This is a genomic window from Mesorhizobium prunaredense (genome assembly GCF_900156895.1).
GTDB classification, from domain to species: Bacteria; Pseudomonadota; Alphaproteobacteria; order Rhizobiales; family Rhizobiaceae; genus Mesorhizobium; species Mesorhizobium prunaredense.
In genome coordinates this window covers 115,344-166,628 of record NZ_FTPD01000045.1, presented here as the reverse complement: position 1 = coordinate 166,628, position 51,285 = coordinate 115,344, and the positions used below count along the sequence as shown (strand labels likewise).

The 51,285-nt window shown below is 61.8% G+C and carries 45 protein-coding genes and 1 pseudogene (1 of these 46 cut by a window edge); 33 read left to right on the top strand and 13 right to left on the bottom strand.

All coding sequences use genetic code 11. The features are described from left to right. Positions 1–389, top strand: a pseudogene (locus BQ8794_RS36105) (hypothetical protein); the annotation flags it as partial. A gap of 70 nt (positions 390–459) precedes the next feature. Here BQ8794_RS36105 and BQ8794_RS24630 read toward each other — a convergent pair. Next, complete coding sequence (locus BQ8794_RS24630) at positions 460–891, bottom strand: thymidylate synthase family protein (protein ID WP_077381208.1); 432 nt, start codon at positions 889–891, stop codon at positions 460–462. Positions 892–1,251: 360 nt separating this feature from the next. Between BQ8794_RS24630 and BQ8794_RS24625 the strand changes: the two genes are divergently transcribed. Beyond that, positions 1,252–1,932, top strand: a complete 681-nt coding sequence (locus BQ8794_RS24625; RefSeq protein WP_143744672.1) for an HAD family acid phosphatase — start codon at positions 1,252–1,254, stop codon at positions 1,930–1,932. 631 nt (positions 1,933–2,563) lie between these two features. Next, complete coding sequence (locus tag BQ8794_RS37450) at positions 2,564–2,854, top strand: DUF1127 domain-containing protein (RefSeq protein WP_077381206.1); 291 nt, start codon at positions 2,564–2,566, stop codon at positions 2,852–2,854. A 112-nt stretch (positions 2,855–2,966) separates the two neighbouring features. Here BQ8794_RS37450 and BQ8794_RS24615 read toward each other — a convergent pair whose 3' ends face one another. Next, positions 2,967–3,677 carry a response regulator gene (locus tag BQ8794_RS24615; protein WP_077381205.1) on the bottom strand — a complete coding sequence of 237 codons (711 nt, stop codon included), beginning with the start codon at positions 3,675–3,677 and terminating at the stop codon, positions 2,967–2,969. 69 nt (positions 3,678–3,746) lie between these two features. Next, the gene (locus BQ8794_RS24610) at positions 3,747–7,418 is read right to left on the bottom strand and encodes a PAS-domain containing protein (protein ID WP_167378826.1); all 3,672 of its coding nucleotides are present in this window, start codon (positions 7,416–7,418) and stop codon (positions 3,747–3,749) included. Between the two features lie 473 nt (positions 7,419–7,891). On the opposite strand from BQ8794_RS24610, the gene BQ8794_RS24605 reads away from it, so the two are divergent. Further along, positions 7,892–9,274 carry an FAD-binding oxidoreductase gene (locus tag BQ8794_RS24605; RefSeq protein WP_077381203.1) on the top strand — a complete coding sequence of 461 codons (1,383 nt, stop codon included), beginning with the start codon at positions 7,892–7,894 and terminating at the stop codon, positions 9,272–9,274. A gap of 701 nt (positions 9,275–9,975) precedes the next feature. Next, positions 9,976–10,242 carry a hypothetical protein gene (locus tag BQ8794_RS24600; protein ID WP_077381202.1) on the top strand — a complete coding sequence of 89 codons (267 nt, stop codon included), beginning with the start codon at positions 9,976–9,978 and terminating at the stop codon, positions 10,240–10,242. 192 nt (positions 10,243–10,434) lie between these two features. On the opposite strand, the gene BQ8794_RS24595 is transcribed toward BQ8794_RS24600, so the two are convergent. From BQ8794_RS24595 to BQ8794_RS24585, 3 genes are all read right to left on the bottom strand, one after another. Then, the gene (locus BQ8794_RS24595; protein ID WP_342188745.1) at positions 10,435–11,022 is read right to left on the bottom strand and encodes an ABC transporter ATP-binding protein; all 588 of its coding nucleotides are present in this window, start codon (positions 11,020–11,022) and stop codon (positions 10,435–10,437) included. Positions 11,023–11,188: 166 nt separating this feature from the next. After that, positions 11,189–12,316: an NAD(P)/FAD-dependent oxidoreductase gene (locus BQ8794_RS24590; protein ID WP_077381201.1), complete on the bottom strand. Its 1,128-nt coding sequence runs from the start codon at positions 12,314–12,316 to the stop codon at positions 11,189–11,191. Positions 12,317–12,378: 62 nt separating this feature from the next. After that, entirely contained in the window at positions 12,379–13,380 is a 1,002-nt protein-coding gene (locus tag BQ8794_RS24585; protein WP_077381668.1) for an SIS domain-containing protein, read from the bottom strand. 101 nt (positions 13,381–13,481) lie between these two features. On the opposite strand from BQ8794_RS24585, the gene BQ8794_RS24580 reads away from it, so the two are divergent. The 13 genes from BQ8794_RS24580 (at position 13,482) to BQ8794_RS24520 (ending at position 30,055) form a co-directional block, all read left to right on the top strand. Next, complete coding sequence (locus tag BQ8794_RS24580; protein WP_077381200.1) at positions 13,482–14,348, top strand: PfkB family carbohydrate kinase; 867 nt, start codon at positions 13,482–13,484, stop codon at positions 14,346–14,348. Between the two features lie 181 nt (positions 14,349–14,529). Beyond that, positions 14,530–15,366, top strand: coding sequence for an ABC transporter substrate-binding protein (locus BQ8794_RS24575; RefSeq protein WP_077381199.1), 837 nt, complete (start codon positions 14,530–14,532; stop codon positions 15,364–15,366). A gap of 76 nt (positions 15,367–15,442) precedes the next feature. Continuing rightward, entirely contained in the window at positions 15,443–16,972 is a 1,530-nt protein-coding gene (locus BQ8794_RS37090) for an amino acid ABC transporter permease/ATP-binding protein (protein WP_077381667.1), read from the top strand. A 111-nt stretch (positions 16,973–17,083) separates the two neighbouring features. Then, positions 17,084–18,178 (top strand): LacI family DNA-binding transcriptional regulator, encoded by a 1,095-nt coding sequence (locus tag BQ8794_RS24565; protein ID WP_077381198.1) that lies wholly within the window; start codon positions 17,084–17,086, stop codon positions 18,176–18,178. Between the two features lie 456 nt (positions 18,179–18,634). Then, entirely contained in the window at positions 18,635–19,666 is a 1,032-nt protein-coding gene (locus BQ8794_RS24560; RefSeq protein ID WP_077381197.1) for a substrate-binding domain-containing protein, read from the top strand. Positions 19,667–19,773: 107 nt separating this feature from the next. Further along, positions 19,774–21,315, top strand: a complete 1,542-nt coding sequence (locus BQ8794_RS24555; protein ID WP_077381196.1) for a sugar ABC transporter ATP-binding protein — start codon at positions 19,774–19,776, stop codon at positions 21,313–21,315. A 19-nt stretch (positions 21,316–21,334) separates the two neighbouring features. Beyond that, positions 21,335–22,324: an ABC transporter permease gene (locus BQ8794_RS24550; RefSeq protein WP_077381195.1), complete on the top strand. Its 990-nt coding sequence runs from the start codon at positions 21,335–21,337 to the stop codon at positions 22,322–22,324. A 28-nt stretch (positions 22,325–22,352) separates the two neighbouring features. Beyond that, entirely contained in the window at positions 22,353–23,333 is a 981-nt protein-coding gene (locus BQ8794_RS24545) for a sugar-binding transcriptional regulator (protein WP_077381194.1), read from the top strand. Further along, on the top strand, positions 23,330–24,325 hold the full coding sequence (locus BQ8794_RS24540; RefSeq protein ID WP_077381193.1) for an aldo/keto reductase: 996 nt from the start codon (positions 23,330–23,332) through the stop codon (positions 24,323–24,325). The genes BQ8794_RS24545 and BQ8794_RS24540 overlap by 4 nt, the downstream gene beginning before the upstream one ends. 18 nt (positions 24,326–24,343) lie before the next feature. Then, positions 24,344–26,080 (top strand): glycerol-3-phosphate dehydrogenase/oxidase, encoded by a 1,737-nt coding sequence (locus BQ8794_RS24535; RefSeq protein ID WP_077381192.1) that lies wholly within the window; start codon positions 24,344–24,346, stop codon positions 26,078–26,080. After that, positions 26,053–26,895: a class I fructose-bisphosphate aldolase gene (locus BQ8794_RS24530; RefSeq protein WP_077381191.1), complete on the top strand. Its 843-nt coding sequence runs from the start codon at positions 26,053–26,055 to the stop codon at positions 26,893–26,895. Before BQ8794_RS24535 ends, BQ8794_RS24530 begins: the two co-directional genes overlap by 28 nt. Before the next feature lie 26 nt (positions 26,896–26,921). Next, entirely contained in the window at positions 26,922–28,436 is a 1,515-nt protein-coding gene (locus BQ8794_RS24525; RefSeq protein ID WP_077381190.1) for an FGGY-family carbohydrate kinase, read from the top strand. Then, the gene (locus BQ8794_RS24520) at positions 28,433–30,055 is read left to right on the top strand and encodes a GMC family oxidoreductase (protein ID WP_077381189.1); all 1,623 of its coding nucleotides are present in this window, start codon (positions 28,433–28,435) and stop codon (positions 30,053–30,055) included. The genes BQ8794_RS24525 and BQ8794_RS24520 overlap by 4 nt, the downstream gene beginning before the upstream one ends. Before the next feature lie 84 nt (positions 30,056–30,139). Here BQ8794_RS24520 and BQ8794_RS24515 read toward each other — a convergent pair whose 3' ends face one another. Next, entirely contained in the window at positions 30,140–30,928 is a 789-nt protein-coding gene (locus BQ8794_RS24515) for a class I SAM-dependent methyltransferase (RefSeq protein ID WP_077381188.1), read from the bottom strand. A gap of 115 nt (positions 30,929–31,043) precedes the next feature. Between BQ8794_RS24515 and BQ8794_RS24510 the strand changes: the two genes are divergently transcribed. The 4 genes from BQ8794_RS24510 (at position 31,044) to BQ8794_RS36730 (ending at position 34,740) form a co-directional block, all read left to right on the top strand. Beyond that, positions 31,044–32,174, top strand: coding sequence for an ABC transporter substrate-binding protein (locus BQ8794_RS24510; protein ID WP_077381187.1), 1,131 nt, complete (start codon positions 31,044–31,046; stop codon positions 32,172–32,174). Beyond that, positions 32,164–33,231, top strand: a complete 1,068-nt coding sequence (locus tag BQ8794_RS24505; protein ID WP_077381186.1) for a FecCD family ABC transporter permease — start codon at positions 32,164–32,166, stop codon at positions 33,229–33,231. The genes BQ8794_RS24510 and BQ8794_RS24505 overlap by 11 nt, the downstream gene beginning before the upstream one ends. Continuing rightward, positions 33,225–34,010 (top strand): ABC transporter ATP-binding protein, encoded by a 786-nt coding sequence (locus BQ8794_RS24500; RefSeq protein ID WP_077381185.1) that lies wholly within the window; start codon positions 33,225–33,227, stop codon positions 34,008–34,010. Before BQ8794_RS24505 ends, BQ8794_RS24500 begins: the two co-directional genes overlap by 7 nt. A 223-nt stretch (positions 34,011–34,233) precedes the next feature. After that, on the top strand, positions 34,234–34,740 hold the full coding sequence (locus BQ8794_RS36730) for a hypothetical protein (protein ID WP_143744671.1): 507 nt from the start codon (positions 34,234–34,236) through the stop codon (positions 34,738–34,740). 130 nt (positions 34,741–34,870) lie between these two features. Here BQ8794_RS36730 and BQ8794_RS24490 read toward each other — a convergent pair whose 3' ends face one another. After that, a complete protein-coding gene (locus BQ8794_RS24490; protein WP_077381183.1) occupies positions 34,871–35,815 on the bottom strand; it encodes a lipid kinase in 945 nt (314 codons plus the stop codon). A 157-nt stretch (positions 35,816–35,972) separates the two neighbouring features. Here BQ8794_RS24490 and BQ8794_RS24485 point away from each other — a divergent pair, with 157 nt between their 5' ends. The 10 genes from BQ8794_RS24485 to BQ8794_RS24440 all read left to right on the top strand — a co-directional run bounded on the left by BQ8794_RS24485 (position 35,973) and on the right by BQ8794_RS24440 (position 45,357). After that, on the top strand, positions 35,973–36,206 hold the full coding sequence (locus BQ8794_RS24485) for an AbrB/MazE/SpoVT family DNA-binding domain-containing protein (protein WP_077381182.1): 234 nt from the start codon (positions 35,973–35,975) through the stop codon (positions 36,204–36,206). After that, positions 36,203–36,607 (top strand): type II toxin-antitoxin system VapC family toxin, encoded by a 405-nt coding sequence (locus tag BQ8794_RS24480; RefSeq protein ID WP_077381181.1) that lies wholly within the window; start codon positions 36,203–36,205, stop codon positions 36,605–36,607. The genes BQ8794_RS24485 and BQ8794_RS24480 overlap by 4 nt, the downstream gene beginning before the upstream one ends. 622 nt (positions 36,608–37,229) lie before the next feature. Continuing rightward, positions 37,230–39,074 carry a TRAP transporter large permease gene (locus tag BQ8794_RS24470; RefSeq protein ID WP_244555113.1) on the top strand — a complete coding sequence of 615 codons (1,845 nt, stop codon included), beginning with the start codon at positions 37,230–37,232 and terminating at the stop codon, positions 39,072–39,074. 29 nt (positions 39,075–39,103) lie between these two features. After that, positions 39,104–40,120 carry a TRAP transporter substrate-binding protein gene (locus BQ8794_RS24465; protein WP_077381178.1) on the top strand — a complete coding sequence of 339 codons (1,017 nt, stop codon included), beginning with the start codon at positions 39,104–39,106 and terminating at the stop codon, positions 40,118–40,120. Positions 40,121–40,261: 141 nt separating this feature from the next. Beyond that, positions 40,262–41,065 (top strand): SDR family NAD(P)-dependent oxidoreductase, encoded by an 804-nt coding sequence (locus BQ8794_RS24460; RefSeq protein ID WP_167378851.1) that lies wholly within the window; start codon positions 40,262–40,264, stop codon positions 41,063–41,065. An 8-nt stretch (positions 41,066–41,073) separates the two neighbouring features. Next, positions 41,074–41,925: an IclR family transcriptional regulator gene (locus BQ8794_RS24455; RefSeq protein WP_174654533.1), complete on the top strand. Its 852-nt coding sequence runs from the start codon at positions 41,074–41,076 to the stop codon at positions 41,923–41,925. Next, on the top strand, positions 41,922–42,098 hold the full coding sequence (locus BQ8794_RS35740; protein WP_167378824.1) for a hypothetical protein: 177 nt from the start codon (positions 41,922–41,924) through the stop codon (positions 42,096–42,098). Before BQ8794_RS24455 ends, BQ8794_RS35740 begins: the two co-directional genes overlap by 4 nt. Next, on the top strand, positions 42,098–43,723 hold the full coding sequence (locus BQ8794_RS24450; RefSeq protein WP_077381175.1) for an acyl-CoA synthetase: 1,626 nt from the start codon (positions 42,098–42,100) through the stop codon (positions 43,721–43,723). Before BQ8794_RS35740 ends, BQ8794_RS24450 begins: the two co-directional genes overlap by 1 nt. Before the next feature lie 10 nt (positions 43,724–43,733). Then, entirely contained in the window at positions 43,734–44,492 is a 759-nt protein-coding gene (locus tag BQ8794_RS24445; RefSeq protein WP_077381174.1) for an SDR family NAD(P)-dependent oxidoreductase, read from the top strand. A 10-nt stretch (positions 44,493–44,502) separates the two neighbouring features. Further along, on the top strand, positions 44,503–45,357 hold the full coding sequence (locus BQ8794_RS24440) for a PCC domain-containing protein (RefSeq protein ID WP_143744670.1): 855 nt from the start codon (positions 44,503–44,505) through the stop codon (positions 45,355–45,357). Positions 45,358–45,453: 96 nt separating this feature from the next. On the opposite strand, the gene BQ8794_RS24435 is transcribed toward BQ8794_RS24440, so the two are convergent. The 5 genes from BQ8794_RS24435 to BQ8794_RS24415 all read right to left on the bottom strand — a co-directional run bounded on the left by BQ8794_RS24435 (position 45,454) and on the right by BQ8794_RS24415 (position 50,130). Beyond that, positions 45,454–46,437, bottom strand: a complete 984-nt coding sequence (locus tag BQ8794_RS24435; protein ID WP_077381172.1) for a branched-chain amino acid ABC transporter permease — start codon at positions 46,435–46,437, stop codon at positions 45,454–45,456. Next, positions 46,437–47,324: a branched-chain amino acid ABC transporter permease gene (locus tag BQ8794_RS24430; RefSeq protein ID WP_077381171.1), complete on the bottom strand. Its 888-nt coding sequence runs from the start codon at positions 47,322–47,324 to the stop codon at positions 46,437–46,439. Before BQ8794_RS24430 ends, BQ8794_RS24435 begins: the two co-directional genes overlap by 1 nt. 69 nt (positions 47,325–47,393) lie before the next feature. Then, positions 47,394–48,581: an ABC transporter substrate-binding protein gene (locus BQ8794_RS24425; RefSeq protein WP_425293585.1), complete on the bottom strand. Its 1,188-nt coding sequence runs from the start codon at positions 48,579–48,581 to the stop codon at positions 47,394–47,396. Positions 48,582–48,635: 54 nt separating this feature from the next. After that, on the bottom strand, positions 48,636–49,382 hold the full coding sequence (locus tag BQ8794_RS24420) for an ABC transporter ATP-binding protein (RefSeq protein WP_077381169.1): 747 nt from the start codon (positions 49,380–49,382) through the stop codon (positions 48,636–48,638). Next, positions 49,375–50,130 (bottom strand): ABC transporter ATP-binding protein, encoded by a 756-nt coding sequence (locus tag BQ8794_RS24415; protein ID WP_077381168.1) that lies wholly within the window; start codon positions 50,128–50,130, stop codon positions 49,375–49,377. The genes BQ8794_RS24420 and BQ8794_RS24415 overlap by 8 nt, the downstream gene beginning before the upstream one ends. Positions 50,131–50,533: 403 nt before the next feature. Here BQ8794_RS24415 and BQ8794_RS24410 point away from each other — a divergent pair, with 403 nt between their 5' ends. Further along, positions 50,534–51,285 carry the 5' portion of an amylo-alpha-1,6-glucosidase gene (locus BQ8794_RS24410; RefSeq protein ID WP_077381167.1) on the top strand. Its footprint extends 1,417 nt past the window's final position, so only the first 752 of its 2,169 coding nucleotides appear in the window; the start codon lies at positions 50,534–50,536; the stop codon falls past the right edge of the window.

Below are 51,285 nucleotides of genomic sequence, written 5' to 3'. Positions count from 1 at the left end.
CCGCCGCGCAGCAGCAGGCCGAGCCCGAACAGGCGGCCAAGCCTGAGAAGCCGAAGGCCAAGGAGCAGCCCGCTGCCGAGCAGGAGCAGGGCGAGCCGGAACAGGCGGCCAAGCCCGAGAAGCGGAAGGCCAAGGAGCAGCCCGCCGCCGAGCAGGACCAGGCCGAGCCGGAACAGGCGGCCAAGCCTGAGAAGCCGAAGGCCAAGGAGCAGCCCGCCGCCGAGCAGGAGCAGGCCGAGCCCGAACAGGCGGCCAAGCCTGAGAAGCCGAAGGCCAAGGAGCAGCCCGCCGCCGAGCAGCAACAGGCCGAGCCGGAACAGGCGGCCGAGCCCGAACCACAGAAGCAGGAAAATAAGGCGTGCGATCCGCAGACTGGGGCGAACTGCTAGGTGTACGGGTACAGACTACGGGCACCGCGATCGTTCCACCGCGGTGCCCGCTGTAAGCCGAGCCTTCATTTCAGGCGGTGATTGCTGGGGTCGCAACCTCGCCACCCGGCGTAAGCCATCTTGCGTCGAACCAGCGGTCCGCCGGCCCGTCATAGGGCAGCCGCGTGATATCCCAGTGGCTGACGAAGCGCGCGTAGGCGTTCCACACCGGTGGACCGCCGCCGATGAAGACGACGCGGCCGGCAAAGCGCTGGAGCGTGTCCTCGGGATCCATGCTGGAGCGAACGACGACAAGTTTCCGATCCGCGCGAGCAAAATCCGGAACGCTCGCGATCGTCTTGGGACCGGCGAGCAAGACGTGTCCTCTGGTGAGGTCGAAAAATCGTGCGACGTCGGCGACGAACTCCGGCGACCGGTTGCCTTCCCAGGGAAGGCCTCCTTTGAGGCCGAGCTGCCCCGCTTGGCCGATGGCACAGACAACTCTAACGACAGTCTTTTTCACGAGTACTCCACCGATAGCCGGCCTGATCGCATTCGCAACGTTTGCACGTCATGCGGCGCCACCTGCTTTCGTAACCCAAAACGGCCTCGAACACCGCTCCCTTACTCCGCTGCGGTTGGCTGGTCCACCGCCTCGTTGAGGAGGTGGTTTTGAGTGTCGTCGTCGGCCGGACCATGGAATTGGCGCATTCAGGACGTGCGTCGATTGTTTCGCAACCCTCGAATTCAGCGCCGCAGTTTCGAGGACCTGTGCCTTGCTGCTCGCTTGACAGAGGACTTGTCGCGACCGCAAGGTCTCGTGATGCAGACGATTAGTTGGAATAGAATTGCGCGTGGTGCGGCCATCGGAACAATCGTGCTGATGATTGGCACAAATGTGCCTGTGCCCGCGCGTGCCGATGGCCCGCTCCTTCTCACAAGCCCGTCCCAGCCAGCTAATGTCGGCGACGCGATGCTGGCGGCCGCCAATTATCATGATTCCGGCGACTATGATCGCGACCTTGCCGCAGTAGCGAAGCAGGCAGGCGATTGGGTCGTCAAGCGCGCAACTGAGGTGCCTCGCCCCGCACTGGTGCTCGACATCGACGAGACGGCTTTGGCCAACTGGGAAGTGATCACGCGTGACAATTTCGGCCGCCCGATCGGCGGCGCCTGCGACATCGCAATCGACGGTCCCTGTGGCTGGGCCGCCTGGGACCAACTCGCGAAGGATCCGGCCATCGAGCCTGTCCTGGAGGTTTTCCGGCAAGCGCGAACGGCGAAAGTCGCAGTGTTCTTCATCACCGGACGTCCGGAGGACCAGCGTCATGCGACCGAACAGAATCTGCAATCGGCGGGCTATGCCGGCTATGAGCAACTTTATATGGTCCAGCCGGGAGCCAAATATGGTTCCGCCGCAGATTTCAAGGCACCCGTAAGAGCCGAAATCGAAAAGGCCGGCTACACGATCATTGCCAATGTCGGTGACCAGCCATCCGACCTGTTTGGGGGACACGCCGAGAAGCTGTTCCTGCTGCCGAATCCGTTCTACAGGGTTCGCTGACGGCCTGCACTGCGCAAGCCGGGACGCTAGGCTCCTTGCCGTGCAACCATCTGCGCTGCCCAACGAAATGCACGCTAACCTTCGCAGCATCACTGGGGAAGATCCAGAATTGGCGCATTGTGCCGTTTCGGAAGGCAGCAGATAATCTGCGATTGGATCGGTAGGCGGGCTGCATTATCTCTGGGCCCGTTCCGGGCCTGAACAGCACGGAGCTAATTCGCAGAATTTTGCCGTAGCAGAAGTTTCGGCGGATCGCCTGGAAAGGCAAATCATCGACTTCAAAGGGCAGGGTGCCGGCGATGCCTCCTCCACCTTCAACCTGCCTTAGACGTTCTGGGTGACGCTATGGCCGAGACCGTAGTCGTCATCCACTCGCCTTGTAGCATCCCACCCGAAGGGCGCGCTGGCTGAGTTCCGCCGCGTCCTGAAGCTCGGTGTGAGACTCAGATCCCGAGCACGCTGCAAAGGCATCTTGTCGGACAGAGGGGCTGGCTCCCGGTGCTGCCATCTGACGCGCGAGCCAGCGTGGCTGATCGCGGACGCCGGTTTCACCATCCAGCCCCAAGAAAGAAGGCGGGTTCCCGCGTGACTCCGGCAGCTCGGAATTCACACCGCGCGGGAAGCGCTCCCGGTGCTGAAACAAACGAAACACTTCGAGTTCGGCGCGGAAAAACGCCTGAAACAGCGATGGTTTAAATCCAATGGCACCGCTGCATCCCGCGGCGCCAATCAATGGAGTATTGCGATGTCGAGAATGCGAGCAGCTTACCACTCATTCCGGAGTTACCGGATTCACCGCATGGCGGAACGGACCCTTGCGGCAATGGACGATGCCCTCCTGAAGGACATCGGGATCAGCCGGTCCGAGATTGGCTTGGTGGTCCGCGGCTTGCAGCGCGGCCAAGAAGACAAGGCGGGCTGAAACCATGGCCGCCTTCTGGCGGCCTCCGCCGCCAATGCCCCGTCTGGCGGCCTCCGCCGCCAATGCCCATGAGACGGGCGATCCGCATTGCCAGGCCAAGGCGGCAGCGCGCTCAGGAGTAGAGGTAACCCATGCCGCGGATCGTCCTGATCACCTCGGGCTTCGAGGGATCGACCTCGATTTTCTTCCGCAGCCGCGAAACGCGAATGTCGATGCTGCGATCGAACGGATCCCACCCGCGGTCATGGGCGAGTTCGAGCAGTTGATCGCGGTTGAGTACGCGTCCGCGATGTTCGCTGAATACTTTCAGAAGCCGGAACTCCATCGGGGTGATCGCTATTTCGACCCCCTCGGTGTTGTATAATTTGTGTGCGTCCGGGTCGAAGCGGCACTTGCCGAACTGGACCTGATGAGGGCCCGGAGTACTCGCTTTCTCCGCAGTTCGTTCGCTCGCCGCTGTTCTGCGCAGCACCGCCTTGACCCGCGCCAGCAACTCCCGCAGGTCCACAGGCTTCGCGACATAGTCGTCGGCGCCAATCTCCAATCCGACAACGCGGTCGACGATTTCCGCCGATCCGGTCAGCATGATGATGGCAACGTCTGAGTGCTCTCGCAGATATCGCGCCAGAGAGAGGCCATCCTCACCTGGCATTCGGATATCCAATATGACCACATCGACGTGTTGGCTATTAACAACTTCACGCAGGGCAGGCCCCGCATTGGCCGGCGTCACGGCATAGCCATGGTGCTCCAAATACTCCGCCACCGTGTCGCGGATATCCGGTTCGTCATCGCAGACCACTATGTGTGCGTGCGTCGTCAAAATCGACCACCGAGCAACCAGCCTAATGGATAAGTTGTCTCTAAAGTGACGTGCAAATCAACGGGTCTGTCAAGCATTGTTGTTGACCAGATTTGAGACAAACGAACGGAGCTCGTTCGGTTTGATCGGTTTCTCAAGATAGGGCCGTTTCGCGGCGCGCAGGAACATCTGCGCGTCCGGACTGATCGTGTCCCCCGTCAGGAAGGCTAACCTGTCGAGTTCGGCCGGATGGAGCTTGGCAATCTGGTTGAACAATCCCCGTCCGTCCATATCAGGCATTTTCAGATCGCTCAGGATCAGCGCGAAAGTACGGTTCTTGAGGTGCAGCAGCGCTTCTTCGCCGGATCTGGCAACGGTGACGTTGAAACCATCTCGCCTGAGCACCTCAGCAACCAGCTCACCCACTTCCTCTTCGTCGTCCACCACCAGACAGGCAATGCCGGCTGAATTCGGGAGCTCGTCTTCGGCCGTTTCGGTTCCTTCGTCCAGACGGTCCGAAGCAGGCAGCGAAAGTATGAAGGTCGAGCCACCCCCCTCGGGGGACTCAACCTCGATGGTTCCTCCATGGGATTGAACGATCCGATGACAGAAGGATAGCCCGATCCCAGTCCCTGCCCCAATCTCCTTGGTCGTGAAGAACGGTTCGAAAATGCGGGGAAGTATCTCTTTGGGAATTCCCGGACCCGTGTCGGCAACGCTGACGACTATGTTGCCGGTTGCGGGATGAAGCCGCGTTGAAACCGTGATTGTCCGTCGTCCTTCCCAGCCGTGCAACGCCTGTTCTGCATTGACAAGCAAGTTGATCAGCACCTGGCCAAGCTGATCGGGATCCGCCCAGATCGGGGGAAGACCAGGTTCAAGATGAACTGAAAGCCCGATGTCCGACGATCGAATCGAATAGCTCGCCACTTCGACCGCTTCGGAAATAATATCATCGATGGCAACGTTTGAGGTTCGCGTCGGCTGCTGTCTGGCCATAGCCAGGAATGTCTTGACGATCCTGGCGCAGCGTTCGGCTGCCTTGCTTATCTTGTCGGCGCGTTCCACGACCTTGGCGTCGGTAGCGGTCTCCTTCAACAGCGATGCCAGGCCAAGCACCACCGAGAGCGGATTGTTGAGCTCATGCGCCACCCCTGCCAGCAATCCACCGAGCGCCGACATTTTTTCGTTCTGATGCAGCGTCTCGCGCTGCCGCTCCAATTCCTGCTGCATTTCGATACGGTCGGTGAGATCGTAGGCGTGGGAAACGATCACCTTCTCACCATGGAAATCGATCAGTCGAGACGAAATCGAGCACCAGCAGGTTCCACCGTCCTTGCGTTTGAGCTGGGTTTCGAAATCGTCGACCAGCCCCGTCGCGAGCAGCCGCTCGACGTATCGCCTCCGCTCTGAAGGATCGACATAATACTCGACGGCGCTGGTGACGTCGCCGAGCAGATCAACGGTGGCGGGGCTGCGGTAAAGCAGCTTCCCGTCATGCGCGCGGGTCATCTGGATGTTGACGGGGCAGGCTTCCAGGACTTTACGGACCAGTTCATCCGCTTCCTTGGCGGCCTCCTCGGCCCGCTTGCGCTCTGTAATGTCGACACGGGTGACCACGAACCCGCCTTCGCGGGTCGGACAGTTCGAGACGAAAAACCAACGCCCGTCCGTATGACGGAATTCCTGTTGCCGGAATTCGCGGCGGTCCCTTGCCCTCTCGGCAAGCCAGTCGTCGATCTTGTCGCGTGGAACCGGAAACTGGTTGCGCTCTGCGGTCACGCGGAGGAAATCGAACCAGTTCACCCCGGGAACGAGCACATCCGCGCTTATCGCGTGCATCTGGCGGTACCTGCTGTTGGCCAGCACCAGGCAATCGTTCCTGTCGTAGAGGGCAAACCCTTCGGCCAGAGATTCGATCGCGTCGATCAGCCGCTCGTTAGCCTTGCGCGTTTCTTGCTGGGCGGTGATCATGTCGGTGATATCAGTCGTGTTCGACACGATCACCTGCCTTCCCTGGAAATCGATCAGGCGAGCGGAAATCGAAGCCCAGAAGGCCTTGTTCTCGGTGTCGTACTGCTGGACCCGAAAATCATCGATCCTGCCCCTTTCGATCAGGGTGCGCTCCAACATTGCGCTATAGTCTGGATCGACATAATGGTCGGTTATCCGAGGACGGTCGGCGTAGAGATCCCTGGTAGCAGGATTGCGGTAGAGCGTTTCTCCCTCGAACGTGGTCATGCGTATCGGCGAAGGGCAGGCATCGAGCACCTTTTGCAGCAGTGTCGTGGCGTCGCGCTCGAATGCCTCGGCCTTCTTGCGCTCGCTGATGTCGGCACGCGTAACGACGAAGCCGCCAAGATCGGTGGGATGTATCGATACCGAGTGCCATCTGCCGTCGGAGAGGGGGACCTCGAAATGGGAATGGAACTCAATCCGGCTTTGGATCCGCTCGTCGAGCCACTCGTCCTCGCGCCCAACCGCATTGCGGAACACGCCGCGCTTGGCGGATTCGCGAAGGAGTTCGTCCCATTCCACACCCGGTTCAACGAGATGCCGCACCGGGTGGTTCAGCTCGCGGTAAAGGCTGTTGCACATGACCAGGCGGTGATCTTCGTCGTACAGCGCGAATCCTTCGGAGAGTGATTCAACGGCGTCTGCGAGCATCTCCCGCGCCGCGGCGACTTCGCCGTCACGCTTCTTCTGCTTGGTCACGTCGGCGATACCGGCGAGAACCACTCGCCGGCCCTGGAACTCGACGATCCTGAGATTGCCCGTGGCCCAGAACTCCTGGCCGTCGGGTCTTTTAAGGAGCACCTCGCAATTTTCGACGGCGCCCTTTTGCATGAGCTCCCGATTGATTTCCCGGTGTTTCTCGGGGTCGACAAAGTAGTCGCCGAGCCGCACCGTCTCACGTTGCGCCTTTTTGCTCCATCCAAGCAGCCGTTCGGCAGCATTGCTCTGGTAGATGAGTTCCCCCGAACTTGCGTCGTTCATCCATACCGGCAACGGGTGATGCTTGATCAGGAAACCGAACAGATCCTCGCGCTGCTTGCGTTCCGTGATGTCCAATACCCCGATGATGAGCGAGGGGTGTCCGCCGTAGACGCCGCGACGGCAGTTGGTCGAGCACCAGACGGCCGATCCGCTTGTGTTTCTGAGTTGGATTTCGTGATCCCGGACGATCTCGCTGTTGCTGGCGAGAGAACTGATTTCATCGAAATCGCCAGAATTCACGAAATGATCCGTCAGCAATTGCGGCTCGTTCGGCGTCCATTTTCGACCAAGCAGTTTTGAGGCATCGAGGCTTTCGTAGAGGATCTGCCCGCTTCCCGCGTCCACCACCCAAACCGGCAGCGGGTGACTGTCGGTGATGCAGCGGAATATCTCCGCGTTCTCCTGGTGCGCGATCTGCGCTCGCTTCATCTCGGTAATGTCGACGCTTACCAGGGCCATGCCGCCATCAAGCCGAGGATGTGCGGTGAGCAATTTCCACCGGCCATCCAATGTCTCGGCTTCAACTGGAGCGTTGTCGATTTGCGTCCATCGCGCCGCGGCGCTTTCAACGAATGCGTTGCCCGACTCGATGGGGCGGCCGTCGAAACTCTTTAGACGTGAGAGGGCTTCGGCGACGGCGGCAATGGCGTCCGTCGGCGCCATCTGGCCGCGGTCGTGCCGCCGGCTTCCAAATATCTCCGGATTGCTGTCGACGAGAACGTTGTTGGCGTCAAAAAGGGCATAGCCTGTGTGTGTTGATGGCACCGGATTATCAGGCCGCATGGTCGTTCCCTTTGTTCGCGTGATCCCGCGAGGGTGGATAATAGCCCCTCTTTGTTTCAGCACACATTCGGGCGATGCGTGATTTGTTTCAACTGTTTCGGCGCGTGGGAGTCATCGCCAGCGCTGACGTGAAAACGAAGCTCTATCCAATCCTTCGGAAAAACGGCCGAAACACCAATGGCCTGGGTTGCACGGCCGATATCACGGCTCGAGCAAACGACCCGGACCATAACCAGTCACAAAATTTCGCCTGTCATCCCCGTGGGGCGCGCTGAAACAAACGAAACACTCCCACCGCACCACAGAAAAACGCCTGAAACGAAGGCGGTGTAGGACAAGAAGAGCCGCAGATGCGGCAGATTCAACCGGCGAAGCGCAAATGTCCAGCGCCCAGGATGAACAATCTAGTCTTGGCGAGTGTCGACGCGTCTTGCTCTGAAACCTGAGGGTTCAATATGGATAAGCCAGTTACTTCGCACGATTTCCCCGACCGGCTCCTCGCGAGCCTTATTGACCAAAACCATCCGGCCTATGAAGAGGCTCGCGGGCTCTACAACGCTATGATCGACAAGCGGCCGCGCTGGATCGTCCCCTGCGCCGAGGCCGCCGACGTCGTCGCGGCAGTCAATCATGCCCGAGAGAAGCATTTGCTTCTTGCCATTCGCGGCGGCGGCCACGCCGGTCCAGGCTTCGGCAGTTGCGACGGCGGAATGGTCATCGACATGTCGCCGATGAAACGGGTCGATATCGATCCCAGGACCAGCATGGTCCGCGTCGAGGCCGGCTGCACCCAAGGCGATGTCGACCGCGCCACCAGCGCTCATGGGCTGGCGGTGCCGGCGGGCCTTGTCTCGACCACAGGCATCGCCGGACTGACGCTGGGCGGCGGCACCGGCCATCTGACGCGCAAACACGGCCTCACCATCGACAATCTGCTTGCGGCCGAGGTCGTGCTGGCCGACGGCAGCGTCGTGACGGCAAGTGAGGACGAACACCCGGAGCTGTTCTGGGCGCTGCGCGGCGGCGGCGGCAACTTCGGCGTCGTGACGCGTTTCACATTTCAGGCGCATCCGGCGAAGGATGTCTATGCCGGGCCGATCTTCTTCGACATCGAGCATGCCGCAGAGATCATGCGCTGGTACCGCAGCTTCCTGCCCGGAGCGCCGCGAGAGCTCGGGATGTTCTTCGGCATCAAGACGGTGCCCTCCTCCGACCCTTTCCCGCGCGAAATCTGGGGAAGGCGCGTCTGCGCGCTGATCAGTTGCTACAACGGCGCGGAGGAGGACGGCATCCGGGCGATGCAGCCCGTGCGCGACGCACTTCCCGGGCCTCTGATGGACGGTATGATGCAGATGCCCTTCGTCGATCTGCAGGCGCTGTTTGATCCGCTGCTGCCGAAGGGCTTGCAGTGGTACTGGAAGGGCGACTATGTCGACGAACTGTCCGATGCGGCCATCGCAGCCCATGCCGAGCACGGCTCGAAGACCCCGAGCGAGCTGTCGCTGATGCATCTCTACCCCATCGACGGAGCGGCCCAGGAAGTGGCTCCGGACGCTACCGCTTGGGGAGCGCGGCGAGCGCGTTGGTCCATGGTTATCGCCGGCATCGACCCCGACCCGACGAAGGCGCCGGAGCTGAGGCGCTGGGCAAGCGAGTATTGGGCCGCGGTGCACAAGCACAACCCGCATGGTGGCGCCTATATCAACTTCATGATGGATGATGAAGGTGAGGCGCGTGTACGCGCCGCCTACGGCGCCAACTATGAGCGGCTCGTCGCGGCCAAGCGCAAATACGATCCGGCGAACCTCTTCCGCGTCAACCACAACATCCGGCCGTAAGCCGAGGCTGAGCCTGTCCGTCCTTGGGTCGCGCCGAGGCGGACAGGCCTGTGGATCTGGAGCAATCGACCCGGACCACAACCATCCACAAAATGCGGCCCGCCCGTCGCGCGTGCCGCTGAAACAAACGAAATACTCCCACCGCACTACAGAAAAACGCCTGAAACGAAAGCGGTGTATGACAATAAGAACCGAAGACGCGGAAGATTCAACGGGCGAAACGAAAATATCCAGAGCCAAAGGCCAAACATCTAGTCTTGGCGCGGGTCGACACGTTTTGCTCCGAAACCTGAGATTCAAAATGCATAGGCCAGTTACTTCATACGATTTCCCCGACCGGCTCCGCGCGAGCCTCGTTGACCAAAACCATCCGGCCCATGAAGGGGCTCGCCGGCTCATACAACGCCATGATCGACAAGGGGCAGACGTCAACCCCGCTACGCGACGGCTGATCGGGAACAGCCGCCATTCGTACAGGCCGGGCTGACGCTGCCGATTGGTGATGATCTCGGCTGCCATTGAGCAGCCCACCGAACAGCGCACGAACGAGAGACCCTGCGCTGAACAACCTGCCGCCGCACATCCAGGAGGATTAGCGGTTGGTCGGTTTGCCCAAAGGGCATGAAAAGACGGCCTCATCGATGCGGTGCGGGGCACGGCGCGTTGAGGCCAAACGCTAACCCTCAAAATGGAGAATTGAAATGCTTAAGATCGTTCTTCCCACTGCCACCTTGCTGTTTGCCTCCGGCATGGCTTTTGCCGGCAGCGACCACTATGGCTCCGACTACAGCCATGGCTCCTTCTATCCGAAGACCGGTCACCATTCGATGGTGTCCGACAACGGCTACGCGGTCGACCCGAGCGGCACAGCGAGTGTCAACACGACCGACAGCGCACCGACCTCGGCAGGAAATTCGATCTTCGATATCCCCGCGCCTGGTTATGGCCGGGGGAACTGGGGGCGCTGACAACAGCGTTCGGCCACACGGTCGAGATTCGACTTCCAAGCGGCGGGCTCGCCCGCCGCTTGGAACCACCTCACGCCCCAGATCCTTTTCGATCTCGCACCGTGGGCTGGAGCGGGTTTGGTTGCGCAGCCCGATCGGGTGCGTTTCAGGAGAACTCTCCTCGGCCCAAGCTTTGAGAGCTGCATCATCATTTTAATCTGAAGCCGCGCCCAGTCGTGAGTAAGCACCGCCGCGCGCCACCAGTTCATCATGCGGACCTTGTTCGACGATGCCTGTATCGGCGACCACCACGATGCGATCGGCATTGCGGATCGTCGCCAGCCGGTGCGCGATCACCAGTGTCGTTCGGCCCTGCGCAAGTTCTGCCAGCGACTGCTGGATCTCCCGCTCGGTCTGCGTGTCGAGCGCCGACGTAGCCTCGTCCAGGATGAGGATGGTCGGGTTCTTCAGGAACATACGCGCGATTGCCAGGCGCTGCTTTTGCCCGCCCGACAGTTTGACGCCGCGCTCGCCGATGATCGTATCGAGGCCTTCCGGCAGCGAGGCGATGAGATCGTCGAGGCGCGCGCGGCGCGCGGCCTCGACGATTTCGCTCTCGACCGCGTCCAGCCGGCCATAGGCGATGTTCTCGCGGATCGTGCCGCCGAACAGGAACACGTCCTGCTGCACGATACCGATCTGGCCGCGTAACGGGGCCAGCGTCATGTCGCGATGTCGTTGTGGACGCCATGTCACACAGACGCCGGGCAGGCGCTCTGTGCTGAGTTTCAAAGGTTTGATGGCGCCGCGCGTGAAGGACCTGGCCTTGCTGCGGCCGCGGCTAAAACTAAACTACGATTGTCATGTTATCCTAGTCAGGTGCAGCGATCAACCTCCCGAATGCGGTCATCTGGCAATGCCACCGGGGCTCATCTGGACAGTGCGATCTCGGCCGCGATTGCCCCCTTCAGCCGAAACGGTTGGCGCGAAAGGTTGCAAGCATGGGGTGCGGATTGCCGGAGGCGATTTCTTTGGCAAGCAATTCGCCGACGATCAGTCCAAGCGTGGCGCCGCTGTGGCTAAAGGCGACGTGAAGATCGGCGACGGTCTCGACGGAGCCAAGCACCGGCTCGCCATCGCCGGGGATAGGCTTCGGGCCAACGGCGTAGGTAGCGAGTTGGAGCCGCGGATTGCCGTCGAGCACGGCACTAGCTTCGTCGAGCAGTCCTTTGACCGTTTTGTCGTGCACGGTGTAGGTGTCGTCCGAGTTGACCACGACTTCTTCCTCCGACCATGCCGAATCCAAAACAAGTGCGCCATCCGGCGTCGGGCGCACCGCCACGCGCGGCGTATTCAGCACGGCACGGAGGTCGGTCTTGATCGGTTTGGTCTTCAAGAGAAGTGAAATCGGCGTGGCGTCGGGGACATCGACTCCGATCTCCGCCAGCATGCAAGGCGTCGCTGGCCCTACGGCAAGGACGACTGCATCCGCCTCGACCGGCGCACCGCCAGCAGTGACGACGCCACGTGCGCGACCGCCTGTGGCAACTATCCGCACGCGTCCAGCGTCCTGAACAAGCTTGCCGCCGCGGGAGCGGAATTCACTGAGCAGAAGATCGATCAAAGAGGGCAGGTCAACCCATCCTTCGCCAGGATTGAAGATGGCGCCCTGCGGGGTGATCGCGCTGCCATCGATGCCGGGCGTCACTGCGCCAACTTCGGCAGGCTCGAGCAGAAGCGAGTCATAACCAATATCCTGCTCCAACTGCCACATCGATGCGATCTGGTTCGCCTCGTCATCTGCATCCCAGGTGAGGCCGCCGCCAAAGCGAAGCCACGATGCGGTTTCCGGCCTTGTGGCGGCCAGGGTCCGATAACGGTCGATGCCTGCAAGCCTCAAACGGTGATAGGCAGTATCCGCGCGTCGCGCTGAGTTCAGCCAGGAAAGTGAACGGCCGGATGCGCCGTTGGACGGCGCGCCGTCGTTAATAATGGTCACATCAAGGCCAAGGCGGGCGAGGTGCAGCGCGGTCGAGGTGCCAAAGATGCCTGCGCCGACAACGACGACATGACGCGGCTTTGGGGATGCAGTCATAGAGAAATCCTTCTACGCGGAAGATGGGCTGGGAGTGTGAGATCGCCGCACGCGCGGCGGGACTAGTAGTCCGACAGCTTCTTCATGTAGCGCCGGCCCTCGAGCATCGGCCGATCGCGCAAACCGGCCAGCTTGTAGGCAAAACGCCATAGAGTGTCGAAGAAGACCAAAGGCACGAGATACGGTTTGATGTGTTCGGACATACCGCTGAAGTCGAGTTCGGCTCCATCGAGCACCAGAATGTTTTCCCGGCTGCCGTACTTGATAAGGAAATCGCGGGCGCGTTCGGAAAGGCTCCGCGTCTCGTCCAAACCCAGCAAGACAATGAAGCAAGCATCCCTGTCCACCACTTCGAATGGGCCATGAAAGAACTCGTTCGCGTGTAATGCCTGCGAGTCGTACCACTGCATTTCCATGAGCACGCAGATGGCGTAGGAGTAGGCCGCACCGTAGCTGGCACCGCTGGCTAGTGTGTAGATTGCCTCTCGAGGTGCGAAGCGAGGGGCAAACGCCTCGAACCGGTCTGCGTAGGCCCGGTGCGCGCGCTCGATGGCCGGTTGAAGATGGCCCAGGGAGATCAGCAGGTCGTCGGTTAGCCCGACCTCCTCCCGAGCATCGATCAGACCGGCGAGCAGCATATAGAGGACGCCGTAATTGCTGTAGGCTGCATCGATTGCTTTGCCCGTCGTGTACGAAGCCTGGTAGGCAATCGGGTGATCGACCGCCCGCGCGAGGGGCGATGTTAGGTCGAGCGTCATGCCGATTGTCGTTGCGCCTCGCGCCCTGGCATGATTGGCCGCCCGCACTGTCTCCTTGGTGGTTCCTGTCTGCGAGCAAAGGACAACGAGCGTGTCAGGTCCCAACCGCCGCGGATCTCGGCAGACGAATTCATCTGCGTTGTAGCTGTCGCAGGCGAATGTCCCATTGTGGCGGTCGAGGAAGTATTTGCCTGCCATCATTATCGAGAGCGAGCCGCCGCACGCCACGAGAAAGAGATGCGAAAACTGCCTGCCCGCCGTGGCGTTCAGAGCGCGTTCTACGTCGGCTGGCAGGGCGGAAATCATGAGCTTCCTCGTCTCATTGACAGGGTTGGGGTCGGCGCGCAATTGACAGGTAGCAGTCATTGTGCGAACGTTATCACATCCTTTAAGCTGAAAGTCCTGCAATGGTCAAGATTGCCGCGATGGGCGATAACGTGGTCGATTGCTATTTTGATCGCGGCGAGATGTATCCTGGCGGAAACTGCCTCAATGTCGCGGTCTATGTGAGCCGCTTTGGCGGGCAGTCGGCCTATGTTGGAGCGATCGGAAAAGACCGGGCAGGGGACCTGATCTGCACCGCACTGGCGTCGGAGCGCGTTGACATCACCCGATTGCGGCGCCTCGAAGGGCCGACCGCTTATTGCCTCATAGGTCACCACAAGGCCGATCGGATTTTCCTGGATTTCGACCTCGGCGTTTCGATGTTCACGCCGACGCAAGAAGATCTGGATTTTCTCTCAGGCTTTCAGGCCGTCCACATCGGCCAGTCCAGCGGGTTAGACCCGTGGGTTGCCTCAGTATCAGGCAACACCCTGTTATCTTACGATTTTTCTACCCGGCGGGAACGGGAACACCGGCGCAAGATCGGACCTTATTGCTATCTGGCTTCCGTCTCAGGGGATGGTCTCGACGACAAGGAATTGGCTGCAATCGTATCCGATCTGCTTGCGTGTGGTTCAAAGTTGGTTTTGGTGACTCGCGGTCGAGCCGGCGCGGTGCTTCACGGAGGCTCGGTCTCCTACCACACTCCGGCTCGGCTGGTCGAACCCGTCGACACCTTGGGCGCGGGCGACACCTTCATCGCCCGAACGCTACTCGGCCTGCTTAACGAAGAGGCGCCTCAGGACATTCTCGGCCATGCCGCTGAGGCGGCGGCTGCAACCTGCCAGTACTACGGCGCGATCGGCCATGCGTCAGCAATAGATATCGGGAACATGACGCCCGAGATCCTCCGCGGGGCCCGGCACGCTCCACCCGTGAAAGCCGTCTAGCTGCGAAATTCCCCGGAACAATTGACGCGAGGAACGGACAATGCTAGGAGAAGTGATAACGTTCTCATCCACTCAACGAAACGCCGCCTAAGAGCGAAACGCCGCCTAAGAGCATTTTTGATGGATCGGACGTCGAGTGGGACCGCAAGGCCGGGTTCGGCCGATCATAAGAGGAGAAGACATGCAAACAAATTCGAGCAGGCGCCACCTGGTGAAATGCGGTCTGGCGCTGACTGTCGCGTTGGTGACAGGACTTGGCACATTGGCCTGGTCCACGCAGGCAAAGGCGGCCGACAACCCTTACAACCTCATCGATCCAACATCGATCAGTGTCGGAACCATGGGCGATGCAAAACCCTATGTCTTCACCGACGCCAATGGCAATTTCACGGGATTCGACGCCGAACTCTTCCGCGACGTGGCACGCCGGCTCGGATTCAAGGAGGAGCAGGTCGTTTTCACCGGCCAGGAATTCTCGGCGCTGCTGCCATCCGTCGCCAACGGCCGCTTCGACGTCGCTGTCGCTGCCATTGGCACGACCGCGGAGCGCAAGAAGACCGTGGATTTTAGCGACGGATATATCGCCGGCTATCTGTCGATCATTTCGGCCGATCCGGCTCTGACGAGCAATGAGAGCACCGCCGGAAAGCGCATCGGCGTGATCCAGGGGACGCTGCAGGAAATCTATGCCGAGAAGAATCTGAAGGGCGACATCGTCAAGTTCCCCGACAACAACACCGCGGTGGCGGCGCTGAACAACGGGACGATCGACGGCCATTTCACCGACTATGAGTCGGCCAAGCAGTATGTAGAACGCTACAAGAACCTGAAGATAACCATGAACGTGCCGTCCTTCGATGCGCCTGCCGGGTTCGTGGTCAAGAAAGGCAACGATGCCTTCCGTGAGGCGCTAAACAAGGCACTGCGCGAGGCCATGGACGATGGCACTTGGAAACGGCTGCACGAAAAATGGTTCGCGGGCACCCCCATGCCGGATCAATATCTGCCCAAGAAGTAAATTCGAACGACTTCGCTGTGTTTTCCGGCCGGGCCCGTGAGCAATGGTGCCCGGCCGAGTTATGGATGGACTTGAGATGAGCTGGTTCGAAACCTTCGCCCGCAGCTTCCTTGATTTCCAAGCGATGGCAGAAGTTCTGCCAAACATGGTGATGGTCGGCCTCAAGAACACCCTGATCCTGGCCGTCGCCTCGACGTTTTTCGGGACGCTGATCGGTATCGTTCTCGCCGTGATGGGGATTTCCGAAAACCGGCCGCTGAAACTCCTCGCGCGGGTCTACACCGATATCTTCCGTGGGCTTCCCGCCATTGTCACTATTCTGATCATTGGCCAAGGCTTCGCGCGGTTGGGCCGGGACCTGTTCGGTCCATCGCCTTATCCGCTGGGCATTCTGGCACTCAGCCTTATTGCCGGCGCCTACATCGGAGAAATTTTCCGGGCCGGCATTCAGAGCGTCGAGCGTGGTCAGATCGACGCCACCCGCACTCTCGGAATGACGTATGGCCAAGGCATGCGCCTGGTGGTGATCCCGCAAGGCATCCGCCGCGTCCTGCCGGCACTGGTCAACCAGTTCATCGGCAACGTCAAGGACTCCAGCCTGGTCTATTTCCTTGGCCTGCTCGCCTCCGAACGCGAACTGTTCCGCGTCGGCCAAGATCAGGCCGTGCTGACCGGCAACCTGTCACCGCTCTTGCTGGCCGGCGTGTTCTACCTCGTGATCACGGTGCCGCTAACCCACCTCGTCAACTACATCGACGCGCGCATGCGCGTCGGCAAGCGTATCACCGGCGTGCAGAGCGGCCTCAAGGAAGTCGCCGAGCTTGCGGAAGCCGGCGTGCCGGGCGCAGGGAAGTCGCCCGCAGCCGCGCCCACACGCTTCAAGGGCGGCAGCATCGAGGTCAAGAATATCGACATGGCCTACGGTGCCGTCCAGGTGCTCCATGATGTCAGTCTGAAAGTCGAGCCCGGGTCGGTCACCTGCCTGATCGGGCCATCCGGCTCGGGCAAGTCGACCTTGCTGCGTTGCCTCAACCGCCTCGTCGAGTGTCGAGCCGGAGACATCCTGCTCGATGGCGAAAGCACCTACAAGCAGACCCCTGACCAGCTCCGGCGGCGTGTCGGCATGGTTTTCCAGCAATTCAACTTGTTCCCCGACCGCAGTGCGCTCGCCAACATCACCCTGGCGCTACGCAAGGTAAAAGGCATGTCGCGCCAGGAGGCTGAGCGCGCGGCCTTAGCGAGGTTGCATGAAGTCGGACTCTTGGAGCGCAAAGACCATCGGCCGGCAAATCTTTCGGGCGGACAGCAGCAGCGGGTGGCCATCGCGCGAGCCCTGGCCCTCGAACCCGAAATTATGCTGTTCGACGAAGTCACCAGTGCCCTCGATCCGGAATTGGTGAAGGGTGTCCTGAACTTGATGGCCGACCTCGGACGGGGCGGGATGACGATGGTGGTCGTTACGCACGAGATGAACTTCGCTCGCAAGGTTGCAAACCAGGTCGTATTCATGGACGAGGGGCGGATTGTCGAGGCAGGGCGACCAGAGGACCTTTTCGACAATCCGCAAAGCCCACGTCTTCGCCGCTTTCTGTCTGAGGTGCTGTGATTGCAATAGTGTGTGCAACGGCGGGTGCTGCGGTGTTCGGACTTGCGGGGTGGCCCTAACTGCCACTAGCTCGTCTTTACGACGCACGAATGGGCGGCAGGGGCTTGCTGAGTGATTCAAAGATCGTCGAAAAACGCAACCATCATAGAAGTTGCTCGCCGGGCCGGGGTCAGCTCCGCCACGGCGGGGCGTGTACTTGGCGACTATGGCTACAGCAGCCCCGAGGTTCAGGAGAAAGTGCGCGCCGCCGCAGCAGCGCTGGGCTATCGCCCCAATCGCCTGGCAAAAGGTCTGATCACCGGTAAGACGCAGACTATCGGAGTTGTGGTCGGCGATATCGAAAGCCCATTCTACGCGAGCGTCTTGCGTGGAATAGGGGATGTCGCGCGCCGTGGCGGCTTCGGGGTTATCGTTACGAATAGTGACGAAAATGCCGAACTCGAGCGAGAAGCAGTGCAACTACTGCTGGAAAAGCAGGTCGACGGTTTGATCGTCTCGTCGACCTTCGTGGATGAGCCGGATCATCTTCGTGAGGCAGTCGCGGCCCGCTGTCCAGTGGTGCAGTTCGACCGCATCGTGGCGGGCCTGGAAACCGATTCCGTGGTGGTCGACAACGTGTCTGTAACGCGCAGCAGCATCGCTGCGATGATTGAGGCCGGACACAACCGCATCGGCATTCTGGCCGAACTGGGTCCGGGCCAGCGCGATGATGTCGGCTCGTTTGTGGCGAACGCTGATCTCTCCAGCGCTGATGTTCGCTACCACCATCCAAGCTGGCAACGGCTGTTGGGTTATCTGGAAGCCCATCGTGCCGCAGGTATCGAGCCGGATCTGCAGTTGATCCGCCGCGTGGCGGTCTATTCCAGCGAGGCGGCCCGCAAAGAGGCTCTCGATCTGCTGACGATGCGCAATGCGCCGTCCGCCCTATTCACCGCCGATGGTGTGATGTCGACAGGCGTTCTGGAGGCGACTTCCGCACTGAAGCTTGCGATTCCAGGAGACGTTTCGCTGCTTTGCTTCGACGATCTCGACTGGATGCAGTTCGTGGCCCAAGGTATCACAGCCATCGCGCAGCCAGCGCATTTGATCGGAGCGGCGGCGGCGGAGCTTCTCTTGAAGAGGCTGGCGGAGGTCACCTTACCTTTCGAGCATCGTGTCCTGGCGGCCCGCCTGGTGGAGCGCAATTCGATTGCCGTGCATGTCTAAGGCTGGACGATCTGAAGTCCCCTGAGAGGGGAAGCAGGCCCGTCCCTGACATTCAACCCCTGCCTGCCAACCCTGCCTGCGTTGACCTGAAACGGTCGTAGGTCATTGAGGAAAGCATCGGCAGGTCAGTTGAAACCGCTGACCTGAGCTTGCCCGGCTGTTCTTCACCAACACTGGCGCCCCATCGGGGCTCGTCATTGCCAGCCAGTCGACCCGGACCGTTCACCCGCACCTAGGACGGCTGCTGCGATGGCGAAGCTTGTCGTCTCGGTCGGCCAGGCGCACCAAGCAGGTGTGAAATATATTTCTGTATGTGAATTTTATTGACAGTCGAGCCAACTCCTGCGAATGATCGACTGCTGGGCCTCGGGAGGAGGTTCGGCCTCATCAACCACAAGCGGCGGCACGTAAGTGCCCGACCGCCCAATTGACCAGGCTTCGGCCGAGGGAGGACTCTTGCGCAAATTTTTGAGCATGCTCGCCATTTCGGCAGCCGCCATCACAGTGTTGGGGGCAGGCCACGCCGCTGCCCAGGCCGCTAACCCGTTCAAATGCGAGCCGGGTGAAAAATACGTCATGAACGTCATGGTTTCCGGCGTCGAATATTGGTTCCCGGTCTACGAGATGTTCAAGCAGGCTGGACAGCAGTTCGGCTGCGAGACCGAATATACCGGGACGCCCGAATACGACGTGAACAAGCAGATAGCGACGTTCGACCAGGCGCTGGCTCAGAAGCCGGCTGGCATCCTGGTCCATCCGATGAACTCCGATCCCTTCATCGAGCCAATCAATCGGGCCATTGACCAAGGAACGGCAGTCGTCACATTCGCCGCAGACTCGCCCAACTCCAAACGAGTGTCCTACATCACCTCCGACAACGTCGCCGAAGGCACTTATGCTGCCGATGCAGTCGCCAAGGCGATGGACGGCAAGGGCGAGTACGCGGTTCTCGAAAACCCCGGACAGGACAATCACGACAAGCGCATTGCCGCCTTCATCGCCCGCATGGAAGCCAAATGGCCGGATATGAAACTCGTCGGCCGCGCGGCGTCGAACCAGGATGCAACGAAGGCCTATCAGGCCGTGCTCAGCCTTGCCCAGGCGCATCCCGAACTGGGCGCGGTGTTCATGCCGGAAGCCAACTCGGCAATCGGCGCCGCGCAGGCCGCGAAGGAAGGCGGCGGCAAGATCCGGGTTATGCTGGCCGACGTCAACGCCAAGATCCTCGACATGATCAAGGCCGGCGAAATCTTCGGCTCAGTCAACCCGAACCAGGGCATGCAGGGCTACATGGGGTTCATGCTGCTGTGGCTGGCCAAGCATCCCGAACTGATCGACCCGATGAACGACGCCCGGCGGTCGGGATTCAACGCCATGAGCGTGCCCTTCGTCGACAACGGCTTTTCCATCGTCACCGCGGAAAATGCCGATGATTTCTATTGGGATGCCTACCTGACGCGGCGCGGCACCAAGGGCATCGAGGAATAAGCTCCACCGCCTTTGGGGCTCTTCGGAGAAATGCTCGAACCAGACGGGGCGCTCGCGCCCCGTCAACTGGGCCATTGTCGACAACATCAACGCTGCAGGGGGACGGAGTGACTGCCGCCGCCATTCTTGAAATCCGCGACATCTCGAAATCCTTCGGCGCCATCAAAGCGCTGACCGGGGTCGATTTCACGCTGCAGCGCGGCGAAATTCACGCGCTGTGCGGCGAGAACGGCGCGGGCAAGTCCACGCTGATGAATATCATCGCCGGCATTGTGAAACCCGACGAAGGCGCCATTCGTCTCGAAGGCAAGAACGTCACCATCACATCGCCATCCGCCGCGCAGCGGCTTGGCATAGGCCTCGTCCATCAGGAAATCGCGCTCTGCCAGGATGCCACGGTCGCCGAGAATATCCTCATGGCGGCCGTCAACAATCGGCGCGCGCCGCTGATGAATTTTCGCCGGCTCTACGCCGATGCACAGAAGATAATGGACCTGCTGGCGCCGATCCCGGTCGAGACGCCGGTCGCCGACCTTTCTATTTCCAACCAGCAACTTGTGGAAATCGCCAAGGCGCTGACGCTCGAATGCCGGGTGCTGATGCTCGACGAGCCGACGGCCGCGCTGACCGAGACCGAGGCGCGGCGCCTTTTCGCAATCGTCCGCGATCTCAAGGCGCGCGGAATTTCGATCATCTACATCAGCCATCGCATGGCCGAGATCTTCAGCCTGTGCGACCGCGTCACGGTGTTTCGTGACGGCAGATATGTGGCGACCGATTCTATCGCTTCGGTCACTCCCAATGATGTCGTGCGCAAGATGGTCGGGCGCGAAATCACGCAGCTCTATCCGCAAAAGCTCTCGCCTGAACGGCGTACCGACCGCCCTGTGCTGTCGGTCGAAAATCTCTCCTATCGACAGGGTTCCGCCGGCGTTGGTTTCACGCTTCGAGCAGGCGAAATTCTTGGTATTGGCGGGTTGATTGGCGCCGGTCGCAGCGAGATGGTCCAGACCGTTTGCGGCTTGCGCCCGAAAGTGTCGGGATCGGTCGAACTCAATGGCGAGCCGGTCAGCATCAGGACCTACAGCGATGCGGTGCGCGCAGGCCTGGTCTACCTCTCGGAGGACCGCAAGGCGTCGGGCCTGTTCCTCGACCTGTCGGTTGCATCCAATATCTCCGCGCTCGACCTTCGGAAGCTGACCACGCCGCTTGGGCTGCTCGATCGCCGGGCCGAGGCAAAGCAAGCCACCGACCTGGTCGTGCGCCACGGTGTGCGCATGGGCGGCATCGAGACACAGGTGTCGACGCTTAGCGGTGGCAATCAGCAGAAAGTCGCCATCGCCAGGCTTCTTTCGGTCGGCCCCAAGGTGGTCATTCTGGACGAGCCCACACGCGGGGTCGATGTCGGCGCCAAAGTGGAAATTCATCGCCTGCTTCGCGATCTCGCCGAGCGGGGCGTCGGCGTCATCGTGATTTCATCCGAGCTTCCGGAATTGATCGGGCTCAGCGACCGGGTGCTTGTCATACGCGAAGGCGCCATCGTCGGCGAACTGGGAGCGGACGAATTGACCGAAGAAGCGATCATGCTGCTGGCTTCGGGTCTACGGCAGCAACGATCAAACGCAAGGCAGGTTCAGAATGTCGCTTAGACAGACCGGAGGAACCCTCATGGAGGCTGAGATCAAGGCGAGCGCCCCGGGGCTTGGCGGGCGCAGCTGGCTGCGTCTTGGGTCGATGCGCGAGGCGGGGCTGATCGCAATCATGCTGGCGCTGTGCATCGCCATGACATTCGCTTCGCCGCATTTCCTGACCTGGGGAAATTTCCGCGCCATGCTGATGAGCTTCTCCATTGAAGGGATCGTCGTGGTCGGCATGACGATACTCCTCATTGTCGGCGGCATCGACCTTTCCGTCGGGTCGGTGGTCTGCTTCTCCATGGTCGTGTCAGGCGCTCTCTTCCTGATGGGTCTGGACCCGTGGACCGCGAGCCTCATCGGCATAGGCGCCAGCGCCCTGGTCGGCGCGGCGATGGGCTTTTTCGTGACCGTTATCGGGCTCAATCACTTCATCACATCCTTGGCGGCGATGGTGATCGTGCGCGGTCTCTGCCTTGTCATCACCAAGGGAACCCCGCTGTCGCTGTTCACCCTGCCGCCCGGGTTCAAGGCGATCGGCCAGGGCAGCTTCGGCAATGTGCCTTATGTCATCGTCATCTTTGTGGTGGTCGTGGCCATCTTCGATTTTCTGCTTCGGCGTGCCACGGCCTTCCGCAAGGTCTTCTATACAGGCAGCAACGAGAAGGCGGCCCAATTTTCGGGCATCAAGACCAAGCAGGTCAAATTCTGGGTCACGGTTCTCTGCTCCACCCTCGCGGGCTTTGCCGGCGTCATCTATATGTCACGCTTTGGCGCTGCGACCCCGACCTTCGGCGCTGGCATGGAACTCAACATCATCGCCGCGGCGGTGATTGGCGGAGCATCGCTCAATGGCGGCTCCGGCACCATCTTCGGCGCCATACTGGGCATGGCGCTGCTCTCGGTCGTCACAAGTTCGCTGATCCTGCTCGACGTTTCCGTCTATTGGCAGGACATGATCAAGGGATGCATCCTGCTCGCGGCGGTATCGATCGACCACTTCCTGCACCGCAGGAAATCCTGAGCAGCAGCGCAAGAGTTGAGCATCCATCATGTCACCACCCAATTCGCGGGATGACGTCACGATCGTCCGCCAGATGTATCAGGCGCTAGTGCTTCATTACATGGAAGCCAAGACGCAGGCGGAAATCGCCAAGGAGCTCGGCATCTCGCATGCAACCGTCAACCGCCTCATCAAACGCGGTCATCAACTCGGGCTTGTCGAGATCAAGATCAAGTCGCCGGTCGAGCAACTGGTCGACATCGAGGCGCGACTTGTCGCGATAGGCGGACTCCAAAGGGCCGTCGTCGTCCCCTCCGTATCGGACAATCCGCAGACTGCGCTTCAGCGTGTCGGTGAGGCCGCAGCCAGGCTGGTGCTCGAGACGATCAAGGACGGCGACACGATTTCCATTACCGGGGGCAAGGGGGTGAGTGCCGTCGTCGCCGGCCTCAAGCCGAGCCGCAGCTACGACGTCGAGGTTATTCCGGCGACCGGCCTGGTCCAGGGCAAGCATTACACCGACGTCAATCATGTCGCGTCGCTGATGGCCGACAAGCTCGGCGGCCGCGCTTATCAGATTCACGCGCCGCTGTTTGCCGACAGCCCGGCCCAACGTGACATGCTGATGGGCGTCCGGGCGGTTTCGGATGTCTTCAACAAGGCGCGCGAAGCAACGCTTGCGGTCGTCGGCATCGGCTCCATCCTGGCTGACGATTCGAGCTACTACGATCTGCACCCGTCCTCGAGCGCCGACCGGCTGGCCATCGAGCGCTCGGGGGCGGCGGGCGAGCTGCTCGCCCATCTCATAGACGGCGACGGCAAGCTCGCGGACTACAGCCTCAACCGCTCACTGGTCTCGCTGACGCTCGAGGAATTCGCGACCATTCCGCAGTCGATCGGGGTCGCCAGCGGCGCCAGCAAGGTGGTCCCGATCCTCAGTGCCATGCGCGGCTCTCACCTCGATACTCTCGTCACCGACGAAACCACCGGCTTGAAGATCCTCGAGCTTGCCGAAGGAAATGCAGCATGAATTCTCGACAAATCACCCGCTCAATCGGCAAGTCCGGCGTTGTCGCTTCGGCGGTGGGACTCGGCACCTGGGCCATCGGCGGCTGGATGTGGGGTGGCACGGATGAAGCAGAATCGATCGCTGCCATCCACGCGTCCATAGATGCCGGCGTCTCGCTGATCGACACCGCGCCGGCTTACGGTCTCGGCCGCAGCGAAGAGATCGTCGGCAAGGCGATCAAGGGCCGACGAGACCGCGCGGTCATCGCCAGCAAATGTGGCCTGAACTGGCATTCGAAAAAGGGCAACCACTTCTTCGATCAGGATGGAACGCCGGTGAACCGATATCTGGGCGCCGACGGCATCGCTTATGAAGTGGAACAGAGCCTGCGGCGGCTCGGCACCGACTATATCGATCTCTACATCACCCACTGGCAGGACCCGACGACACCCATTGCCGAAACAATGGAAGCGCTCGAACGCCTCAAATCCGCTGGCAAGATCCGCGCCATCGGCGCCAGCAATCTCAATGCTGCCGAGCTGCAGCAGTATGTCGCCGCTGGCCAGCTCGACGCGATCCAGGAAAGATATTCGATGCTGGATCGCGAGATCGAGCAGACATTGCTGCCGATCGCGCGCCAGCATCAAGTTGCTGCGCTCAGTTACTCGTCGCTTGCACTCGGTCTGCTCTCAGGCGCCATCGATCCGGCGCGTGAGTTCAGCGGCGACGACCAGCGCAAAGACAATCCGCGCTTCTCTCAGGGTAACCGACGCAAGGTAGCCGCGTTGAAACATGCCCTGACCCCGGTCGCTGAGATCCACCAGGCAACCATGGCGCAGATCGTCATCGCCTGGACGCTGGCGCAGCCCGGCATCACCTTCGCATTGTGTGGAGCGCGAAACGCGACGCAGGCGCTCGACAACGCCAGGGCAGGGGAGATTTTACTGAGCGCCGCGGAACTGGGGGCCATTGATGCGGCGGTGGCCGGGCATCTCGTAGCGATAGATGCGTGATCGAAAGCGCGTCCTGAAATGAATCGCATCCAGACGATCGCCGGCTTGCGCGAGAACCCCGATATTGACGTCCTCGTCATAGGCGGCGGCATCAACGGCATCAGCGTGTTTCGCGAACTCGCTTTGCAGGGCATCGATGTGCTGCTCGCCGAAAAGGGCGATTATTGTGGCGGCGCCAGCGCAGCCCTCTCGCGCATGGTTCATGGCGGCTTGCGCTATCTTGAAAACGGCGAGTTCAAACTGGTCCGCGAATCTCTGCTCGAACGCGATCGGCTATTGAAGAACGCGCCGCATTACGTTGCGCCACTGCCAACCACAGTGCCTATCTTCGACCTGTTCTCAGGCATAGCAAATGGCGCATTCCGCTTCCTTGGGCTAAGCCGTCGTCCGGGTCGGCGCGGCGCATTGGTCATCAAGACCGGCCTGGCGATGTATGATTTCTTCACCGCCGCACGGCGTATCGTCCCGACGCACAAGTTCAGGAGCCGCGCTGAAACACTCAAGGTCTGGCCCGCAATCAATCCTGCTATCCGCAATTCGGCGACATACTATGACGCCTGGGTCAGCCATCCCGAGCGGCTGGGTACCGAGATGCTGCGCGACACGATGAACGAAAAGCCATCGGCTCGAGCGCTCAACTATGCACGCGTATCGCTCGGTGACGCGGGCCTTGCGCTTAACGACGGACTGTCTGGCGAAACGCTCGCCGTGAAGCCGCGACTCGTAGTCAACGCCACAGGCGGCTGGATCGACCTGACCAATTCGGCTATCGGAGCCGTTGCGCCGAAGCTCATGGGCGGCACCAAAGGTTCGCATCTGATCGTCGATAATCGCGAGCTTCACGACGCGCTCGACGGCCACATGATCTATTACGAGAACGAGGACGGCCGGATCTGCATTCTGTTCCCCTATCTCGGCAATGTGCTGGTCGGCTCGACGGATATCCGTGTCGACGATCCCGACCAGGCGCGCTGCGAGGACGACGAGCGGCAATACATCCGGCAGTCCGTGTCCTTCGTGTTTCCCGGGATCGAGATCGCTGATTCCGACATCGTCTTTCAGTTCACCGGGGTGAGGCCGCTACCGATAAGCCAGGACAGTTTTACCGGGCGCATTCCCCGCGATCATTTCTGCGAGCTCATCGAGGGCGCCGGTATTGTGGCGCCGACGCTGTGCATGATCGGCGGGAAATGGACAACCTTCCGGTCGTTCGGCGAACTGGCAGCGGATATCGTGCTCGAGCGATTGTGCCGACAGCGCATCGTCGGCACCGAAAACATGCCGATCGGCGGCGGCCGGCATTTTCCCACTGCTCCCGAAAAATGGTGCGCAGAACGCGCGGCGGCGCATGGCCTGTCGCTTGACCGCATGCGCAGCCTCTTCGAGCGCTACGGCACCGTGGCGGATGCCGTCGCCGCCTATTTGGCAACGGGACAGGACGAGCTCTTGCCTGGCAGCGACTACTCGGCCCGGGAAATTCGGTATCTCATCGCTAATGAATATGTCGAACAGCTGGAGGACCTGCTGCTTCGCCGCACCACAATCGCCATCACCGGCGCTCTCTCTTGCGGCCTTCTCGATGCGGTTCTCGATATTCTCGCTGTCGAAAAGAGCTGGGACGCTGCGCGCAAGGCGTTCGAGCGCACCGATTTCCTCGCCCTGCTGCAGCGCCAGCACGGCGTCGATCTCGACCAGCTATCGCAAAAAGACCAAGGAAGGAGGGCCGAATGCGCATCAACAAGAAAGTCCGCATGAACCGGCTGTTCGGCGGGGCGCGCTGTCTCGACGTCGCAATCGACCATGGCGTATGCAACGAGCCGTCGTTCCTGGAAGGGCTCGAGGATATGGCCGGCGTCGTCGCCCAGCTGGTCGCCGCGGGACCGGACGCCATTCAGATGAATTATGGCCAGGCCGATCTGCTGCAGTCCCTGCCTGGCAAGGACAAGCCGGCATTGGTCATGCGCATAGACATGGGCAATCCCTATAACAAAACCCGCCACCGCTCGATGTGGGCCATCCTGCAGAACGAAGCCGAGCCGCTGATCGGCGCGCTTGAGATGGACGCGGCCTGCGTGGTCGTCAATCTATTCATGCTGCCCGACGAGCCGGACCTGTTTCGGCAATGCGTCCACAACATTGCCCGGGTTCGCGCCGACTGTGAAAGATATGGCTTGCCGCTGATGATCGAGCCGCTGGCAATGCTGCCCAATTCGGAGCGCGGAGGCTACATGGTCGACGGCGACCCCGAAAAGATCGTCACCCTGACCCGGCTGGCCAGCGAGATGGGCGCCGACATCATCAAGGCGGATCCGACCACCGATCCGAACGACTTCCACCGGGTCGTGGCGGCGGCACGCTGTCCTGTCCTTGTGCGCGGTGGGGGCAGGGAGGATTTGCGCGCCGTCTTCGACAAGTCGGCGGCGCTGATGGCACAAGGCGCGGCAGGCATGGTCTATGGCCGCAACATATACCAGCATTCCAACCCTCGCGCCGTCGTGAGGGGACTGATGGCGATCATCCATGAGAATGCCGATGGTGCGGCGGCCTGGGAGCTCTACCAGCAAGAATAATCTTTGCAGCTTTGGGAGGAGCCTCAATGCAGCGATACATTCTTGGTCTCGATGCGGGCAACACCGTCATCAAGGCCATCATCTTCGACACCGCAGGTCGCGAACTGGCACTTGCCGCTCGCGACGGCCGTTCCTGCATGCCAAAGCCCGGGCATGTCGAACGGGACCTCGGCGAATTGTGGCGCAACGCCGTCGAGGTCATCCGCCAGTGCCTCGACCAATCGGGCATCGACCCCCGCGACATCGCGGTGATCGGCTGCGCCGGCCACGGCAACGGACTCTACGCGCTTGACCGCGGCGGCGACCCGCTGCTCGGCATCCAGTCGCTCGACACGCGCGGCGTCGGCATCGTCAGCGAATGGGCGGACGCAGGCGTTGGCGACCGGACCTATGTCCACTGCCTGCAACGGCCCTGGGCGGCGCAGACGCCGACTCTGCTGGCGTGGCTCAGGCGCCATGACCCGGCGCTCTTTGCCCGAATAGGCACCGTCTTCCTGTGCAAGGATTTTATCGTCAACCGCCTCACCGGCGCGCGCTCGACCGAGACCTCGGATATGTCGGGCTGCGGGCTTTTGCACATGCCCGGCCGACGCTACGAGCCTGAGTTGCTGGCCGCCTACGGTCTCGACGATTGCATGGAACTGCTGCCGGACGTGCTGGAGGCTTCCGACATCGCCGGCCATATCACGCGCGATGTCGCCGCTGCCACCGGCCTTCGGGCGGGCACGCCTGTGGTGGCCGGCCTGTTCGACGTCGTCGCCAGCGCCATCGGTTCGGGCGTCACCAGCACCGGCGCCGCCTCGATCATTGCCGGCACCTGGAGCATCAACCAGGTTATCACCCAGGAACCGATCCGCGACCCGTCGATCTTCATGCTGTCGACGTTCGATCCGGTGCGCTACCTCGCCATCGAATCGAGCGCCACTTCGGCCGCAAATCTCGAGTGGATCGTGCGTGAGTTCTTCGAGCATGCGCCGCCGGCAGGCGCATCGCCATTCGAGATCTGCAGCGATCTTGTTGCTTCCGTCGATCCCGCGGGAGACATGCCGATCTATCACCCATTCCTTTACGGCTCGCAGAAGAACGGCAAGGCGCGTGCCGGTTTCTACGGCATCGCCGGCTGGCACACGCGGGCGCATATGCTGCGCGCACTGTTCGAGGGCGTCGTCTTCGAGCACCGCCGCCATGTCGAGACGCTGCGCCGAGCGGGAGCCATTGTCAGCCAGGCGGTTCTTTCGGGTGGCGGCTCGCGCAGCGCCGTCTGGCCGCAGATATTCGCGGATGTGCTTGATGTGCCGGTGACCGTGGCGCGCAGCCGCGAGACAGGTGCGCTGGGAGCTGCAATTGCAGCCGGGACAGGCGTCGGCATGTTTGCCGACTTCTCTGCGGGCGCCGCCGCGATGACCGCGCCCCAGCGCTGCTACCAGCCCAACAGCGCGATCGCACCGGTCTATGAGCGGCGTTATCGTCTCTATGGCGAGATCAACCAGGCCATGGGCCCGCTATGGGACAGGATGGCAAACGAACGGACGTCCAATTGACACAGAACGCTGCCGATTTTGGACACTACGACTTCATCATTGTCGGCGCGGGTTCAGCCGGCTGCGTGCTGGCCAACAGGCTGTCGGCCAATCCAGGCATGCGCGTGCTGCTACTGGAAGCCGGCGGCAGCGACCGCTACCACTGGGTCAACATTCCCATCGGCTATCTCTATTGCATGGGCAACCCGCGCACCGATTGGCTGATGAAGACCGAGCCTGAGGCCGGGCTGAACGGTCGTGCGCTCAACTATCCGCGCGGCAAGCTTCTGGGCGGCTGCTCGTCGATCAACGGCATGATCTATATGCGCGGCCAGGCGGCCGACTATGATGGCTGGCGGCAAGCCGGAAATCCTGGTTGGGGCTGGGATGACGTGCTTCCGTATTTCCGCAAGTCCGAGGACCATTTTGGTGGCGCCGACGACCTTCACGGCGCCGGTGGCGAATGGCGCGTCGAGCGCCAGCGCCTGTCGTGGTCAATCCTGGATGCCTTCCGCGATGCTGCCGAGGAACTCGGCATCCCCCGGACCGAGGACTTCAACGGCGGGACCAACGAAGGGTCGGGCTATTTCGAGGTCAACCAGAAGAAGGGCGTGCGCTGGAATACCTCGAAGGCGTTCCTGCGCAGCGTGCTGCGGCGGCCGAATTTGCGCGTCGTCACCGGCGCCGAGACCGAGACGCTGGATTTCGACGGAGCTTGCGTCACCGGCGTTGTCTTCCGCATGGGCGGCCAGCTGCATCGCGCACGGGCAGGCGAGACGATCCTTGCCGCCGGCGCGATCAATTCGCCGAAGCTGCTCGAGCTTTCCGGCGTCGGCCGACCTGCCGTGCTTGGCGCAGCAGGAATCCCGGTTCGCCACGCGCTGGAAGGCGTCGGCGAGAACTTGCAGGATCATTTGCAAATCCGCACAGTCTTCAAGGTCGCCAACGCCTCGACGCTAAACCAGCGCTACCACAATCTGTTCAGCCGTGCGGCCATGGGCGTCGAATACGCTATCCGTCGCAGCGGACCGCTGTCGATGGCGCCGAGCCAGCTCGGTATCTTCGCCAGAAGCGACCCACGCCTGGAGACGCCCGATCTCGAATACCATGTCCAGCCGTTGAGCACTGACCGGCTGGGCGAGCCGCTGCATCGCTTCCCCGCGGTCACGGTTTCGGTCTGCAATCTCAGACCGGAAAGCCGCGGCACCGTCCACATGGAGGCGTCCGATCCGCAGGCGGCTCCGAAGATCCGGCCGAACTATTTGTCTACCGAGGGAGACAGGACCGTGGCTGTAGCATCGCTCCGCCACGTCCGCCGCTTGATGAAGGCGCGCGCCATTGCCCGTTTCGCGCCTGAGGAAATGCTGCCCGGTGCACACTATGAAAGCGACGAAGATCTCGTCCGCAAGGCCGGCGATATCGGCACGACGATTTTCCACCCGGTCGGCACCTGCAAGATGGGCGCAGGCTCGACGGCAGTGGTCGATGGCCGGCTGCGGGTGCACGGCATTTCTCGCCTGCGCGTCGTCGACGCTTCGATCATGCCGACGATTGTTTCCGGCAACACCAACTCTCCAGTGGTCATGATCGCGGAGAAGGCATCGGAAATGATCTTGCAGGACGCCAACCAGGAGAAATAGTTCGCGGTGGCGCATCTGAGCTGACGCAGACCGGCAGCTATTGCCTGTCGTGCCGTCGCCCCGCTCCATGCAACGCCGAGGCGTTTACTGCGGCCTTGTCGCGCAGATCGCGAAGCGGTGTTGAGTGGCGCGTTCGAGCGCCTTTGGCCAACTCATCTGTCGAGCCTGAGCGCGATGGATCTCGCCCAGTTTCCAGTCGACGACCGGCTGCTCGAACCCGGCTTCGGCCAGCAAGCGAACTATCTCTTCCGCCCGTGCGCCGCCTGAGAAATAGACACCGGCAAGAACGTCCTGGTGACGTCTGGCCATGGCGGCGCCGTCATTGTCCGAGACCCGGGACGTGCCGGCCGTGAGCTTCTCCCAAACCTCCCGCAAGCGCGTCGCCCAGTTGCGGCTGACAAAATCGCCGTCGATGACCAGCAGCCTGCCGCCGGGCTTCAGCAGCGAGAACCATTCGGCAAAGGCCGCCTTCGGATCCAGCAGCGTCCAGACCAGGTGGCGGGTGACGATGACATCGTAGCTCGCCCTGTCCTCGAGCGTCCGTTCGGCATCCCTCATGATGAAGCGGATATCGGCGGAGCGTTCTTGTGCCTTCGCGCGCGCCTTGGCGAGCATGGCTTCCGACCAGTCGAGGCCTGTCACCACAAAGCCCAGATCGTGCATCAGATGCGAAATGACGCCTGTCCCGCAGGCGAGATCCAGAGACGCCCGCCCGGCGCCCGGGCCAATGTGCCTGGTTATGAGCGCATGCCAGGCGGCGCGCTCCTGCTCGGAAAAAATCTCGTGGCCGACCTGCAGGTCGAACGTCTCGGCGCGGTCTGACCAATAGTCCCGAATTTCGTCGCGCCGCGAATAGTTTGCGTGAGCCGTCATTGCCCGAAACGCTCTCCCCTAAAGCGGTACATTGGAATTGCTCTAAAAGATAATTCTTGATTATACAATTCATGTTTTCTAAAGCCGGGCCGGTAAACTGAATTGCGAGAGCCCAATGATCTTGAAGTCGATATTCGCGGCCGCGGTCGCCCTCGCGGCCTCCATACCGTTAACCCACGGCGCGCGCGCCGAAACCGTCACCGACATTGCCGGCCGCAAGGTCGAGGTGAAGACGCCGGTCGAGAACGTCATTCTCGGCGAAGGCCGGCAGATCTACCTGATCGCCGCGCTCGATACCGACAACCCCTTCAAGCGCATTGTTGGCTGGCGCGAGGATTTCTCCCAGGCCGATCCCGACAATTACGCCGTCTATCTGGAAAAATTCCCGTCGATGGCGGCGATACCGACCTTCGGCGGTTTCAAGGACGGCACCTTCGACATCGAGCAGGCCATTGCGCTTGACCCGGACGTGATGATCATGAACATCGAGTCCAAGCAGGCAACCGAGGACGCGCAATATATCGAGAAGCTCGCCGCCGTCGGCATTCCGGTGGTCTATGTCGATTTCCGCGAGCAACCCTTCACCAACACCGAGCCGAGCATGCGCCTGATCGGCAAGCTGCTTGGCCAGGAACAGCGGGCCGAAGCGTTCATCGCCTACCGCGCGGCTCAGATCGCGCGCGTCACCGATGTGATCGCAGAGAAGGATCCAAAGCGCCCGACCGTGTTCATCGATCGCGCCGGGGGCTATTCCGATGATTGCTGCATGAGCTTCGGCAACGACAATTTTGGCAAGTTCGTCGACATGGCCGGCGGGGCCAATATCGCGGCCGGCCTGATCCCGGGCACGTTTGGCGCGCTCAATCCCGAACAGATCATCGCCAGCGATCCCGACCAGGTGATTGTGACGGGCGGCAATTGGGAGGCCTATGTGCCGGGCGGCAAATGGGTCGGCGTCGGTCCCGGCGCCGACGAAGCGGCGGCACTGAAGAAACTCAAGGGCCTGACCGAGCGGCCCGCGCTAACCGGCATCAAGGCGGTGGAGAACGGGCAGGTCCACGCCATCTGGCACCAGTTCTACAACAGCCCCTATCAGTTCGTCGCCATACAGCAGATGGCCAAATGGCTGCACCCCGACCTGTTCACCGATCTCGACGCCGAGGCCACCTTCAAGGAGTTGCACGAGAAGTTCCTGCCGGTCGGGTACAGGCCCGGCCATTGGGTCTCGCTCTCCGATGAGCAGTGAACCGGCCGCACTGTCAGCCAAACACGGGCGCGGGCTCTACCGCGCCCTTGTTCTGCGCAAGCAGCTGATCTTGGCGGGGCTCGCCGTGGCGCTGCTCCTGAGCCTCTGCATCGACCTCGCGCTCGGACCCGCAAGCTATAGCCTCGACCAGGTGGTGCTCGCCCTGGTTTCTCCCGGCAGCGTGCCGCTTCAGGTGCGCGTCGTGTTGTGGGACATCCGGCTTCCCATCGCGCTGATGGCAGTGGTCGTCGGCGCAGCACTGTCGGTCGCCGGTGCGCAGATGCAGACGATCCTCAACAATCCGCTCGCCAGCCCGTTCACGCTCGGCATTTCGGCGGCGGCCAGCTTTGGCGCAGCGCTCGCGCTCGCCTTCGGCGTCGCGCTGATCCCGGCCGCGATCGAATATATCGTGCCGCTCAACGCCTTCGTGGTGGCGATGCTGACCGCGCTCGCCATCCACCTGCTCAGTCTCAAGCGCGGCGTGACGGTCGAAACCATCGTGCTTCTCGGCATCGCGCTCGTATTCACCTTCAATGCGCTGGTGTCGCTCGTCCAGTATCTTTCCTCCGAGCAGGCGCTCGCCGCGGTCGTGTTCTGGACGATGGGAAGCCTCACCAAAGCCACATGGCCCAAGCTCATCATCACCAGCCTCATCCTTCTCGCAACACTTCCGATATTCGTGCGCCGCGCCTGGGCGCTGACGGCGCTGCGGCTGGGCGAAGACAAGGCCGCGAGCTTTGGCGTCAAGGTCGCACGCCTTAGGCTCGAAACCATGATGATGGTGAGCCTCCTTGCTGCCATTCCCGTCGCCTTCGTCGGCACGATCGGCTTCATCGGGCTCGTCGGTCCGCACATCGCCCGCATGCTGATCGGAGAAGATCAGCGCTTCTTCCTGCCCGCCTCGGCGCTTTCGGGGGCGCTCATCCTTTCGGCGAGTTCAGTTGCCAGCAAGTCGCTCGTTCCAGGCACGATCTTCCCGATCGGCATCGTCACCTCGCTTATCGGCATTCCCTTCTTCATCTCGCTGATCCTCTCGAATGTGAGGCGCTCATGGTAACGATCAGGCTCGATGGCCTCGGAGCCTTCCACGGGGCGCGGCTCGTCCTTTCGGATGTTTCAACTCCCATTTTCCGGGGTGGCGAGGTTGTCGCCGTGATCGGGCCCAACGCAGCGGGCAAGTCGACGCTGTTCAAGCGCATCGCAGGACTTCTGAAGGGCCCGGGACGCGTCTGCCTCGAGGGAGCGCTGAAGGGACCGGACGGCATCTGCTATATGCCGCAGGATACGGCAGCCAACGCGGTGCTGACCGTCTATGAATCGATCCTGCTCGCCCGCAAGCAGGGCTCGGCCTGGTCGGTCAGCGACGGCGACCTCGCACTCATAGACGGCATCCTGGCCGCGCTCAGCATCTCGGATCTTGCCTTTCGCAACGTCGGAGAATTGAGCGGCGGGCAAAGGCAGGTGGTAAGCATTGCCCAGACCCTGGCTCGCGAACCTGAAATCCTGCTGATGGACGAGCCGACGTCCGCGCTTGACTTGCACCGGCAGGTCGAGGTGCTGAGCTTCATGCGCGGGCTTGCGCGCAAGCACGGGATTGCGGTGCTGATCGCAATTCACGACCTCAATCAGGCCCTGCGCTTCGCTGACAAATGCATCGTCATCGCCGAGGGGCGGATGGTCGCCTGCGGCACGCCGGAAGAGGTCGTTACGCCGGCGCTTTTGCGTGATGTGTACCGCGTCGAGGCGAGAATCGAGCGCTGCTCGCGGGGCATCGGTCATGTCATGGTGGACGGCGTCGCGGCCGAAACGGCAGCGGCTGCATCGATAGCAGCTTAGGCAGCTGCGGTCGAAAGCCAAAACGATAGAAGATAGATTAAAGTTCTGGCGTAAATGTTTGAATAAAAAACATTTTCTATCGCTATTGCGGCTACTTGGGCTACGAATGGAGGCATTCACTCACGACCGCTGCCTTGGGTAGACAGAGGTCATGAAAACGCGCGATAAGGTTAGCCTGCGCTAGATTTAGAGATGGCTGGGGCACCAGAAGATGGCACGCCGAATGTGCAACGCAATGCTTGGCTTCGCGGCGCTTGCCATAACCGCGTGCCAATCGGCTCCTGAAACGCCGCGACCCACTCTCGAACCTGCGTTAGAACCTGGACCCATTCCTGCCCAAACCGCCTCGGATCCTGCCGCTGTTCCTTCCGGCTCGGCAATTATTGATCAATCCGTGGCGGTCACTCCGCCTGCCAAGACCGTCCCGACAAAATATGCTGCTTTTTCGGGTCTATGGGCTGGACGATTGGATGGGATGTATGACGCCAAACTTGCTGTTCAGACGATTTCTTCCAATGGCAAGGTGACGGTCACCTATGCGTGGGGAACTCTGGGCGACAACCATCCAGGAGAGGCCGCCGGCACTGGAAAAATTGTGGGGACTACGTTGAAGCTTGAGCGCCTACCGAATGGCGCAGACGTCAGTTTTGTCATGCGGCCCGACAGAACCCTGGCCGGAACCGTCAGGCTTGCCGGCCAGACCTACACGGGCGCGTTCCTCAAGCAGTGATCAAAAGGACATGCCCGGAAGGCTATGTTGCTGTTGCCCGATCAACCCGCGTCGTTCGTCCAGAGGGCGCCGACTCCTGATCGAGAGATGACCGCAGGCGGTTGGATTCGACGCGCGCTTGATCGCCGGTCTAGCTGCTGTTTGCGCTGACCGCGTCACCAGGCACCTTTGTGCGGGGCTGTATGCGCGCCGCGGCAGGCGCGAACACCGAAATCGCCTTCGGGTGGACCTTGAAATGCGCCGGGGTCGAGGTCACGATCTCACCGTCAGTGTTCACCGGCATCGGCCTTTTCGTCTCGATGTCGAACTCGACACATCTGGCCGTGCGAACCTCGCTCCAGGCGCCGTGCGTGCCGGAGCGGAACGAGCGCAACAAGAGCGCCATTTTCCAGAGATTCGTCATTTCCAGGCTGTACAGGTCGAGATGGCCGTCATCGATCTCCGCGGTCTCCTCAACGACGTTGCCGCCGCCATAGTGGCGGCCGTTGCCGACCGCTATCTGGTAGGTCTCGACTTCGGTCGTTGCGCCCTTTTCGGTAATCCTTGCTTCGAAGTGGCGGGCCTTGGTCAACACTTTCATGGCCGCCAAGGCATAGCCAAACCTGCCGAAACGCTTCTTCAGCGCCGGATCCAGCCCCTGGGCAAGATCGGTGCTGAGGCCGATGCTCGCGACGTTGAAGAAAGCGTGACCATTGACGGTCCCGATATCGATCAGACGTCTTCCGCCCTCTACTATCACGTCGGCCGCCTTCCCAAGATCCAACGGAATTTCGAGGGTGCGCGCCAGATCGTTCGCCGTCCCCATCGGAATGATGCCCATCGGCAGCCCGCTTTCCATAACCGCGACCGCCGCCGAGGACACCGAGCCATCGCCGCCGCACACGATCACAAGATCGGCCCTATGGCGAAGGCGCACGATGTCGCGTGCTATTTCGGGCAGCGCCTCAAATGTCTCGACGCTGACGCGGAGCCCTCCGGCTTCCAGCCGCTCGACGACCGGTGCGATGGATTCCTGCCCGCGTCGTGCCTTTGGATTGATGAGTAGAAGCGCGCGTCTGTTCGTGATGTCATTCATGCGGCGTAGATAGGGTGCGTGCCTGCGGATTGCGACGTCGACAGGCGCGCCTGGGAAAACAAGTCACAAAATCACGGCTTTGGCAGCCGTTTGCGGAGGTTGAAATTCGGTCGACAAGGTAATACCTTGTGGAAAATTGGTATTACCAAGGTGCAAGATGACCAGCACAGTCACAGCCAAAGGACAGGTGACCATCCCGAAGCCGGTCCGGGACCTGCTCGGAATCGTTCCGGGCAGCAAGGTTGATTTCCGCCGCACCGATGACGGCAATGTGGTGATTGTGCGTAGTGACAAGAAGCAGCCCGCGAGCCGCTTCGCGAAATTGCGCGGCCATGCCGGCAAGGGACTCGACACCGACGCGATCATGGCACTGACGCGTGGCGACGCGTGACGCTGGTCGACACCAACGTTTTGCTCGATCTTGTCACGGACGATGCGAACTGGGCGGATTGGTCGATCGCCCGGCTTGAGGCGGCAAGCCTCAACGGGCCGTTGTTGATCAACGATGCGGTCTATGCCGAACTTGCCGTCCGCTATGACCGCATCGAGAGTATCGACGCGTTCCTTGACGAAGCCGGTCTCCAAATGGCTCCGATGCCCCGGGCAGCACTGTTCCTCGCCGGAAAGGTCTTTACGCAGTATCGCAAATCGGGCGGATCGCGCACTGGTGTGCTGCCTGACTTCTTCATTGGCGCCCATGCGGCCGTCGATGGACTGCCGCTGCTCACCCGCGACGTCGGCCGCTACCGCACCTATTTTCCATCGCTGAAACTGATCGCACCGGGCGCCTGAACAGCCCGCCAGCCGAGAAACACGGTTTGGCGGCAGGGCAGAGGCCTTCTTGCATCGGTCCGGTCTGCTATATCGGTTGCACAGGGCGGATCTGCCGGTCGCCAGATATAGTTCTGTCTTTGCGACGGGCGGGCCCGGATCCGTGCCGCACGAGCGCTGGTCCGATCAGCGGCCGTGCTCCTTATCGACGACATCGATGTCTGCAACGACCGGGACTTGCTTGCGGCCGTTCTGGCACACGCGCGTGCCGCGCAAACGACAGTGATCGTCTCGAGCGAAGCAGCTGCATGGAATTCGATGATACCTGGCGTCTCGATTGCGCGTGATCGAGAGATCGCCCTTGCGCCGCTGCATGTCTTGTTGCAACTATAAATAGTCGCGACTTACATCGATCCACAATATGGATCGCATTCTAGCCGCAAGTCGCTGATATACAACCGATTGCATGGCAAAAATCGGTTATGCGAAATATCTGGTCCATGATATAGACCAATATGCAAAAATCTGGAACGAGCGGGAGGAGATCGCTTTGTTCCGATTTCGGCGTGAGCGTTTCAGGCAGGCGTTGTTGCCTGGTCCGAGTGGAGGAGCTTGAAGCATGGCAGCCGCCAGCAACAACACGATGATCGTCGACACGCCGGCCGAGGTGCTGGATGCGCGGCCAGGGTCGCGGCTGATGTGGCCGGTCGAGGCGGTGGCATCGATACTGCTCGTCTTCGTCATCGGTCTGCTGCTCGCCGGCGTCATCTCGCGCTACGTGCTATCGTTGCCGATCGTCTGGATCGATGAGGCCGCTTCCATCTCCTTTCTCTGGCTCGCCATGCTCGGCTCGGCGATCGCCATCGACCGCAACGAGCATCTGCGTCTTACCATCTTCCTCAACCTGATCCCCGAGCGCGGCCGCGACTTCGTGGACGCCCTCGCTTTGCTCGTGGTGGCGACGGTGCTGCTCGCGCTGATCGTGCCGGCGAGCCAGTATGTACAGGAAGAGTGGTACGTCACCTCGGCGGCGCTCAACATTCCGATGAGCTTCCGCGCCTCGGCAATTGTCGCCGGGCTGGCATTGATGTCGGTTATCGCCGTGGGCCACGCGATCCGCGCAGCGACGCTCGCCAACCTGGCCGCCGCTGTCGCGGTGATTGCTGCACTGGCCGTGTTCGGCTGGCTGCTTTCGCCATTGTTCCTCACGCTCGGTTACGCCAACATCGTCATCTTTCTCGTCGGCGTGGTGGCGGTCTGCCTTCTGCTCGGCGTGCCGATCGCTTTCTGTTTCGGCGTCGGCACGATCGCCTTCATCGCCTTCAGCACGCACGTGCCGATGATCGTGCTTGTCGGCCGCATCGACGAGGGGATGTCGAGCCTCATCCTGCTGTCGGTGCCGATCTTCGTTCTGCTCGGCTGTGTGCTCGACGCGACAGGCATGGGCAAGGCGATCGTCGAATTCATGGCGTCGCTGCTCGGCCATGTGAAGGCCGGCATGTCTTACGTGCTGCTGGGCTCGATGTTCCTCGTCTCGGGCATTTCCGGTTCGAAGGTTTCCGACATGGCGACTGTCGCTCCGGCACTTTTTCCCGAAATGAAGCGGCGCGGCCACAAGCCCAAGGAGATGATCGCGTTGCTCGCAACCGGCGCTGCGATGGCCGATACGGTGCCGCCATCGATCGTGCTGATTGTGCTCGGCTCGGTCGCCGGCGTTTCGATCGCCGCGCTTTTCACCAGCGGCTTCGTCATCGCCGTGGTTCTGTTGCTCGTCCTTGCGGTGCTCGCGCGCTGGAAGGCTTCGGGCGAGAGCATGGAAGGCGTCCATCGCGCTCCGTTCTCGCTTGTCTGGAAGACGCTGCTCGTCTCCGCCCCCGCGCTGGTGCTCCCCTTCCTGATCCGCGGCGCCGTCGGCGGCGGCGTCGCCACCGCCACCGAGGTTTCCACAATCGCCGTGCTCTATGCGCTGGTCATCGGCGCATTGTTTTATGGCGGCATCGGCGCGAAGAAATTCTACGCCATGCTGGTCGAGACGGCGGCGCTGTCTGGCGCCATCCTGCTCATCCTCGGCACCGCCTCAGCAATGGCCTGGGCGCTGACGCAAACCGGCTTCGCCAACCAGCTGGCCATCTACATGACCGACCTGCCGGGAGGCTGGTTCTCCTTCATGCTCGTCACCATCGCCGTCTTCATGGTTCTCGGCTGCGTCCTTGAAGGTCTGCCAGCGATCGTTCTGATGGCGCCGATCATGTTTCCGATCGCCGCTCGGCTGGGCATCAACGACGTGCACTATTCGATGGTCGTCGTGACGGCGATGAATATCGGTCTTATGGCCCCGCCTATCGGCATCGGCTTCTACATCGCCTGCAAGATCGGCGACGTCTCGCCCGACGAGGCCATGAGCGCCATCTGGCCCTACCTCGGTGCGTTGCTTGCCGGCCTGTTGCTGATCGCCGCCGTCCCGGCGCTGTCGGTAGCCTATCTCTAGCCACTCGGATTCAACCAGGAGGAAACACGATGACCATCACCCGCCGAAGCTTGATGATTGGCGCAGCCGCATCCATCCCGCTCGTCAGCACCATCCGCTACGCCGGGGCGCAGGCGGCGGAGTTCAACTACAAATACGCCAACAACCTGCCGCTCACCCACCCGATGAACCTGCGCGCGCAGGAAGCCGTCGAGAAAATCCGCGAGGAGACCGGCGGCCGCGTTGCCATCCAGATATTCCCCAGCAACCAACTCGGCGCCGACACCGACATGCTGAGCCAGGTTCGCTCGGGCGGCGTCGAATTCTTCACCCTGTCGCCGCTGATCCTTTCCACGCTCGTCGCCAATGCCTCGATCAGCGGCATCGGCTTTGCCTTCTCGGACTACGACGCGGTGTGGGCGGCGATGGATGGCGACGTCGGCAAATATGTACGCGGCGAGATCGAGAAATCGAACCTGGTCGTCATGGAGAAGATCTGGGACAACGGCTTCCGCCAGATCACCAGTTCCGTCGGCCCGATCGAGACGCCCGCGAACCTCGAAGGCTTCAAGATTCGCGTCCCGGTCAGCCCGCTCTGGACCTCGATGTTCACCGCCTTCAAGTCGGCGCCGGCCAGCATCAACTTCGCCGAAGTGTATTCGGCGCTGCAGACGAAGATTGTCGACGGGCAGGAAAACCCGTTCGCCATCATCTCGACGGCCAAGCTCTACGAGGTGCAGCAGTTCTGCTCGGTCACCAACCACATGTGGGACGGCTTCTGGTTCCTCGCCAACAAGCGGGCTTGGGAGGCGATGCCGCAAGACGTGCGCGAGATCGTCGCCAGGAACCTCAACGAGGCCGGCGTGAAGGAGCGCGAGGACGTCGCCAAGCTCAATGCCACGCTTGAGCAGGAGCTCGCCGCCAAGGGCATGAAGATCAACCATCCGGATGCGGCCCCGTTCCGGCAGACGCTGAAGGACGCCGGCTTCTACTCCGAGTGGAAGGGCAAGTACGGCGACGAAGCCTGGGCCATCCTGGAAAAGGCTGTTGGCGCCAGCCTGACCTGAGCGCAGGGCCGCTCCCCGACCGAAGGTCGCGCAACAAACGTCGCGGCGCTTCGGGCGGGACATGCGGAAAACGAAACTCTGGCGGGCAGGCATGTGGCTCAACCGCCCGATAACAGCCGCGATTTTGTAAGGAATTCGATGGTGGTCGACCGGCTCAGGGGAAAATCCGCAATCGTCTTCGGCGCCGGGTCGTCCGGACCCGGCTGGGGCAACGGCAAGGCAGCGGCGGTCGCCTTCGCGCGCGAAGGCGCGCGTGTCGCCTGCGTCGATCTCGCAGCGGCGGCCGCCGCTGAAACCGCGGCGATCATCCGCGACGAAGGCAACCAGGCGATCGCGTTGTCGGCCGATGTGACCAATCTGGGCTCAGTCGAGTTGGCAGCAGCGGCAGCAATGGAAGCGTTCGGCGCCATTGACATCCTGCACAACAATGTCGGCGTGACCCATATGGGCGGTCCCGTTGAACTCGATGAGGACGCGTTCCAGGCCGCCCTCGATCTCAATATCGGACCGGTCTACCGCACCGCCAAGGCGGTGTTGCCGCATATGCTCAAGGGCGGCGGCGGTGCGATCGTCAATATCTCGTCACTCGCCGCGATACGCTACGTCGGTTATCCCTATTTCGCCTATTGTGCGGCCAAGGCCGCGGTGAACCAGGCCACCGTGGCGCTGGCCATGCAATATGCCCGGCAAGGTATTCGCGCCAACTGCATCATGCCGGGCCTGATCGACACGCCGATGATCTATAAGCAGATTTCCGGCCAATACGGCTCGGCTGACGAGATGGTGGTCGCCCGCAACGCCATGGTGCCGATGGGCAGGATGGGAACAGCGTGGGACGTCGCTGCGGCGGCCGTGTTTCTTGCCTCCGAGGAGGCGCGCTTCGTCACCGGCGTTTGCCTGCCTGTCGACGGCGGCCAAAGCTGCGCCGTCTGCGAGCTGCGCTGACCATGGACATCGCGCCGCCCTCAGAACGCGATCAGACCGGCTCGCAGAGCGTCGACCGGGCGCTCAGCCTTCTTTCGATGGTCGGCCGGCACGCCGACCGCGGCGTTTCGCTCTCCGATATCGTCGAAGAGAGTGGGCTCAACAAGCCGACAACGCGCCGCCTGCTCCTGGCGCTGATACGCGCGGGAATGATCGAGCAGGACGAGACGACGCGGCGCTATTATCTCGGCGAGGAGGCTTACGTGCTGGGCAGCCTCGCCTCGCGACGTTTCGGCTTGCTTCAGGTCTCGATGGAAAGTCTGCTGCGCCTTTCGAAGAAGACCGAAGATGCCAGCTTCCTCTCGGTTCGCCGCGACACATACTCAGTCTGCCTCTATCGCGAGGAAGGGACCTACCCGGTCAGGACCCACGCGCTGCAGGCCGGCTTCGAGCATCCACTGGGCGTCGGCGCCGGCTCGCTCGCCATGCTCGCCGCACTCCCCGACGAGGAAGTGGAAGCGGTGCTGGCCGCCAATGACGCGGTGCTCAGATCCGACTACCCAATGCTCCCGGTCGAGCAGATCCGGCGCGACGTCGAAACGACGCGGGCCAACGGCTATTCGCTCAATCCCGGCCGCATCGTCGCCAATTCCTGGGGGGTCGGGGTTGTGCTTCGCAGCGCGGACGCAAGGCCAGTCGGCGCACTGTCGATCGCGGCGATCGACAGCCGGATGCAGCCGGCAAGACAGGTCGAACTCGTCGGATATCTCATGCAGGAGGCAAAGCGCGTCGAGGAACGGCTTGCCCAGATGTTCGCCTCGCGCGCGCATATGCGCGAGCACCCCACTTTAAAGCCGCGCACCAGGAGGTTGTCACAATGACGAAGGCTCAGATCGTCGGATCGGCGCATTCCGCGTTCGGAAAGTCGGAATTGGAAAACACCGGGCAGTCGATGGCGACGGCAGCGGCGCCCACGCTTGCTCATGCCGACGTCGAGCCCGGCGACGTCGCCGCCATCTTCGTCTACGTGTCGTTGCTGGAGCGCGCGAAGTGATGACCATGGCCCCAGGCGGCGTGACGCCTTCCTCCACGCGCGTCATGAACCTCTCGCATTTTTTGACCCAGGCGGCACGCCGCAATCCGCACGATATTGGCTTCGTCTGGCGCGAGCGGCAGTGGACATGGCGCGAGATGGAAGCGCGCGTCAACGCGATGGCCGCCGCACTCCGCGAAGAGTTCGGCGTGACAAAGGGCGACCGAATCCTCGTCCAGTCGGCCAATTGCAACCAGATGTTCGAATCAATGTTCGCCTGCTTCCGGCTCGGGGCCGTCTGGGTGCCTGCGAACTACCGTCAGTCGCCGGACGAAGTCGCCTACCTCGCCAAGGCGAGCGGCGCGCGTGGCCTGATCTGCGGCGCGGGCTTCCCGGCTCATGCTGCTGCCTGCCGGGAAACAGCCCCCGGGATCGACTTCGTCCTGTCGATCGGCGCGGCCGAATTCGGCGATGACTACGACGCCGTCGCCGCCCGTTTTGCCGGCCGGACCGTTGCCAGCGTCGCCGTTGATCGCGACGATCCCTGCTGGTTCTTCTTCACCTCCGGCACGACCGGCCGGCCGAAGGCCGCCGTGCTCACGCATGGCCAAATGGGCTTTGTCATCACCAATCATCTGTGCGACCTGATGCCCGGCACGACCCGCGACGACGTCTCGATCGTGGTGGCGCCGCTGTCGCATGGGGCCGGCATTCATCAACTCGTGCAGGTGGCGCACGGCGCCAAGTCTATCCTCCTGCCAACCGACAAGCTCGACGTGCCGACGGTCTGGACGCTGATCGAAAAATGGCGGGTGACCAACGCCTTCACCGTGCCGACCATCCTCAAGATGCTCGTCGAAGACGACAGCGTCGACCGGTTCGACCATTCCTCGTTGCGCTATGTCATCTATGCCGGTGCGCCGATGTACCGCGCCGACCAGAAGCGGGCGCTCGAGAAGCTGGGGCCGGTTCTGGTCCAGTATTTTGGCCTGGGGGAAGTCACGGGCAATATCACTGTGCAGCCTCCTTCCTATCATTCCGTCGAGGATGGCCCGCAAGCGCGCATCGGAACCTGCGGTTTCGAGCGCACGGCCATGCAGGTCGAGATCCAGGACGACGCCGGCAATGCCGTCTCGCCGGGCGAAACCGGCGAAATCTGCGTGATCGGGCCGGCAGTCTTCGCCAGCTATTACGACAACCCGCAAGCCAACGCCGCAGCGTTCCGCAACGGCTGGTTCCGCACCGGCGATCTGGGCCACATGGCCGAGGACGGCTTCGTCTACATCACTGGCCGCTCGTCCGACATGTATATCTCCGGCGGCTCCAACATCTATCCGCGCGAGATCGAGGAGAAGATCCTGCTCCATCCCGACATCAGCGAAGCCGCCGTTCTCGGCATTCGCGATCCCGTCTGGGGCGAGGTCGGCGTCGCGGTTTGCGTCGCCCGCGCCGGCGTTGTGCGCGAAACGATCGAGATTGAGCGCTGGCTGGAAGGCAAGCTCGCCCGCTACAAGATGCCCAAGCGCTTCGTGTGGTGGGAGACGATGCCCAAATCGGCCTATGGCAAGATCGCCAAGAAGCTGATTCGCGAAGAGCTGGAGCGCCGCGGCGAGTTGGGACCGTCCGAGCGGCAGCTCTCGGCATGAGGAGCAGGCGATGAACAGCAGCCACCAAAGCCGCGCCGTGGCGATCACCGGCGGCGCATCGGGCATCGGCCTTGAGACCGCGCGCCTGCTGACCGAGCGCGGCTTCGAGGTCTTCCTTCTCGACCTCGCCGCGCCAGCGCTGGGTTCGGCCTGCACGGATCTCGGCCTGAGCGAGGAACGCGGCATCGTCTGCAACGTCGTCGACGAAGCGGCTGTCGACGAGGCCATCGGCCGGATCACCGCCGCGCACAGCCTCGCCGCGGTCGTGAATTGCGCCGGCATCGCGATGGACCGGCCGTCGGTCGAGACCAGCGTCGAGGATTTCCGCCGCATTGTCGACGTGAACCTCACCGGAACTTTCATCGTCTCGCGGGCTGCGGCGCGCTACTGGCTCGAACGGAAGCTGCCGGGAGCGATTGTCAATATCACCTCTGTTTCTGGCCTTTGCGGCAACAAGGGCCGCAGCGCCTACGGCGCATCGAAGGGCGGCCAGAATCTGCTCACGCTCGTCATGGCCAACGAGCTCGGCGTCGATGGCATCCGCGTCAACGCCGTCGCACCCGGGCCGATCGATACGCCGTTGACGCAGGCCGTCCACACCGAGGACGTTCGCCGACAGTGGTTGGATCGGGTGCCGCAGCGCCGCTACGGCACGCCGCGCGAGATCGCGGCAGCGGTGGCTTTCCTGATTTCAGGCGAGGCCAGCTACATCAACGGCCAGATTCTCGCCGTCGATGGCGGCTTCATCCATGCCGGCCTTGTCGCCTGAGATGGCTCCGATGCGCAGCATCCGCCATCCCGGTCCGATCGCGTCGGAACGTTTCGCAGCGATGCCCTGCGCCGCAGAGCCGCTGACGCTGCGGCTTGAAGCCGCCAGCTCGATCAATGACGCCGTGGCGCAGGCCCTCGCGGTCGCCGGGTTCAGCGGCGGGTATATCCGCCTGCGCAACGCGCGGGTTGACCCAATGCGCTACGTCATCCCCGCCGCCTCTCCCGATGGCACGCACGCCGCGTGGTACAGCGATACATTCGCACCGGAAGGCATAACGGTCATCGAGGATGCGGGCCTCGTCGCCGGCCGGCGCGACGAGCGACCATTTTTTCATTGCCATGGCATCTGGCGCACCCCTGACGGCATGCGCCGCATGGGCCATCTCCTGCCGCTCGACTCGCACCTGGCGGAGCCGGTTGAGGTCACGGCCTGGGGTATCGAGGGCGCACTGTTCGACGTGCGCGACGACGCCGAGACGAGTTTTCGCCTTTTCGTGCCGATCAAGGCTCCGGTCCTGGGTGAGCGCCGCGGCCGCCGCGCAGCCGTCTGCACGGTAAAGCCCAACGAGGATATCGGCCAGGCGATCGAAGCCGTCTGCCGACGGCACGGCATTGACCACGCCTCGATCCAGGGCATTGGCAGCCTGGTCGGCGCGGATTTCGACGACGGCTCGGACGTTTCCTCCTATGCGACGGAAGTTCTCGTCACGGATGGTTGCATCCGCTCCGGTCGCTGCACGCTCGACATCGCGCTGGTCGGCATGGACGGTGTGATATCAGCAGGTCGCCTTCGCCGCGACGCTAACCCGGTCTGCGTGACGTTCGAACTGCTGGTTGTCGCATCCGATGAGGAACTTGCATAGTTGAGGATGCTGACCACGCTGTGCGCCCGTGTCTGCTGCGGCCCCACTTGATCGGATCGACCGAAGATCATCCGAAATTCAGGTTTCACGACCCGGTCAGAGCGGTTTTCGGATCCATTTTGCCAGGACGCCAACGATGCCTTCCCGGAACGACAGCACCGCGACGACGAAGATGATGCCCTGGCCGATCGTGACCCAGTCGCCGAACCTCGCGAGGTAGTTCTGCATCGTGACGATGACTGCCGCGCCGACGATCGGTCCGAACACCGTGCCCATGCCGCCCAACAGCGTCATCAGCACGACTTCGCCGGACATCGTCCAGTAGACGTCGGTAAGCGATGCCAACTGGAACACGATGGCCTTGGTTGCGCCGGCGACGCCGGCGAGCGTGGCCGACAGCACGAATACGGCGAGCTTGTAGCGGTTGACCCGATAGCCTAGCGAGATCGCGCGCGGCTCGTTCTCGCGGATCGCCTTCAACACCTGTCCAAACGGCGAATGGATGATCCGATAGATCAGCAATATGCCGGCGAAGAAGATGGCGAGGACGAAGAAATAGAGAACTTCGCTCGAACGCAGGTCGATCAGCCCGAACAGATGGCCGCGCGGCACGGCCTGGATGCCGTCCTCGCCGCCGGTAAACGCCGCCTGCAGCGAGAAGAAATAGATCATCTGCGCAAAAGCCAGCGTCACCATGGCGAAATAGATGCCGTGGCGGCGAATGGCGAGGGAGCCGATGGCGAGACCGAGCACGGCTGCCACCAGCGTGCCCGCGATAATGGCAAGTTCAGGCGTCAGGCCCCACACCTTTGCCGCATGGGCCGAGACGTAGCTCGCCATGCCGAAATAGGCTGCGTGGCCGAAGGACAGGAGACCGCCAAAGCCGAGCAACAGGTTGAAGGCGCAGGCAAACAGCGCGAAGCACAGCACCTTCATGACAAAGATCGGATAGAGCAGAAATGGCGCGGCGGTGAGGAAGACGAAGAGCGCGGCGAAGATCGCAAGGTGATGACGGGGCATGCCCGCGGCGCCGACGGACGTTATGGCAGCCATAGCGATCGGGTTGGTATCGGTTGTCATCACACACTCCGTCCAAACAGACCCGCGGGTTTGACGAGTAGCACGAGCGCCATGATGACAAAGATCACCACCGCCGAGCCTTCCGGATAGAATACGCGGGTCAAACCCTCGATCAGCCCAAGCCCGAAGCCGGTGAGGATCGAGCCCAGGATCGAGCCCATGCCGCCGATGACGACGACGGCGAAGACGACAATGATCAGGTCTGCCCCCATGTTCGGGTTGACTGCGTAAATCGGCGCGGCGAGCACGCCGGCGAAACCCGCGAGTGCGACGCCAAAACCATATGTGAGCGTGACCAGCAGCGGCACGTTGATGCCGAACGCGCCGACCATGGTCGGGTTCTCGGTCGCAGCCCTGAGATAGGCGCCAAGCCGGGTCTTTTCGATGATGAACCAGGTCGCGAGGCACACGATGAGGGAAGCCACGATCACCCAGGCGCGCGAATTGGGCAGGTACATGAAGCCGAGATTGTACCCGCCGTTCAGAAGCGGCGGCGGCCGGTACGGCAGGCCGGATACACCGAAAAACTGGCGGAAGAAGCCGACGATGATCAGCGCCAGCCCGAAAGTGAGAAGCAGCCCGTAGAGATGGTCGAGGTGATAGAGCCGTCGGATCAGGACGCGCTCGAGCACGATGCCGGTGACGCCGACGATCGGCGGGACGATGAACACAGCCCACCAGTAACCGACGCCGAGATAGTTGAGCAGCATCCAGGCGCCGAAGGCGCCCAGCATGTACTGCGCGCCATGCGTGAAATTGATGATGTTCAACAGACCGAAGATGACCGCCAGCCCGAGGCTCAGAACCGCATAGAAGGACCCATTGATCAGCCCGAGCAGCAATTGCCCGAACAGGACCTGTGGCGGAATTCCAAGCAGTTCGAACATGGTCGCTCCAGCTGACTTATCGACAAAACGACGCGCCGAGCTGTTCGGCGCATCGTTGGCGAGGCTCGCTTACTTGACGAGCGAACAGCCGCCTTCGGCGAGCGGGCGGAACGCCTTGTCGGCCGGAATGGTGGCCACCGTCTCGAAATAGTCCCATGGAGCCTTCGATTGGTCCGGCTTCTTGACGCGGAACAGATACATGTCGTGCAACTTGCGCCCGTCGGCGCGGATCGTGCCCTTGCCGAACAGCGGATCCTCGGTCGGCATTTCCTTCATTTTGGCCATCACCTTGGCCGCATCCTTGTCGCCGACGGCCTCGACGGCTTTAAGGTAATGCAGGACCGAGGCGTAGACTCCGGCCTCGATCATCGAAGGCTTTTGTCCGGCATTCCGCTCCTGGAAACGGGCAGAGAATTCCCGCGTTTGATCGTCCTTGTCCCAGTAGAACGCGCCGGTGAGCACGAGGCCTTGCGCCACTTCAAGGCCAAGCGCATGCACGTCGTTGATAAACATCAACAGGGCGGCGAGCGCCTGGCCGCCCTGCGTGATGCCAAATTCCGACGCCTGCTTGACCGCGTTGATCGTGTCGCCGCCGGCATTGGCGAGGCCGACGACCTTGGCACCCGACCCTTGCGCCTGCAGCAGGAAGGACGAAAAATCCTGGCCGGGGAAAGGATGACGGACGGCGCCGAGAACCTTGCCGCCCGACGCTTCGACGACCGCCGACGTATCGCGCTCGAGCGCGTGGCCGAAGGCGTAGTCCGCTGTGACGAAGAACCAGCTATCGCCGCCCTGTGCGACCATGGCCGAGCCCGTGCCGTTGGCAAGCGCCCAGGTGTCGTAGGTCCAGTGGACGGTGTTGGGCGAACAGGCTTTGCCGGTGAGGTCGGACGAGGCCGGACCCGAGGCAAGGAAGATCTTGTTCTTCTCCTTGGTGATCTCGTTGACGGCGAGCGCCACCGACGAGGTTGGCACGTCGGCGATTACATCGACATTTTCGGTGTCGTACCACTGGCGGGCGATGTTCGAGCCGACGTCCGGCTTGTTCTGGTGGTCGGCGGAGACAATCGACACATTGATGCCCTTGTCCGTCGCCTTGAAGTCTTCGACCGCCATCTGGGCCGCGATGACCGAGCCTTCGCCAGCGATGTCTGCATAGATGCCGGAACGGTCATTCAGAACGCCGATCTTGACATCTGTGGCGTAGGCCGCGCCGGCCATCAGCAGGCTCGCCGTCGAAGCCAGGACAAATCCCATTTTTTTCATCGCTACTTCCCTCCGATTGCGGCGCAACGCGCCGTTGATGATTGTCTAGACGCCGAGATAGGCGTGCAGCTTGTCGATGTTGGCGTCGAGTTCGTGGTTGGGGATGGTGTCGATCACGCGCCCCTGTTCCACCACATAGTGACGGTCCGCGACCAACGCGGCGAAATGAAAATTCTGTTCGACGAGCACGATCGTGAATCCCTCCTCCTTGAGCCGGGCAATGGTGCGGCCGATCTGCTGCACGATGACCGGCGCAAGCCCTTCGGTCGGCTCGTCGAGCAGCAAGAGCTTGGCGCCCGTCCGCAGGATCCGGCCGATGGCGAGCATCTGCTGTTCGCCGCCTGATAGCTTGGTCCCCTGGCTCGAAAGCCGTTCCTTCAGGTTCGGGAAGAGCTCGAAAATCTGCTCGACGGTGAGCCCACCAGGGCGCACCTGCGGCGGCAGCATCAAATTCTCCTCGACAGAGAGGCTGGAAAAGATCGCCCGCTCCTCGGGGCAGTAGGCGATGCCCATCTGTGCGATCAACCGCGACGGCAGCTTGATCGTCTCCCGGCCGTCATAGGTGACCGAACCAGAGCGCCTGGAAAGAATCCCCATGATCGCCTTCAGTGTCGTCGTCTTGCCGGCGCCATTGCGGCCGAGCAGCGTCACCACTTCGCCTTCGCCAACCTCGAAACTCACGCCGTGAAGCACATGGCTCTGGCCGTACCAGCCCTGCAGGCCATCGACGCGAAGCAGGGGTCTCGTCGAGGGGCCAGCAGCCGGCCTGCTTGCAAGTTCAACTTCAGGCATGTCCGGCCCCGATATAGGCTTCGATAACGCGCGGATCCTTGGAAACCGCAGCATAGTCGCCTTCGGCGAGGACTTTGCCGCGCGCGAGCACGGTGATGCGGTTCGACAGCGAGGCGACGACCGACAGATTGTGCTCAACCATCAAAATCGTGCGGTTCTTGGAGATGCGCCGGATCAGCGCCGAGATGCGCTCGATATCTTCCTGCGCCATGCCGGCCATGGGCTCGTCGAGAAGCAGCATTTCAGGGTTCAGTGCCAGCGTCGTCGCGATTTCAAGGGCGCGCTTGCGGCCGTAGGAAAGATCGCTGGCGCGGGTATCTGAAAACTCGGTCAAGCCGACGTCGGCGAGAAGAGCCGCAGCCTCGCTGTTGAATTTGGAGAGCACTTTCTCCGAGCGCCAGAAATCGAAACTGTCGCCGCGCCGGCGCTGCAGCGCGATGCGGACGTTCTCGAGCGCCGTCATGTGCGGAAACACCGCCGATATCTGGAAGGAGCGCACAAGGCCCAGCCGCGCGATGTCGGCCGGCTGCATCCTGGTGATGTCCCGGCCCTGATAGCGGATCGCGCCGCGCGTCGGCTGCAGGAATTTAGTCAGCAAGTTGAAGAGGGTCGTCTTGCCTGCGCCGTTGGGGCCGATGAGCGCGTGGATCGATCCTCGCTCGACCGTCAGGTTGACACCACTGATAGCGACGAAACCCTTGAATTCTTTAGTTAATCCCGTTGCTTCGAGGATCGCTCCGGAACTCATGCGCGAAAGCCTTCGCCCATCATCGGCGTGAAAACGTGGAAACGGCTGCGAGGCTGCCCGCCCCCAGGGTGACGTCCATGGTTCCTCCTGTGGCTTTCCCGCCCCGCAACAAACGACCTAATGCACATCGCGTCAAGGCTGCAATTTTTCAGATGCGTCGGTTCGACAAACTTTTGAAGAGCGATTCACGGTCGAGCGCATGTGCAGCGACTGCTTGGCGATCTATCGTTCGCTCCCGGAGGGCATAACCAAAGCACTTGGCTCTCGAAACAGGCGGCTAAAAACACCGCAATAATGACTATATCTACCTAATGGAGCAGGGAGATGGCTCGGCTGCCTGGCGTTAGCTGGCAGGGATCAGCGCCTGAGCCACTTGGCCGCTTCTGAACAGGAGAGGTTGACCATGACCAGTCAACTGGAAGACCGCAAGCTTGATCCAGCCGTGGCGCTCCCGGCGATCGACGAGACGGCGCCGCGCGAGCCGCATCGGCAATTTGCGCTGAAGCACGAGGACTGCTTCGTCGTCTCAGACAGCTACGGGGACATACGCGGCACCGGCGACGGGCTTTTCCGCGACGACACGCGTGTACTGTCGCGCTTCCGTCTGTTCATCGGCGGCCGGATGCCGTCGCTGCTCGGCGCCTCGCTGTCGCAAGACAACATCCTGTTTACCGCCAATCTCACCAATCTGGCCACTATCGGGCCGAATGGCAGCGAAGCCTTGCCGGGCGTCGTCCACATCGATCGGACGCGGTTCATCTGGCAGGACCGTATGTTCGAGCGCATCACCTTCACCAACTACTCCGCGCGCGAGGTGGTTCTGCCGGTTCGGCTCGATTTCGACGTCGATTTCCGTGACATGTTCGAGGTGCGCGGCACGACGCGCAGCCGCCGTGGTCGCGCCCATGACGCGCTGGTCGGCGCGGCGAGCGTAATCTTCCGATATGAAGGCCTCGACAATGTGGCCCGTCAATCGGTCATCGCATTCTCGTTCAAGCCCGATCAGCTGCATCCCAACCACGCCGATTTCCTCATTCTCGTGGCAAGGCGTGACAGCAGGGCACTGTACCTGGAGGTCGGTCACAGCGAAGCTGTCCCCTCCAGTGATCGCTTCCGCGCGGCCGCCGCGCGCGCCCGCTTTGCCATGCGCTCGAA

Coding starts and splice junctions, on each gene's coding strand:
- BQ8794_RS24625 (WP_143744672.1), top strand. CDS start 1,252: ATGATTGGCACAAATGTGCCTGTGCCCGCGCGTGCCGATGGCCCGCTC.
- BQ8794_RS24605 (WP_077381203.1), top strand. CDS start 7,892: ATGGATAAGCCAGTTACTTCGCACGATTTCCCCGACCGGCTCCTCGCG.
- BQ8794_RS24600 (WP_077381202.1), top strand. CDS start 9,976: ATGCTTAAGATCGTTCTTCCCACTGCCACCTTGCTGTTTGCCTCCGGC.
- BQ8794_RS24590 (WP_077381201.1), bottom strand. CDS start 12,316: ATGACTGCATCCCCAAAGCCGCGTCATGTCGTCGTTGTCGGCGCAGGC.
- BQ8794_RS24585 (WP_077381668.1), bottom strand. CDS start 13,380: ATGATTTCCGCCCTGCCAGCCGACGTAGAACGCGCTCTGAACGCCACG.
- BQ8794_RS24580 (WP_077381200.1), top strand. CDS start 13,482: ATGGTCAAGATTGCCGCGATGGGCGATAACGTGGTCGATTGCTATTTT.
- BQ8794_RS24575 (WP_077381199.1), top strand. CDS start 14,530: ATGCAAACAAATTCGAGCAGGCGCCACCTGGTGAAATGCGGTCTGGCG.
- BQ8794_RS37090 (WP_077381667.1), top strand. CDS start 15,443: ATGAGCTGGTTCGAAACCTTCGCCCGCAGCTTCCTTGATTTCCAAGCG.
- BQ8794_RS24550 (WP_077381195.1), top strand. CDS start 21,335: ATGGAGGCTGAGATCAAGGCGAGCGCCCCGGGGCTTGGCGGGCGCAGC.
- BQ8794_RS24545 (WP_077381194.1), top strand. CDS start 22,353: ATGTCACCACCCAATTCGCGGGATGACGTCACGATCGTCCGCCAGATG.
- BQ8794_RS24540 (WP_077381193.1), top strand. CDS start 23,330: ATGAATTCTCGACAAATCACCCGCTCAATCGGCAAGTCCGGCGTTGTC.
- BQ8794_RS24535 (WP_077381192.1), top strand. CDS start 24,344: ATGAATCGCATCCAGACGATCGCCGGCTTGCGCGAGAACCCCGATATT.
- BQ8794_RS24530 (WP_077381191.1), top strand. CDS start 26,053: ATGCGCATCAACAAGAAAGTCCGCATGAACCGGCTGTTCGGCGGGGCG.
- BQ8794_RS24525 (WP_077381190.1), top strand. CDS start 26,922: ATGCAGCGATACATTCTTGGTCTCGATGCGGGCAACACCGTCATCAAG.
- BQ8794_RS24515 (WP_077381188.1), bottom strand. CDS start 30,928: ATGACGGCTCACGCAAACTATTCGCGGCGCGACGAAATTCGGGACTAT.
- BQ8794_RS24510 (WP_077381187.1), top strand. CDS start 31,044: ATGATCTTGAAGTCGATATTCGCGGCCGCGGTCGCCCTCGCGGCCTCC.
- BQ8794_RS24505 (WP_077381186.1), top strand. CDS start 32,164: ATGAGCAGTGAACCGGCCGCACTGTCAGCCAAACACGGGCGCGGGCTC.
- BQ8794_RS24500 (WP_077381185.1), top strand. CDS start 33,225: ATGGTAACGATCAGGCTCGATGGCCTCGGAGCCTTCCACGGGGCGCGG.
- BQ8794_RS36730 (WP_143744671.1), top strand. CDS start 34,234: ATGTGCAACGCAATGCTTGGCTTCGCGGCGCTTGCCATAACCGCGTGC.
- BQ8794_RS24490 (WP_077381183.1), bottom strand. CDS start 35,815: ATGAATGACATCACGAACAGACGCGCGCTTCTACTCATCAATCCAAAG.
- BQ8794_RS24485 (WP_077381182.1), top strand. CDS start 35,973: ATGACCAGCACAGTCACAGCCAAAGGACAGGTGACCATCCCGAAGCCG.
- BQ8794_RS24470 (WP_244555113.1), top strand. CDS start 37,230: ATGATCGTCGACACGCCGGCCGAGGTGCTGGATGCGCGGCCAGGGTCG.
- BQ8794_RS24465 (WP_077381178.1), top strand. CDS start 39,104: ATGACCATCACCCGCCGAAGCTTGATGATTGGCGCAGCCGCATCCATC.
- BQ8794_RS35740 (WP_167378824.1), top strand. CDS start 41,922: ATGACGAAGGCTCAGATCGTCGGATCGGCGCATTCCGCGTTCGGAAAG.
- BQ8794_RS24450 (WP_077381175.1), top strand. CDS start 42,098: ATGACCATGGCCCCAGGCGGCGTGACGCCTTCCTCCACGCGCGTCATG.
- BQ8794_RS24445 (WP_077381174.1), top strand. CDS start 43,734: ATGAACAGCAGCCACCAAAGCCGCGCCGTGGCGATCACCGGCGGCGCA.
- BQ8794_RS24440 (WP_143744670.1), top strand. CDS start 44,503: ATGCGCAGCATCCGCCATCCCGGTCCGATCGCGTCGGAACGTTTCGCA.
- BQ8794_RS24435 (WP_077381172.1), bottom strand. CDS start 46,437: ATGACAACCGATACCAACCCGATCGCTATGGCTGCCATAACGTCCGTC.
- BQ8794_RS24430 (WP_077381171.1), bottom strand. CDS start 47,324: ATGTTCGAACTGCTTGGAATTCCGCCACAGGTCCTGTTCGGGCAATTG.
- BQ8794_RS24425 (WP_425293585.1), bottom strand. CDS start 48,581: ATGGGATTTGTCCTGGCTTCGACGGCGAGCCTGCTGATGGCCGGCGCG.
- BQ8794_RS24420 (WP_077381169.1), bottom strand. CDS start 49,382: ATGCCTGAAGTTGAACTTGCAAGCAGGCCGGCTGCTGGCCCCTCGACG.
- BQ8794_RS24415 (WP_077381168.1), bottom strand. CDS start 50,130: ATGAGTTCCGGAGCGATCCTCGAAGCAACGGGATTAACTAAAGAATTC.